General features: G+C 69.8%; 57 protein-coding genes, 1 tRNA gene and 1 other RNA gene (1 of these 59 cut by a window edge). 37 read left to right on the forward strand and 22 right to left on the reverse strand.

Annotation, left to right across the window (positions count from 1 at the left end; all coding sequences use genetic code 11):
- Positions 1 to 154 precede the first annotated feature (154 nt).
- Positions 155 to 874, forward strand: a complete 720-nt coding sequence (locus tag E2L08_RS14345) for a hypothetical protein (protein WP_133397786.1) — start codon at positions 155 to 157, stop codon at positions 872 to 874.
- On the opposite strand, the gene E2L08_RS14350 is transcribed toward E2L08_RS14345, so the two are convergent.
- The 4 genes from E2L08_RS14350 to rbfA are packed head-to-tail and all read right to left on the reverse strand — an operon-like array spanning position 871 to position 3465.
- Positions 871 to 1386, reverse strand: coding sequence for a DUF1643 domain-containing protein (locus E2L08_RS14350; protein ID WP_133397787.1), 516 nt, complete (start codon positions 1384 to 1386; stop codon positions 871 to 873). The genes E2L08_RS14345 and E2L08_RS14350 overlap by 4 nt on opposite strands.
- Positions 1383 to 2294: a tRNA pseudouridine(55) synthase TruB gene (truB, locus tag E2L08_RS14355; RefSeq protein ID WP_133397788.1), complete on the reverse strand. Its 912-nt coding sequence runs from the start codon at positions 2292 to 2294 to the stop codon at positions 1383 to 1385. Before truB ends, E2L08_RS14350 begins: the two co-directional genes overlap by 4 nt.
- On the reverse strand, positions 2294 to 3043 hold the full coding sequence (locus E2L08_RS14360; protein WP_133397789.1) for a phosphodiester glycosidase family protein: 750 nt from the start codon (positions 3041 to 3043) through the stop codon (positions 2294 to 2296). Before E2L08_RS14360 ends, truB begins: the two co-directional genes overlap by 1 nt.
- Positions 3040 to 3465, reverse strand: coding sequence for a 30S ribosome-binding factor RbfA (gene rbfA / locus E2L08_RS14365; RefSeq protein ID WP_133397790.1), 426 nt, complete (start codon positions 3463 to 3465; stop codon positions 3040 to 3042). Before rbfA ends, E2L08_RS14360 begins: the two co-directional genes overlap by 4 nt.
- 111 nt (positions 3466 to 3576) lie before the next feature.
- On the opposite strand from rbfA, the gene dapB reads away from it, so the two are divergent.
- Positions 3577 to 4383, forward strand: a complete 807-nt coding sequence (gene dapB, locus E2L08_RS14370) for a 4-hydroxy-tetrahydrodipicolinate reductase (RefSeq protein WP_133397791.1) — start codon at positions 3577 to 3579, stop codon at positions 4381 to 4383.
- Positions 4384 to 4419: 36 nt separating this feature from the next.
- Here the strand turns inward: dapB and E2L08_RS14375 are convergent, their stop codons facing one another.
- Together E2L08_RS14375 and E2L08_RS14380 are read right to left on the reverse strand one after the other, a co-directional pair.
- Positions 4420 to 5364: an IS481 family transposase gene (locus E2L08_RS14375; protein WP_133397792.1), complete on the reverse strand. Its 945-nt coding sequence runs from the start codon at positions 5362 to 5364 to the stop codon at positions 4420 to 4422.
- A 78-nt stretch (positions 5365 to 5442) separates the two neighbouring features.
- Positions 5443 to 5619 carry a DUF1674 domain-containing protein gene (locus E2L08_RS14380; RefSeq protein WP_133397793.1) on the reverse strand — a complete coding sequence of 59 codons (177 nt, stop codon included), beginning with the start codon at positions 5617 to 5619 and terminating at the stop codon, positions 5443 to 5445.
- Between the two features lie 84 nt (positions 5620 to 5703).
- Between E2L08_RS14380 and E2L08_RS14385 the strand changes: the two genes are divergently transcribed.
- The 10 genes from E2L08_RS14385 to E2L08_RS14430 all read left to right on the forward strand — a co-directional run bounded on the left by E2L08_RS14385 (position 5704) and on the right by E2L08_RS14430 (position 17587).
- Positions 5704 to 6966 (forward strand): RsmB/NOP family class I SAM-dependent RNA methyltransferase, encoded by a 1263-nt coding sequence (locus E2L08_RS14385; protein ID WP_133397794.1) that lies wholly within the window; start codon positions 5704 to 5706, stop codon positions 6964 to 6966.
- A 72-nt stretch (positions 6967 to 7038) separates the two neighbouring features.
- Entirely contained in the window at positions 7039 to 8769 is a 1731-nt protein-coding gene (locus E2L08_RS14390; RefSeq protein WP_240758248.1) for a heparinase II/III family protein, read from the forward strand.
- A 24-nt stretch (positions 8770 to 8793) separates the two neighbouring features.
- Entirely contained in the window at positions 8794 to 10386 is a 1593-nt protein-coding gene (gene purH, locus E2L08_RS14395) for a bifunctional phosphoribosylaminoimidazolecarboxamide formyltransferase/IMP cyclohydrolase (RefSeq protein ID WP_133397795.1), read from the forward strand.
- Positions 10386 to 10856 (forward strand): signal peptidase II, encoded by a 471-nt coding sequence (lspA, locus tag E2L08_RS14400; RefSeq protein WP_133397796.1) that lies wholly within the window; start codon positions 10386 to 10388, stop codon positions 10854 to 10856. Before purH ends, lspA begins: the two co-directional genes overlap by 1 nt.
- Before the next feature lie 64 nt (positions 10857 to 10920).
- Positions 10921 to 11448, forward strand: a complete 528-nt coding sequence (locus E2L08_RS14405; RefSeq protein WP_133397797.1) for a DUF3035 domain-containing protein — start codon at positions 10921 to 10923, stop codon at positions 11446 to 11448.
- A gap of 94 nt (positions 11449 to 11542) precedes the next feature.
- Positions 11543 to 12964 carry a M16 family metallopeptidase gene (locus E2L08_RS14410; RefSeq protein WP_133397798.1) on the forward strand — a complete coding sequence of 474 codons (1422 nt, stop codon included), beginning with the start codon at positions 11543 to 11545 and terminating at the stop codon, positions 12962 to 12964.
- Positions 12961 to 14271, forward strand: coding sequence for a M16 family metallopeptidase (locus E2L08_RS14415; protein WP_133397799.1), 1311 nt, complete (start codon positions 12961 to 12963; stop codon positions 14269 to 14271). The genes E2L08_RS14410 and E2L08_RS14415 overlap by 4 nt, the downstream gene beginning before the upstream one ends.
- 45 nt (positions 14272 to 14316) lie before the next feature.
- On the forward strand, positions 14317 to 16161 hold the full coding sequence (mutL, locus tag E2L08_RS14420; protein ID WP_133397800.1) for a DNA mismatch repair endonuclease MutL: 1845 nt from the start codon (positions 14317 to 14319) through the stop codon (positions 16159 to 16161).
- A gap of 128 nt (positions 16162 to 16289) precedes the next feature.
- Positions 16290 to 16850 (forward strand): DUF3833 family protein, encoded by a 561-nt coding sequence (locus E2L08_RS14425; RefSeq protein WP_168771163.1) that lies wholly within the window; start codon positions 16290 to 16292, stop codon positions 16848 to 16850.
- Positions 16851 to 16852: 2 nt separating this feature from the next.
- Positions 16853 to 17587: an SDR family NAD(P)-dependent oxidoreductase gene (locus tag E2L08_RS14430; protein WP_133397802.1), complete on the forward strand. Its 735-nt coding sequence runs from the start codon at positions 16853 to 16855 to the stop codon at positions 17585 to 17587.
- A 24-nt stretch (positions 17588 to 17611) separates the two neighbouring features.
- Here E2L08_RS14430 and E2L08_RS14435 read toward each other — a convergent pair whose 3' ends face one another.
- Positions 17612 to 18259 carry a histidine phosphatase family protein gene (locus E2L08_RS14435; RefSeq protein WP_133397803.1) on the reverse strand — a complete coding sequence of 216 codons (648 nt, stop codon included), beginning with the start codon at positions 18257 to 18259 and terminating at the stop codon, positions 17612 to 17614.
- A 129-nt stretch (positions 18260 to 18388) separates the two neighbouring features.
- On the opposite strand from E2L08_RS14435, the gene E2L08_RS14440 reads away from it, so the two are divergent.
- From E2L08_RS14440 to ileS, 7 genes are all read left to right on the forward strand, one after another.
- Entirely contained in the window at positions 18389 to 18793 is a 405-nt protein-coding gene (locus tag E2L08_RS14440; protein WP_133397804.1) for a hypothetical protein, read from the forward strand.
- 82 nt (positions 18794 to 18875) lie between these two features.
- On the forward strand, positions 18876 to 19091 hold the full coding sequence (locus tag E2L08_RS14445) for a hypothetical protein (protein ID WP_133397805.1): 216 nt from the start codon (positions 18876 to 18878) through the stop codon (positions 19089 to 19091).
- Positions 19088 to 19276, forward strand: coding sequence for a hypothetical protein (locus tag E2L08_RS14450; protein ID WP_133397806.1), 189 nt, complete (start codon positions 19088 to 19090; stop codon positions 19274 to 19276). The genes E2L08_RS14445 and E2L08_RS14450 overlap by 4 nt, the downstream gene beginning before the upstream one ends.
- 57 nt (positions 19277 to 19333) lie before the next feature.
- Entirely contained in the window at positions 19334 to 19630 is a 297-nt protein-coding gene (locus tag E2L08_RS14455; protein ID WP_133397807.1) for a hypothetical protein, read from the forward strand.
- A gap of 192 nt (positions 19631 to 19822) precedes the next feature.
- Positions 19823 to 21514, forward strand: a complete 1692-nt coding sequence (locus E2L08_RS14460; protein ID WP_133397808.1) for a peptidoglycan-binding protein — start codon at positions 19823 to 19825, stop codon at positions 21512 to 21514.
- Positions 21511 to 22536, forward strand: a complete 1026-nt coding sequence (locus E2L08_RS14465) for a YcjF family protein (protein WP_133397809.1) — start codon at positions 21511 to 21513, stop codon at positions 22534 to 22536. Before E2L08_RS14460 ends, E2L08_RS14465 begins: the two co-directional genes overlap by 4 nt.
- Positions 22537 to 22705: 169 nt before the next feature.
- Entirely contained in the window at positions 22706 to 25699 is a 2994-nt protein-coding gene (gene ileS, locus E2L08_RS14470; RefSeq protein ID WP_133397810.1) for an isoleucine--tRNA ligase, read from the forward strand.
- A 78-nt stretch (positions 25700 to 25777) separates the two neighbouring features.
- Here the strand turns inward: ileS and E2L08_RS14475 are convergent, their stop codons facing one another.
- From E2L08_RS14475 to nudC, 3 genes are read right to left on the reverse strand one after another with little or no spacing between them, the layout of a single operon-like run.
- Positions 25778 to 26473, reverse strand: a complete 696-nt coding sequence (locus E2L08_RS14475; protein WP_133397811.1) for a CDP-alcohol phosphatidyltransferase family protein — start codon at positions 26471 to 26473, stop codon at positions 25778 to 25780.
- A gap of 35 nt (positions 26474 to 26508) precedes the next feature.
- Entirely contained in the window at positions 26509 to 26967 is a 459-nt protein-coding gene (locus E2L08_RS14480) for an SRPBCC family protein (RefSeq protein ID WP_168771164.1), read from the reverse strand.
- 32 nt (positions 26968 to 26999) lie between these two features.
- Positions 27000 to 27959 (reverse strand): NAD(+) diphosphatase, encoded by a 960-nt coding sequence (gene nudC, locus E2L08_RS17390; protein WP_133397813.1) that lies wholly within the window; start codon positions 27957 to 27959, stop codon positions 27000 to 27002.
- A 120-nt stretch (positions 27960 to 28079) separates the two neighbouring features.
- Here nudC and E2L08_RS14490 point away from each other — a divergent pair, with 120 nt between their 5' ends.
- From E2L08_RS14490 to E2L08_RS14535, 10 genes are all read left to right on the forward strand, one after another.
- Positions 28080 to 29933, forward strand: coding sequence for a bifunctional metallophosphatase/5'-nucleotidase (locus tag E2L08_RS14490; protein WP_133397814.1), 1854 nt, complete (start codon positions 28080 to 28082; stop codon positions 29931 to 29933).
- A gap of 32 nt (positions 29934 to 29965) precedes the next feature.
- Positions 29966 to 30062, forward strand: an RNA gene (ffs, locus tag E2L08_RS14495) — signal recognition particle sRNA small type.
- A gap of 63 nt (positions 30063 to 30125) precedes the next feature.
- Complete coding sequence (locus E2L08_RS14500; protein ID WP_133397815.1) at positions 30126 to 30509, forward strand: YidH family protein; 384 nt, start codon at positions 30126 to 30128, stop codon at positions 30507 to 30509.
- Positions 30510 to 30563: 54 nt separating this feature from the next.
- Positions 30564 to 32306: a DNA polymerase III subunit gamma/tau gene (locus tag E2L08_RS14505; RefSeq protein ID WP_133397816.1), complete on the forward strand. Its 1743-nt coding sequence runs from the start codon at positions 30564 to 30566 to the stop codon at positions 32304 to 32306.
- Positions 32307 to 32471: 165 nt separating this feature from the next.
- The gene (locus tag E2L08_RS14510; RefSeq protein WP_133397817.1) at positions 32472 to 32816 is read left to right on the forward strand and encodes a YbaB/EbfC family nucleoid-associated protein; all 345 of its coding nucleotides are present in this window, start codon (positions 32472 to 32474) and stop codon (positions 32814 to 32816) included.
- 7 nt (positions 32817 to 32823) lie between these two features.
- On the forward strand, positions 32824 to 33423 hold the full coding sequence (gene recR / locus E2L08_RS14515) for a recombination mediator RecR (protein WP_133397818.1): 600 nt from the start codon (positions 32824 to 32826) through the stop codon (positions 33421 to 33423).
- Positions 33424 to 33616: 193 nt separating this feature from the next.
- Positions 33617 to 34120, forward strand: coding sequence for a type III secretion system chaperone family protein (locus tag E2L08_RS14520; RefSeq protein WP_133397819.1), 504 nt, complete (start codon positions 33617 to 33619; stop codon positions 34118 to 34120).
- Positions 34121 to 34209: 89 nt separating this feature from the next.
- Positions 34210 to 34581 carry a hypothetical protein gene (locus tag E2L08_RS14525; RefSeq protein ID WP_240758249.1) on the forward strand — a complete coding sequence of 124 codons (372 nt, stop codon included), beginning with the start codon at positions 34210 to 34212 and terminating at the stop codon, positions 34579 to 34581.
- A 56-nt stretch (positions 34582 to 34637) separates the two neighbouring features.
- Positions 34638 to 35450, forward strand: a complete 813-nt coding sequence (gene proC / locus E2L08_RS14530) for a pyrroline-5-carboxylate reductase (protein WP_133397821.1) — start codon at positions 34638 to 34640, stop codon at positions 35448 to 35450.
- Complete coding sequence (locus tag E2L08_RS14535) at positions 35447 to 35782, forward strand: tRNA-binding protein (protein ID WP_133397822.1); 336 nt, start codon at positions 35447 to 35449, stop codon at positions 35780 to 35782. The genes proC and E2L08_RS14535 overlap by 4 nt, the downstream gene beginning before the upstream one ends.
- Positions 35783 to 35786: 4 nt before the next feature.
- Here the strand turns inward: E2L08_RS14535 and E2L08_RS14540 are convergent, their stop codons facing one another.
- From E2L08_RS14540 to E2L08_RS14555, 4 genes are all read right to left on the reverse strand, one after another.
- Complete coding sequence (locus E2L08_RS14540; protein ID WP_133397823.1) at positions 35787 to 36377, reverse strand: thymidine kinase; 591 nt, start codon at positions 36375 to 36377, stop codon at positions 35787 to 35789.
- A 105-nt stretch (positions 36378 to 36482) separates the two neighbouring features.
- Entirely contained in the window at positions 36483 to 39812 is a 3330-nt protein-coding gene (gene carB, locus E2L08_RS14545; RefSeq protein WP_133397824.1) for a carbamoyl-phosphate synthase large subunit, read from the reverse strand.
- 44 nt (positions 39813 to 39856) lie between these two features.
- Entirely contained in the window at positions 39857 to 41155 is a 1299-nt protein-coding gene (locus E2L08_RS14550; RefSeq protein ID WP_133397825.1) for a glycosyltransferase family 87 protein, read from the reverse strand.
- Between the two features lie 113 nt (positions 41156 to 41268).
- Positions 41269 to 42462 (reverse strand): SAM-dependent methyltransferase, encoded by a 1194-nt coding sequence (locus E2L08_RS14555; RefSeq protein ID WP_133397826.1) that lies wholly within the window; start codon positions 42460 to 42462, stop codon positions 41269 to 41271.
- Positions 42463 to 42635: 173 nt separating this feature from the next.
- Between E2L08_RS14555 and aspS the strand changes: the two genes are divergently transcribed.
- From aspS to E2L08_RS14570, 3 genes are all read left to right on the forward strand, one after another.
- A complete protein-coding gene (aspS, locus tag E2L08_RS14560; RefSeq protein ID WP_133397827.1) occupies positions 42636 to 44411 on the forward strand; it encodes an aspartate--tRNA ligase in 1776 nt (591 codons plus the stop codon).
- Positions 44412 to 44500: 89 nt separating this feature from the next.
- Positions 44501 to 45856 carry a DUF1800 domain-containing protein gene (locus E2L08_RS14565; RefSeq protein ID WP_240758250.1) on the forward strand — a complete coding sequence of 452 codons (1356 nt, stop codon included), beginning with the start codon at positions 44501 to 44503 and terminating at the stop codon, positions 45854 to 45856.
- A 12-nt stretch (positions 45857 to 45868) separates the two neighbouring features.
- Positions 45869 to 47086 (forward strand): DUF1501 domain-containing protein, encoded by a 1218-nt coding sequence (locus tag E2L08_RS14570; protein ID WP_133397828.1) that lies wholly within the window; start codon positions 45869 to 45871, stop codon positions 47084 to 47086.
- Between the two features lie 8 nt (positions 47087 to 47094).
- On the opposite strand, the gene E2L08_RS17395 is transcribed toward E2L08_RS14570, so the two are convergent.
- A complete protein-coding gene (locus tag E2L08_RS17395; RefSeq protein ID WP_276321534.1) occupies positions 47095 to 47223 on the reverse strand; it encodes a hypothetical protein in 129 nt (42 codons plus the stop codon).
- 94 nt (positions 47224 to 47317) lie between these two features.
- A complete protein-coding gene (locus E2L08_RS14575; protein ID WP_133397829.1) occupies positions 47318 to 48040 on the reverse strand; it encodes a response regulator in 723 nt (240 codons plus the stop codon).
- Positions 48041 to 48167: 127 nt separating this feature from the next.
- On the opposite strand from E2L08_RS14575, the gene mce reads away from it, so the two are divergent.
- Together mce and E2L08_RS14585 are read left to right on the forward strand one after the other, a co-directional pair.
- Entirely contained in the window at positions 48168 to 48572 is a 405-nt protein-coding gene (gene mce, locus E2L08_RS14580; protein WP_133397830.1) for a methylmalonyl-CoA epimerase, read from the forward strand.
- Entirely contained in the window at positions 48572 to 48862 is a 291-nt protein-coding gene (locus tag E2L08_RS14585; protein WP_133397831.1) for a DUF1467 family protein, read from the forward strand. Before mce ends, E2L08_RS14585 begins: the two co-directional genes overlap by 1 nt.
- Here the strand turns inward: E2L08_RS14585 and E2L08_RS14590 are convergent.
- The 3 genes from E2L08_RS14590 to E2L08_RS14600 all read right to left on the reverse strand — a co-directional run bounded on the left by E2L08_RS14590 (position 48859) and on the right by E2L08_RS14600 (position 50438).
- The gene (locus E2L08_RS14590; RefSeq protein ID WP_133397832.1) at positions 48859 to 49551 is read right to left on the reverse strand and encodes an EI24 domain-containing protein; all 693 of its coding nucleotides are present in this window, start codon (positions 49549 to 49551) and stop codon (positions 48859 to 48861) included. The two genes, E2L08_RS14585 and E2L08_RS14590, sit on opposite strands and share 4 nt — an antisense overlap.
- Positions 49548 to 50126, reverse strand: coding sequence for a nitroreductase family protein (locus E2L08_RS14595; protein ID WP_133397833.1), 579 nt, complete (start codon positions 50124 to 50126; stop codon positions 49548 to 49550). The genes E2L08_RS14590 and E2L08_RS14595 overlap by 4 nt, the downstream gene beginning before the upstream one ends.
- 75 nt (positions 50127 to 50201) lie before the next feature.
- Positions 50202 to 50438, reverse strand: a complete 237-nt coding sequence (locus E2L08_RS14600) for a DUF8831 family protein (protein WP_133397848.1) — start codon at positions 50436 to 50438, stop codon at positions 50202 to 50204.
- 96 nt (positions 50439 to 50534) lie between these two features.
- Between E2L08_RS14600 and E2L08_RS14605 the strand changes: the two genes are divergently transcribed.
- Complete coding sequence (locus tag E2L08_RS14605; RefSeq protein ID WP_133397834.1) at positions 50535 to 51236, forward strand: M48 family metallopeptidase; 702 nt, start codon at positions 50535 to 50537, stop codon at positions 51234 to 51236.
- A 78-nt stretch (positions 51237 to 51314) separates the two neighbouring features.
- Positions 51315 to 51563: a DUF6455 family protein gene (locus E2L08_RS14610; RefSeq protein WP_133397835.1), complete on the forward strand. Its 249-nt coding sequence runs from the start codon at positions 51315 to 51317 to the stop codon at positions 51561 to 51563.
- A gap of 12 nt (positions 51564 to 51575) precedes the next feature.
- Here E2L08_RS14610 and rimO read toward each other — a convergent pair whose 3' ends face one another.
- Positions 51576 to 52943, reverse strand: coding sequence for a 30S ribosomal protein S12 methylthiotransferase RimO (gene rimO, locus E2L08_RS14615; RefSeq protein WP_133397836.1), 1368 nt, complete (start codon positions 52941 to 52943; stop codon positions 51576 to 51578).
- A gap of 115 nt (positions 52944 to 53058) precedes the next feature.
- Between rimO and E2L08_RS14620 the strand changes: the two genes are divergently transcribed.
- Complete coding sequence (locus E2L08_RS14620) at positions 53059 to 53550, forward strand: lytic transglycosylase domain-containing protein (RefSeq protein WP_133397837.1); 492 nt, start codon at positions 53059 to 53061, stop codon at positions 53548 to 53550.
- Positions 53551 to 53559: 9 nt separating this feature from the next.
- Here the strand turns inward: E2L08_RS14620 and E2L08_RS14625 are convergent.
- Positions 53560 to 53636: transfer RNA gene (locus tag E2L08_RS14625), tRNA-Met, on the reverse strand.
- A 134-nt stretch (positions 53637 to 53770) separates the two neighbouring features.
- Positions 53771 to 54652: the 3' portion of an NAD(P)/FAD-dependent oxidoreductase gene (locus E2L08_RS14630; RefSeq protein WP_133397838.1), read on the reverse strand. 156 nt of this gene lie beyond the right edge of the window; 882 of the gene's 1038 nt are visible here — the last part of the coding sequence; its start codon lies off the right edge, out of view; it ends in the stop codon at positions 53771 to 53773.

Consider the following 54652-nt stretch of genomic DNA (forward strand, 5'->3'; position numbering starts at 1 on the left):
AAAGGGGAAAGCTTGGCCATCTGCTCGTCGCTCAGCCAGTAGAGGTCGTCCATGTCACCGCTCCGTTTTTCGGGCCGTGAATCACGCCGAACAGCAACAATCAATGCATCCTGACCCTAGGGTGGGTGTCGGGTTGAAAAGGGAAACGGGACCGATGCTGGCCGGACTTATTCTGCTATCCGTGATGGGCGCCTTTGCGCTGCCCGTGATGATGAACGACCACGACGACGACGGGTCGGACGACGCGGCGGGCGCGCGCGACGGCACCGACGACGCGGGGCGGGGCGATCTTCTGGACGAGATCGCGCCGCGCCCGCCGGTGCCCTGCACGGTCGAGACCGGGCCGGACGACGTCGCGCCGACCGATCCCGAGGGCGGCGGGGCGGGCGGCACGCCCCCGGACGAGGTCGCCTTGCCCGACGATCCGCTGATCGACACGCCGCCGCCGGGTACTCATGTGGTCGAGGGGTTCGATCCGACGGAACAGGTGCTGACGTTGCGCCTGCCGGTCGACGCCTCGGATTTCCATATCGACGATGGCGACCCGGACGCGGTGCCGCCGGTCGCGCCGAGCATCGGCTTTGCCTATCCCGACGGGGCGGTGACGCTCCTGTTTCCGGGGCTGGGCCTTGCCCCCGACGACGCGGTGATGGTCGAGCGGATCGACGGCACGGGCGATCCGCAGACGGTCGAGCAGATGCTGTCCGACGAGGGCGTGATCCAGCCCACCGATCCCGACCCCAATGCCCTTTTGCTCGAGCCCGAGGACGCGGGATGCGGCAGGGGCGACACCGGCGGCGACCCGCCGGGCACCGATCTGGAGCCCGATTTCAGCCTCGCCCCCGCGCCGCCGGACCCGTTCGCCCGGATCTAGGGGGTGGGCGCCCATTCGGTAGGCGCGGTGCTGTAGGGGATGTAAAGCGGGTGCTTGGGGTGGCCGTCCTTGGTCAGCCCCAGATGGTTCAGCGTCACGCCCTGCGCGCGCATCAGTGCCTCGACCGCGGGGCCGCGCCCCAGCAAAGAGCCATGCGTGCCCCAGGCGCAAACCGTCCGGTCCGCCCAGGCGCAGCCCGCGACGATGGCGGCGTCATTGGCCGCGCCCACCGGGTCGGCCACGCGGCGCAGCTCGCGCGGGTCGGTGGCGCGCCAGGCAAAGATGTTGCACACCCGAAAGCCCCCGAACCCCAGCGCCCGCGCCCGCCTTTCGCACCGCTCGACGGTGGGGTCGTTCTGGATCTCGGTCGCGGTCGAGGGGTTCAGCATCACGAACAGCGCCCGCGCGCCGCCGGCGTCCCAGATGCGCGTCAGCTCGAACCGGTAATGCTCGCAATCGGAGTAGATCGCGACGCTGTCGGCGTCGCCCTTGCGGTGCGCGCGGGTAATCATGCCCCGCGGTTGAGCACGCGCGCGGGGTGGAAATGGCCGGCGCGATAGACGCCGACGGCCAGCGCGGTGCCGCCATGCGCGGCCCAGGCCTGTTCGCCAAAATCGGCCTGCGAGGCGATGACCTCGGCCGGGTTGCCATGGGCGAGGCGGGCCGCCGCCAGTGCCGTCACGTCGCAGCGCGGCAGATCGGCCAGCCCGTCCTCGATCGGGCGCAGCAGCGTGTCGAGTTCGGGCGTGCGCGCCAGCCGCTCGATCGTGTCGAGCGTCGCGGCGCCCTCGACATCGAACGGGCCCGACCACACCCGGCGCAGCGCCGTGACATGGCCCAGACACCCGAGCGCTGCGCCAAGATCGCGGGCCACCGAGCGTACATAGCCCCCCTTGCCGCAAACCATGCGCAGGCGCGCGGTATCCGCGTCGGGCCGGTCGATCAGCTCGATCTCGTCGATCCAGATCGGCCTTGCGGCCAGTTCGGGCGGCGCGCCGTCACGCGCAAGGTCATAGGCGCGCGCCCCGTCCACCTTGACCGCCGAGAAGGTCGGCGGAACCTGCGCGATCTCGCCGCGAAAGGCCCCGAGAGCGTCGCGGATGGCCTCGTCCGAGGGGCGGGCGTCGCTTTGCGCGATCACCTCGCCCGCGGCGTCGTCGGTCGTGGTCGCGGCGCCGAGGCGCATCGTGAAATCATAGGCCTTGAGCCCGTCCGTCACGAGGCTCACGGTCTTGGTCGCCTCGCCCAACGCGACGGCCAGCAGCCCCGTCGCATCGGGGTCGAGCGTGCCCGCATGGCCGGCCTTTTTCGCGTCGAAGGCCCAGCGAACCTTGGACACGACATCGGTCGAGCCGATACCCGCGGGCTTGTCGACGATGACCCAGCCGCTGATGTCGCGCCCCTTGCGCCTACGTCCCATCAGCCGCGATCCCGCACGGTGCCGATGATCGGGCCCATCGGCAGGCCCAGGTCGTCGCGCCCGGTCTCGGGCGCGAAAAGGCGCGACACGCTGCCGTCGAGATACAGCGCGTTCGGCGTCCCGAGCGCGTCGCGAAAGAACCGGGCGAAGTGGTGGAAATTCACCCGCTCGCCCGAAATGACCAGCCACGCCGTGCGCCCGTCATCGCTGACCCCGACGCCGTTGCGGATGTTCAGGGAATCCGAATCCGCGATGAAACGGGGATGCAACGCGCCGTCGATGACCAGCATCGGCCCAGACTGGGTGGCAAAGGCGCAATCGGGCGGCGCGGCGGCATAGGCACGGCTTTCGACGATCTCGGCGCTGTCGTCATGCAGGCACAGCACACCGTTGGGCAGCAGTCCGAAATTGCCCGGCCCGTCCGAGGTGACGACGCGCATCGTCTCGGTACCGTCCTCGATGTAATGGCCGACGGGCGCGCGATCGGGGTGATACATGCCCGCGTTCATCGCCACGCCCAGCGCCTGACCCTGCTCGGCCAGCGCCGCGTCGAGATTGCGAAAGCTGCCATAGGGCACGCCGTTCTCGTCATACAGCCACAGCCGCAGGGTCTCGCGGTTCAGGTCGATCTCGCAGGCGGTGAACCGGGCGCCGTCGAACACCCGCTCGGAACAGGGCGCGGCGTCATCTGCCGCGACGGGACCGGCGACCAGCGCCAGCGCGGCGAGCGCGATGGCCCGCCCGATCATGCCGGGCCTCCGTCCTCGGGGTCGTCGCCCGCGTCGAGGTCGCGCCGCACCTCGTCGCGCTCGAGCAGCGCCCGCGTCTCGTCCATCCGGTCAAAGGTCTCGTCGATGCGGAACCGCAGGTCGGGGGTGTATTTCAACGTCAGCTCGCGCCCCACCGCGCGCCGCAACTCGGACTTGTTGCGGGCGAGTAGCGCGATGGCCTCGTCGCGATTGCCGCCGCCCAGGGGCAGCACGAAGGCCGTCGCGATCTTGAGATCGGGGCTCGTGCGCACCTCGCCCACGGTGATCGACATGCGGTTGAGATCGGGGTCGTGAATATCGCCGCGATTGAGCACATCGGCCAGCGTGCGGCGGATGAGTTCCCCCACACGAAGCTGACGTTGCGACGGGCCCGAGCCCTCGGAGTAGCGTGATTTGGCCATGCCCCGCATCTAAGCGGCACCCGGCAGGGGCGCAACACCGCCGTTGCGCCCTCGGGGCGCGCGCGGTAGCCCGCGTGACGGGCTTGTGATCTTGCGAAAGGAACGCGCGCGATGGTGACGATGGCGGTGGCGGGCGTATCGGGCCGGATGGGCCGGATGCTGGTCGACAGGATCGACGCGACCGAGGGTGCGACCCTGGCGGCCGTGCTGGAACGGCCGGGGCATGACTGGATCGACGCCGATCTCGGCACCGCCCTCGGCGGTAGGCCGCGCGGGCTGGTCGTGGGCAGCGATACGGATGCCGCTCTGGATGCGGCCGAGGTGTTGGTCGATTTCACTGCGCCCGCCGCCACGGTGGCCTTTGCGCAGGCCGCCGCGCGACTGGGGCGCGGCCATGTCATCGGCACGACCGGGTTTGCCCCCGGCGATATCGAGGCCATCGACGCGGCCGCCGCGGCCGGTGCGACCATCGTGCGCGCTGGCAACATGAGCCTCGGCGTGAACCTGCTCGCGCGGGTCGTCGAACAGGTGGCGCGCGCGCTGGGCGAGGGGTTCGATATCGAGATCGTCGAGGCCCATCACCGCCACAAGGTCGACGCGCCCTCGGGCACGGCACTGATGCTGGGCGAGGCCGCGGCGCGGGGGCGCGGCGTGTCGCTCGACGCGGTCGCCGATCGCGGGCGCGACGGGATGACCGGCGCGCGCCGCCCCGGCGCCATCGGTTTCGCCGCGATCCGGGGCGGCGATATCGTGGGCGAACACGAGGTGATGTTCGCGGGCGAGGGCGAGACCATCGCGCTCAGCCACCGCGCGACCGATCGCGGCCTGTTCGCCCGCGGCGCGGTGCGGGCCGCGCTCTGGGCCGCGGACCGTCCCGCGGGCCATTACGACATGATGGACGTTCTGGGTCTGAACTAGACGTTTCGCCCGCGTGTTCCCCGCGCGGCGCGACCGCTAGATGTGAGTTCTCATCAGGTCGTTCACCCTTTTCAGGGGTGGCAGGCCGCTGAGGGCGGAATGTGGCCTTGAACGGTTGAACCAGTCAAGCCAGCGGGGCAGGTCGGCGTTTCTCGCTGCCGACGACGGGTGGGCGAGACCGTAGGCCCATTCGCGCAGGAGGGTCTGGATGAACCTCTCCGCCTTGCCATTGGTCCTTGGCGTGTAGGGCCGTGTGAAGATGTGCCGAAGGCGTAGAAGGCGCAGGGCCTTGGCAAAGCGGCGGGAGCGGTAGGCGGAGCCGTTGTCGGTCATCACCCTTTCGGCGAGGATGCCATGGCCGCGGAACCAGCGCAGGGCACGCAGCAGGAACGCCGTGGCGGTGTCCTTTCGCTCATCCGCCAGCACCTCGACATAGGCGAGCCGGGTCGCGTCATCGACCGCGACATGCACGAAGTCCCAGCCCGCGCCGCGATTGCGGCATCCTGTCCGGGTGCCGGTGGCGCGGTGGCCGGGCCGGTCGAAGCGCCCGAGCTTCTTGATGTCGAGATGGATCAGCTCGCCCGGACGCGCGCGCTGGTAGCGTCGCACGGGTTCGGGCGGATCGAGCCGGTCCAGCCGACCCATCCCCGACCGGGCGAGCCACCGGGCCACGGTGGAGCGGGCGAGACCCAGCCTGGCCGCGATCTCCGCCCCCGTCAGGCGCAGGCTCCGGCGCAGATGCAGGATCAGCGCGACCAGGCGATCCGGCAACCGTCCCGACACGCGGGCGGGCGCGCTTGCGCGATTAGACAGCGCCGCGCGCCCGCCCGCGCGGAACCGCGCCAGCCACTTGCGGACGGTGCGCAGCGAAACCCCGAACGCCTCGGCCACATCCGAAGCCCTCTGCCCCGCCCGCACGCGGGACACGATCTGTTCTCGACTGTAGACGGTAAGGCGGGCACCATGATGCGGGTTGTTCATCCTGCGAGGTCCTCGGCTGGAGTTTGGCGATTGCAGCCTAACCCCGAACAGGGTGAACAACCTTCAGAGTTTTCACAGCTAGAAGTCGATGGCGATGCCCTTGCGTTCCCAGTCGCCGAAGCGGACCGGCTCGGGCCCGTCGCGGCCGCCGAGTTCGGTCGGCATCTCCGGCGCGCGGGCGGCCTTGCGCCGGGCCTCGGCCTCGTCCAGCGCGCGGCGCGCGGCAGGGGGCAGGTCGTCGCGGTCGTCGGTCATGGCGATCACCTTGGCTTTCCTTGGGTCCGACATCCATATACGTGCGCGACGCCGCCGCTCAAGTCGGCCCGACCGGAGTGCGACATGACCGACCCGATCCGAAACGCGACGCTCGCGCTCTTGTGCGACGTGACGGACGCCCGCCGCATGATCTCGGAGGCCGCGCCCGAACGGCTGGCATCGCTGCGCCCCGAAGGGCGCGCCGCCGCGCAGCGGCTGGCCACGGGCACCCTGCGCTGGGCCGACCGCGCCGACCGGGTGCTGGGGCCGTTCCTGCGCCGCCGCCCGTCCGAGGCGACGTTGAACGCGCTGCGGCTGGGCCTGTTCGAGATCTTCGTCGCGGGCACGGCGCCCCATGCCGCCGTCGACGGCGCGGTGGATGCGGCGCGCACGACGGGGGGGCAGCCGTCACTGGTCAACGCGGTTCTGCGCAATATCCTGCGGCTCGACCCCGAACCGTGGTCGGCCGCCCCGGTGCCGCGCCTGCCCAAATGGCTGCGCAAGCCACTGGTCGCGGCCTGGGGCAAACAGGCCGTCGCCGCGATGGAGGATGTCTTTGCCGCCGAGCCGCCGCTCGACCTGACGGTGCGCGCCGATGCGCCCGGTTGGGCCGCGCGGCTGGGGGGCGAGCTGCTGCCCACGGGATCGGTGCGGCTGCGCGCCGTGGGACAGGTCTCGGCCCTGCCGGGATTCGCCGAGGGCGCGTGGTGGGTGCAGGATGCGGCGGCTGCGATCCCGGCGCGGCTGGTCGGCGCGGGACCGGGGATGCGCGTGCTCGACATGTGCGCGGCGCCGGGGGGCAAGACGCTCCAGCTTACCGCGGCGGGGGCCGATGTCACGGCGCTGGACCAGTCCGAGGCACGGACCGGGAGGTTGCGCGAGAACCTCGCGCGCTGCGGGCTCGAGGCGCGGGTCGTCGTGGGCGATGCGCTGACCCATGAGGACGCGCCCTTCGACGCGATCCTGCTCGACGCGCCCTGCACCGCGACGGGCACGATCCGGCGCCATCCCGACCTGCCCCATGTCAAGGCGGGGCAGGATCTCGACGCGCCGGTGGCGCTTCAGGCGCGGCTGATCGACCGGGCGCTGGGCCTGCTGAAACCGGGCGGGCGGCTCGTCTATTGCGTCTGTTCACTCCTCCCCGCCGAGGGCGAAGAGCAGATCGCTGCCGCGCTGGCCCGCCATCCGGGGCTGTCCGCCGGCCTGCCCGAGACGCTGCCCGACGGCATCGAGCCCGATTGGCGGGCCGAGACCGGCCTGCGCCTGCGCCCCGATCACTGGGCCGGGCGGGGCGGGATCGACGGGTTCTTCATCGCGACCCTGACGATGCGGGGCGATGCCGGATGACGGCCCGCCCCGCCCATGGTATCACCGCCGCAAAAGACATCGCGAAAAACACACGCGAGGCGGGCGGGATTCATGGCGCAGGGCAGCGCGCGACATAACGGTCTGGGCCGGGTCGGCTGGCGCGAGCGGCTGACGATCTGGCGTGCCATGCGCGGCCGCGCCGCGGGCCATCCCCGATCCGATCCGCAGCCGCGTCATACCGGCCGCGTCGCCCGCGGGCGGCAGATGGCGCAGGGCACCTTTCTTTTGGGCGGCTACGTGATCGAGGCGCCGGGCAGCTCGATCTGGGCGCTGCCCGTCGACGAGGACGCGTCCACCGTCGATCTGCACGGCTTCGACTGGCTGGCCGACCTGGTGGCCGCGGGCACGCCCGAGGCCGAGGCCTGCGCGCGCGACTGGACCTTCGATTGGCTCGACCGGTTCGGACGCGGGCGGGGGCCGGGCTGGTCGCCCGCCCTGACCGGCCGACGGGTGCGCAACATGCTCGATTTCTCGGCCGCGATACTGGGTGGCGCGGGGCCCGGCGATGCCGACCGCCTGTTCGCCGCCGCCGGCCGGCAGGCCCGCCATGTCGCGCGCCGCTGGGCGAGGGTGCCCATCGGAATGGCGCGGTTCGACGCGCTGGGCGGGGCGGTGATCGCCGCGCTGACGCTGGAAGGGCTGTCGGACGAGCTGCCCGCGTTGACCGCGTCGCTGGGGCTCGAGGCCGCGCGGCGGATCGACGCCGAGGCGGGGCTGGCCACCCGCAATCCCGAACACCTGCTCGAGCTGTTCGCCCTGCTGGTGCGGGTGCGTTCCGACCTGATCGAGCTTGGCCACGAGGTGCCGACGCCGCTTGACGAGGCGATCCGCGATGCTGCCGCCCTGCTGCGCGCATTGCGCCATGCCGATGGGGGGCTCGCGCGGTTTCACGGCGGCGGCCGGGGCGCGCCTGGATTGCTCGACCGGGCGCTCGCGCTATCGGGTGCGCGGCCGCGCGCGGCGCCTGCCTTGCCCATGGGGTTCGCGCGGCTGTCGCGCGGACGCACGACGCTCATCATGGATGCCGCCCCGCCGCCCGAGGGGCCGGGATCGGTCGACGGGCATGCCTCGACGCTGGCCTTCGAGCTGACCAGCGGGCGGCGCCCCGTCGTGGTGAATTGCGGCGCGGGGCGGCATTTCGGGGCGAAATGGCGGCGCGCGGGCCGGGCGACTCCGTCCCATTCGACGCTGGTGCTCGACGGCTATTCCTCGGCCCGGATCGCGTCCGCCGACGACACGGTGTCCGAAGCCCCCGCCGACGTCAGGTTGGAACGGCGTGAGAGCGACCGCGCCTCGGGACTGATCGCGGGCCATGACGGCTATGTGCTGAGCCACGGTCTGACCCATGTCCGGCAGGTCTATCTGTCGCATGACGGGCGCGGGCTTCAGGGCGAGGACGTGATCGCGACCCTCGACCGCCATGACGAGGCGATCTTCGACCGCGCGCTTGCGGCCGCGGGCGGCGAGATCCCGTTCTCGGTGCGCTTTCATTTGCACCCGAACGTCTTTGCCGAGACGAGCGAGGATGGCACCGCGATCTCGCTCATGCTGAAATCGGGCGAGCTGTGGGTGTTTCGCCATACCGGGGCGGCCGGGCTGTCGGTCGAGGCCTCGGTCTATCTCGACATGAACGAGACCGGGCCCGTCCCCTCGCGCCAGATCGTGCTGAGTTCGCGGGCGGTGGAATACGCCACGCGGGTGAGCTGGACACTTGCAAAAGCGCGGCAAACGCCCGATGCGGTGCGCGACGATCACGACGACGGCGAGCCTGTGCTCGCCTGAACGACACGTTCCAGAGGACCGCCCATGCCCGCCAAAGCCGATGCCCGTCCCGTCACCCGCGCCCTGATCTCGGTTTCGGACAAGACGGGGCTGGTCGAGCTGGGCCGCGATCTGGCCGCCCGCGGGGTCGAGATCCTCTCAACCGGGGGATCCGCCGCGGCGCTGCGCGCGGCCGGGATCGAGGTGCGGGACGTGGCCGACGTGACCGGATCGCCCGAGATGATGGATGGCCGCGTCAAGACGCTGCATCCCCGCATCCACGGCGGGCTGTTGGCGCTGCGCGACGATCCCGCCCACATGGACGCGATGCGGATGCATGACATCCCCGAGATCGACCTGCTCGTGGTCAACCTCTACCCGTTCGAGGCCACGGTCGCCCGCGGCGCCGATTACGCCGAGGCGGTCGAGAACATAGACATCGGCGGCCCGGCGATGATCCGCGCGGCGGCCAAGAACCACCGTTTCGTCGCCGTGATCACGGATGCCGAGGATTACGACGCCCTGCGCGCCGAGCTCGACGCCGAGGGCGGCACCACCGAGCCGTTCCGCCGCACGCTGGCCCAGCGCGCATTCGCGCGGACCGCCGCCTATGACGCGGCGGTGTCGGGCTGGATGGCGCGGGCCATCGACGCGCCGACCCCGCGCCGCCGCACCGTGTCGGCGCGCTTTGCCCAGGCGCTGCGCTATGGCGAGAACCCGCATCAGGCGGCGGCCTTCTACACCGACGGCAGCGACCGGCCCGGCGTCGCGACCGCGCGCCAGCTTCAGGGCAAGGCGCTGAGCTACAACAATATCAACGACACCGACGCCGCGTTCGAGCTGGTGTCGGAGTTCGCCGGAGACGCGCCGGCCTGCGTCATCGTCAAGCACGCCAATCCCTGCGGCGTCGCCCGTGCCGACACGCTGGCCGAGGCGTATTCCCGCGCCTTCGATTGCGACCGGGTGTCGGCCTTCGGCGGGATCGTGGCGCTGAACCGGCCGCTCGACGGGCCGACCGCCGAGGCCATCGCCGCCATCTTTACCGAGGTCGTGATCGCGCCCGGCGCCGATGACGCAGCGCAGGCTGTTTTCGCCCGGAAAAAGAACCTGCGCCTGCTGACGACCGATGCGCTGGCCGATCCGCGCGCCGCGGGCGAGGTCTGGCGACAGGTCTCGGGTGGCTATCTCGTGCAGGACCGCGACGCCGGCCGGATCACGCGCGACGAGTTGCGGATCGTGACCGCGCGGGCCCCGTCCGACACCGAGATCGCCGACCTGCTATTTGCATGGACGGTCGCGAAACACGTAAAGTCGAACGCCATCGTCTATGCGAGGGCCGGCGCGACCGTGGGGGTGGGCGCGGGCCAGATGAGCCGCGTCGACAGCACCCGGATCGCCGCCCGCAAGGCCGAGGACATGGCCGCGGCGCTGGGTCTCGACACGCCGCCGACCAAGGGTTCGGTCGTGGCGTCGGACGCGTTCTTCCCCTTTGCCGACGGGCTCATGGCCGCGGCCGAGGCGGGCGCCACCGCCGTCATCCAGCCGGGCGGGTCGGTCCGCGACGACGAGGTGATCGCCGCCGCCGATGCGGCGGGGCTGGCCATGGTCTTTACCGGTATGCGACACTTTAGGCACTGATGCGCATTCTTCTGATCACCGCCGCCGCAGTCTTTGCGCTGGACCAGATCACCAAGGTGATCGTCGTGCACCTGATGGGGCTTGCCCGCCGGGGCGAGATCGAGGTGCTGCCGCCCTGGATCAATTTCCGCATGGCCTGGAATGAGGGGATCAATTTCGGCCTGTTCGCCGGGCAGTCCGAATGGACGCGCTGGGTGCTGATCGGCATCGCGCTGGCGATCACGGCCTGGGTTCTGCAATGGGTCTGGCGCGACCGTCCGGGCCGCTGGGGCCTCGTCTCGGCGGGCCTGTTGACGGGCGGCGCGCTGGGCAACGTGGTCGACCGGCTGCTTTACGGCGCGGTCGCCGATTTCCTCAATATGACATGCTGCGGGATCGAGAACCCCTATGCGTTCAACGTGGCCGATATCTCGATCTTCGCGGGGGCCATCGGACTGGTCCTGTTCACCGGCCGCAAAGAGATGGCGTGACGTCGCCGGGGCCTTGCGCTAAGCCTGCCGGCGGGGATGTTTCTTCGACGAGGTGGAGGCGCTGATGCGCGGCATTCGGGTTCTGATCGCCACGGCTTGCATCGGGCTTGTCGCGGGCTGCGGCTCCGGGACGCCGGATCTCATCACGCTGACTTCGGACGATGCCGGGCCGGACGAGTTCGCCATCGTGCCGAACCGCCCGCTCGCCACGCCCGACAGCTATTCCGCGCTGCCGCCGCCGCTGCTCGGTGCGCGCAACCGCGCGGACCTGACGCCCGAGGCCGATGCGGTCGCCGCGCTGGGCGGCAACCCGGCGGCCAAGACGCCGGGCGCGACCGGCGTTCAGGGCCCGGCGCTGTTGGCGCATACGCGCCGGTTCGGGGTCGATCCCGCCATCCGCGCGACGCTCGCCGCCGAGGATCTCGAGTTCCGCCGCCGCAATGACGGGCGGCTGCTCGAGCGGCTGTTCAACAACACCGTCTATTTCCGCGCCTATGAACGCCAGTCGCTCGACAAGTATTTCTGGCTCGAGGAATTGCGCCGCCGCGGCATCCGCACGCCCTCGGCGCCGCCCGAGAACCTGCCCGAGTGATCGCCCCCTCACAAGCGCGTTGACCCCGATTGCGCCGGGGCGCGGGGCGTTTAACTTTACCGGGATTTCATCCAACCGGATCGGGGATTGCCGAATGTTGCGACCGCTTGCCGCGCTCAGTCTCGCCCTTGCCGCCGCCGTGCCGGCCGGCGCGGCCGAAGTGTCCAGTTTCACGCTCGAGAACGGGCTCGATGTCGTCGTGCTCGAGGATCACCGCGCCCCGGTGGTCGTTCACATGGTCTGGTATCGCACCGGCGCCGCCGACGAACGGCCCGGCGTGTCGGGCGTGGCGCATTACCTCGAACACCTGATGTTCAAGGGCACCGACGAGCTCGAGCCGGGCGAGTTCAGCCGCGTGGTGGCGGCGAATGGCGGCACCGACAACGCCTTTACCAGCTACGATTACACCGCCTATTTCCAGCGCGTCGCCGCCGACCGGCTCGGCCTGATGATGGAGATGGAGGCCGACCGGATGCGCGACCTGCAACTCGACGACCGCGATATCGCGACCGAGCTGCGCGTGGTGCAGGAGGAACGCAACCAGAGGATCGAGAACGATCCCGGCGCCCTGTTTTCGGAACAGCGCAGCGCCGCGCAATATCTCAACCACCCCTATGGCCGCCCGATCATCGGCTGGATGGACGAGGTCGAGGCGCTCGAGCTCGAGGATGCGCTTGAGTTCTACGAAACCTTCTATGCGCCCAACAATGCCATCCTGATCGTGGCTGGCGACGTGACCCCCGACGAGGTGCGCGCGCTGGCGGTCGAGCATTACGGCCCGCTCGAGACGACCGAGAACCTGCCCGAGCGGACCCGCCCGCAGGAACCGCCGCAACTGGCCGAGCGGCGCCTGACCTACGAGGATCCGCGCGTGGCGCAGCCCTATTTCATCCGCACCTATCTCGCGCCCGAGCGCGATCCGGGCGACCAGGATGAGGCGGCGGCGCTGACCCTGCTGGCCGAGATCCTCGGCGACGGCCAAAGCTCCGAGCTGGCGCGGCGGTTGCAGTTCGGCACCGGCGAGGCGCTTTACGCGTCGGCCTTCTATGACGGCACCGCGCTCGACGACACGACCTTCGGGCTAGTCATGGTGCCTGCGCCCGGCGTGCCGCTGGACGAGGCCGAGGCCGCGCTCGACCGCGAGATCGCCGATTTCCTCGAGGACGGGATCGACGCGGACCAGCTCGACCGGATCAAGACGCAGCTCCGCGCGAGCCAGATCTACGAGGCCGACTCGATGCAATCGCTGGCGCGCCGCTATGGCGCGGCCCTGACCAGCGGGCTGACGCTCGACGACGTGGCGGCGTGGCCCGACGTGCTGCAATCCGTCACCGCGGACGAGATCATGGCCGCCGCGCGCCGGGTCTTTGACCGCGACCGCGCCGTGACCGGTTTCCTGACCGCGTCGCAAGGCGGCGGAGACGCGGCCCCCGCGACTGGAGACACGGCGCCCGCGGCGCCCCCGGCATCCTCTGCCGCCGATCCGCAGCCCGCCGCCGAGGAGATGATTCAATGATCCGCCTGCTTCTTGTCTGCCTGCTGGGCCTTGCCGCCCTTCCCGCCCGCGCCGCCGTCGAGGTCGAGCAGATCACCTCGCCCGGCGGCATCGACGCCTGGCTGGTCGAGGATCATTCCCTGCCCTTCGTCGCACTCGAGCTACGGTTCCGCGGGGGCGCCGCGCTCGACCGGCCCGGCCGCGCGGGGGCCGTGAACCTGATGACCGGTCTGCTCGAGGAAGGCACCGGCGATCTCGACGCGCAGGGTTTTGCCGGGGCGCGCGATGCGCTTGCCGCTTCCTACGATTTCGACGCCGGCAACGATTCCGTCTCGGTCTCGGCGCGCTGGCTTTCCGAGACGCAGGACGAAGCGGTGTCGCTGCTGCGCCGTGCGCTGGTCGAGCCCGCCTTTACCGAGGACAGCATCGACCGGGTGCGCGACCAGGTCCTGTCGGGGCTGGCGCGCGACGCCACCGATCCGGGTGCCATCGCGCGGCGCAGTTTCGACGCGATGGCCTTTCCCGATCACCCCTACGGCACCCCGGTCGAGGGCATGGTCGCCTCGGTCGGCGGGCTGACCCGAGACGACATCGTGCAGGCCCATGCCGATACGCTGGTGCGCGACCGCGCCTATATCGCGGCCACGGGCGATATCACGGCCGACGAACTCGGCCGCGTGCTCGACACGCTCCTGGGGGATCTGCCCGCGACCTCGCCCGCCGATCTGCCGGGGGCGGCGGAATGGTCGCTCGATCCGGGGATCAGCGTCATCGACTACGCGGTGCCGCAATCGGTGATCCTGTTCGGCCACGAAGGGATCGCCCGCGACGACCCGGATTTCTTTGCCGCCTACATCCTGAACGAGATCGTCGGCGGCGGCGGGTTCAACTCGCGCCTGATGGAAGAGGTGCGGGTGAAACGCGGCCTGACCTACGGGGTGGGCTCGTACCTGCTGCCGCTGGACCACGCTGCGATGCTTATGGGGCAGGCGTCCTCGGCCAATGACAGCGCGGCCGAAGCGGTCGAGGTCATCGCGGACGAATGGGCCCGCGCCGCCGAGGGCGTCACCGAGGACGAGCTCGAGGCCGCGAAACGCTATCTCACCGGGGCCTATCCGTTGCGCTTCGACGGGAATGCGCGGATCGCCGGCATCCTCGTGGGGATGCAGCTCGACGGGTTGCCCGCCGACTATATCGAGACGCGCAACGACGAGATCGAGGCCGTCACGCTCGAGGATATCCGCAGGGTCGCGGAGCGTATCTTCAGGCCCGAGGACCTGTCTTTCGTCGTGGTGGGCCAGCCCGAGGGGCTTTCGTCGACGAACTGAATTTCGCGGTTCATCGGCCCCGGCGGTCATGCTAGGAATTGTGGCATGACCGCACATGATCGCAATATGGGCGAAAATCGCCCCGTTATCCGCCAGCTCGACGAATCGGCGATCAACCGCATCGCCGCCGGCGAGGTGATCGAGCGGCCCGCCTCGGCGGTCAAGGAGCTGGTCGAGAACGCGCTCGACGCGGGCGCCACCCGGATCGAGGTCGCGTTCGCCGATGGCGGCAAGACGCTGATCCGCGTCACCGATGACGGCTGCGGGATGGGCGGGGATGAATTGCCCGTGGCGCTCAGCCGTCATGCGACCTCCAAGATCGACGGCTCGGACCTTCTGAACATCCGCACCTTCGGCTTTCGCGGCGAGGCGCTGCCGTCGCTGGCCGCGGTCGGGCGGCTTTGCATCACCTCGCGGTGCGTCGATGGCGAGGGGGCCTGCCTGTCGGTCGCGGGCGGCCGGGCCGAGCCGGTGCGCCCCGCCGCCACCACGCGCGGCACCGTGGTCGAGCTGCGCGACCTGTTCTACGCCACGCCCGCGCGGCTCAAGTTCCTGCGCACTGACCGGGCCGAGGCGCAGGCCATCGGCGATACGCTCAAGCGGCTGGCCATGGCCGAACCGGCCGTCGGCTTTTGCCTGCGCGATGTCACGGGCGGCGGCGAGGGGCGCGAGGTCTTTCGCGTCGAGGCCTGCCAGGGCGAGCTGTTCGACGCGCTCGAGCGGCGCCTGTCGCGGATCGTGGGGGCCGAGTTCACCGCCAATGCGCTCAGGATCGAGGCCGAACGCGAGGGCTTTCGGCTGACCGGTTTCGCCGGTCTGCCCACCTATTCGCGCGGCGCGGCCGTCGCGCAGTTCCTCTTCGTCAACGGCCGTCCCGTGCGCGACAAGCTGCTGACCGGCGCCCTGCGCGGCGCCTATGCCGACGTGATGAGCCGGGACAGGCACCCGGTCGCCGCGCTGTTCGTCGATTGCGACCCGGCGCTGGTCGATCAGAACGTGCACCCCGCGAAATCCGAGGTCCGGTTTCGCGAGCCGGGCATCGTGCGCGGGCTGATCGTGTCGGCGATCAAGCATGCGCTGGCGGCTGCGGGGCATCGCGCATCCTCGAGCGTGGGGGCCGCGACGCTGGGCGCGATGCGTCCCGAGCCGCAGGGGCCGCGCATCTACCAGATGGACCGCCCCGGCGCCGGGGCGCTGTCGCGCGCGTGGCAGGCGCAGGCCCCCGCGCCCGACGCGTTGCCCGCCTTTGCCGAAACGCAGGCCGTCTTTGCACGGGTGGACGAGACCCCCGAGCCGCCGCCCGGCGACGCGCATCCCCTCGGTGCCGCACGGGGGCAGGTTCACGAGACCTATATCATCGCGCAGACGGCCGACGGCGTCGTGATCGTCGACCAGCACGCCGCGCATGAACGGCTGGTCTATGAAAAGCTCAAGCGCCAGATGGCCGAGAACGGCGTGCCCGCGCAGGCCCTCCTGATCCCCGAGGTCGTCGAGCTGTCGCCCGAGGATGCGGCGCGGCTGCTCGAGATCGCGGACGACCTGTCGCGCGCCGGGCTGAGCGTCGAGCCTTTCGGCGGCGGAGCGGTGGCCGTGCGCGAAACGCCCGCGATCCTCGGCGAGGTGAATGCCGAGGCGATGCTGCGCGACATTCTCGACGAGCTCGACGACATGGGCGAGGCGTCTTCGGTCACGGCGCGCATCGAGGCGGTGCTGTCTCGCATGTCGTGCCACGGCTCGATCCGGGCGGGGCGACGGATGCGGCCCGACGAGATGAACGCGCTTTTGCGCGAGATGGAGGCGACCCCGCGTTCGGGGCAGTGCAACCATGGCCGCCCCACCTATGTCGAGCTCAAGCTGTCGGATATCGAGCGGCTGTTCGGCCGAAGCTGAGCCGTCCGCGGTCGAGGCGAGTGGCCCAGATGTGATCGCCGATTCCGGAACGAACCGGCCCGCGGGGCGCTGACACCGCGATTCAAACCGGTATGTCTTTTGCCGGTGCCCTGGATAAAGAGTCGCGTGTGGAACTGTTCGTCTTTCTCAGCTTCGCCCTGATCCTCGTGGCCGCGGTGTTCGGGCTGCGGCGTCGTTTCCTGTCGTTCCAGGGGCAGCAGCCCTCGGAGTACCTCGGGTTGGGTCCCGACCTCGTCCTGCACGAACGGCTGTCCGGCGCGATGGTCTGCGACGGGCTGGTCTTTGGTCCGACGGGGCGGGTCAGCTCGCGTTTCCGCGCCGATGTCAGGGGCGACTGGACGGGGCGCGAGGGGACCGTGACACTTGATTTCGCATTCGACAGCGGCGCGACGCAGCTGCGCGAATGGCGCCTGTCGCTGGGCAACGATGGCCATGTCGCCGCCGAGGCCGACGATATCGACGGCCGCGCAAAGGGCCGGATCGTCGGGCCGACCCTGCGGATGGCCTATCGTATCCGGTTGCCCGAGGATGCCGGGGGGCATACGCTTTCGGTGGTCGACTGGATCTACCTCACGGAACACGGCGTGCTGGTGAACCGCAGCCAGTTCCGCAAATTCGGCATTACGGTGGCCGAGCTTTTTGCCGTAATTCGTCCGAAGGAGGGCTGATCTTGCGCGACTGGACCGGAAAGACCTACTGGATCGTCGGGGCGTCCGAAGGGCTTGGCCGCGCGGTGGCGCACAAGGTCAGCCGCGCGGGCGCGTCGCTGGTTCTCAGCGCGCGCAGCGAGGATCGGCTGGCCGACCTCGTGGCCGAGCTGCCCGGCCGGGCGCGTGCGGTGCCCTGCGACGTGTCGGACCGCGAAAGCGTCGGCAAGGCCGCCGAGGAGGCGGGCGAGATCGACGGGCTGATCGTCACGGTGGGGGCCTATTGGCCGCTCGCCGCGCAGGATTGGGACGCCGACAAGGTCGAGACGATGTGCGACGTCAATCTGACCGGCGTCGTGCGGGTTCTGGGCCGCGTCGTGCCGCGGATGGTCGCGCGCGACGCGGGCCATATCGTGCTGACCGGGTCGCTCTCGGGGTTTCGCGGGCTGCCGCGTTCGACCGGCTATGCCGCGTCCAAGGCGGGGCTGATGGCGCTGGCCGAGGGGATGCACGCCGATCTGCGCCGTAGCGGGGTCGAGGTGCAGCTCGTCAATCCGGGCTTCATCCGCACCCGCCTGACCGACCGGAACGATTTCCGGATGCCCCAGATCCTCGAGCCGGACGAGGCCGCGCAGCGGTTCTTCGACCACATGAACCAGGGCGGTTTCGCGCGCAATTTTCCCCTGGCCCTGTCGGCGGGGCTGCGCGGCATGGCCAACTTCCTGCCCGACGCGCTTTATTACCGCATCGTCGGCTAGACCGCGCTGCCGGACGCGGGCCGCTCAGAAATGGGTGCGTTCGGCCATGAGGTCGGGTGCGTCGAGATGGGGCACCGCGTTGAACGAGCCGAGGATCATCTGCGGCCCGCGCACATGGATGCGGTGCACCGAGGTGTTGAGGATCGGCAGCAGCACCATGGACAGGCGGTGGGGGTCGAGATCGAGGATATGGCGCATGACCATTCCGATCACGCCCCCCGAGGTCACGCACAGCACGCGCCGGCCTTCTTCGGCGGCGTCGATCAGCGCGCCGGTGATGCGCGTCTCGAAGCTGGCAAAGCTCTCGTTGCCCTGGATCTCGGCATCGTGCCATGCGCGCATGACCTGCGGCATGTGCGCGGCGAACCCGTCGGCATCGGGCGGCATCGGCACGCCCTTGGTCCGGCGCAGGGCCTCGCCGAGGTTGAAGTAATCCATCTCGTTCAGCCGCGCATCGGTTTCGGGGCCGGTATGGCCCATCGCGGCGGCCGTCTCGCGGTGACGGCGCAGCGTCCCCGAGATCACGCGGTCGAACCGCTCGCCCCGCGCCTCGAGCCAGGCGCCGAGCCGCTCGGCCTGCCGGTGTCCCAGGGGGCTGAGCCGGTCGTAATCCTCTTCGGTCGTCGCGTGGCTGTTGGCCTGCCCGTGGCGGACCAGAACGATTTCACCCATGCGGTTCCTCCCTGCTCGAGCGAGGGATTACAGCTTTCGCCCGGCCCCCGCCAGAGTGCCGCGCCCCGGTCGGGGAACGCGGGGCAGGGGGGTCGTCGTTGTCGTCCCGACCGACAAAGGAGAGACGCGATGACCGATCTGAGCTGGCAAAAGAAGTTCCTGGCCGATGTCCTGGGCGATGACCGCGGCCTGCCCGACTGGGCGGCGCGCATGGTGGCCAAGTTCTCGCAGGAGGATATCGACGGGCTCCATCCCAAGGAGCGCGAGGCCGCGCTGTCGGCATTCGGCCGCGTCGCCCGTCAAAGCCGCAACGCCCGGCAGGGCGATATCCATTCGGGCGGCGACAACCGCCCCGCCTGGGTCGAGGGCGATATCGACTGGGGCCTGCGCGCCGCGCGCGCCGCGCTCGAGGCGCAGCCCGCCGGGCTCCGCTCGGACAAGGCCAACGATATCCTTGCCGATTGCGAATGCCCCAGCGCAGTGGGCCCGAACCCCGGCCGCGACGCCCACACCCCCGGCACCGAACACGAATGACGCCGGGTGCCGCGCCTCTGGCCCCGGCCGGGGGCGCGCGCTATCAGCCGCGGGGTCGGGCAGCAGGAACGGGGCGGCGGGCATGAAACGCGGGATCACGATCATGGGGCTGGGGCTTTTCGGCCTCGGCGCGATACTGTCGCTGGCGGTGGCCGCCGATGCGCTGATCGTGCTGCGCGACTGCGCGCCCGAGACCTGCCGCGCCGCCAGGGCGGGGCTGACGCAATCGGGCTTTGCCGCGATGGTCATGGCCTCGATGGCGGTGCTGGCATGGAAACGTCTGCGGGGCGCGGCATGAGGATGGTCAGCCAGACGCTGAGCCTTTTGGGGCTGCTGGCGATCGGTGTCGCGCTGGCCGGGATCTTTCGCGGCCTGCCCATGGATACGGTGCCCTGGGGGCGGATCGCGCTGCTGCTTGCGGTGGCGGTCGCCTGTTTCTGGGGCGCGGCCTGGGTCCGGGGCCGGTCCGGCCCGGACGATTGATCGGCACCCCGAACGCCGTTCCCGCGTTGAACCCGGTCCAGAGACGGAGCAACGACCATGAGACCCTTCATCGCCGCCACCGCCGCCATCGTCCTTGCCGCGCCCGTGTGGGCTGCCGCGCAGGATGCGAACGAGATGTCGTGCCGCGCCTACGGGCAGCTCGATATCGGTGCCCAGAAAGAGGTGCTCGCCGATCTGCAGGCGGCGACCGAACCGGATGAGGGCGGCGGGGTCGTGCCGCCCGAAAGCACCCTTGCCGGCGAAGAGGCCGTGACCGCCCTCGTCGCGGCCTGCGCCGCGACGCCCGAGGCCCCGCTGGGCGAGACGATGCGCGAACTCTTTGGCGGCGACTGATCCTTGCCGGGGCGCGTGCGGTGATTTTCTGCCGGTGTCATCCGATATCACGCCCCGGCGATGGTTTTACGCCCGCCGCGCCCCCACATGATGCGACATGGCCCGGCGCCTGTTGCGCGACGCTCCCGATCCGTTCGGGCGTGATGCGCGGGACAGGCCCCGCGGCGCACCGGAACACATCACGAGGTTGACATGATCCGATCCACCCTTGCCGCCCTGACGCTGGCGGCCCTCGCCGCGCCGGTTTCGGCCGAAAGCCTGGCGCTGGTCGTCGGCAATGCCCGCTATGGCGACGGCTCGCCCGAACGCGATACGGCCGAGGTGCGCCGCGCCGCGGACGCCCTGCGCGAGGCGGGCGCCACGACGACGGTTCTGGCCAATGCCGATCGCGAGGCGCTGATCGGGGCGTTGCGCGATTTGGCCGAGACCGCCGAGACCGCGGACGGCGTGCTCGTCGCGCTGGCCGGGCGGTTCGTCTCGGGCGGGGCCGAGACGTGGTTCCTGCCGGTGGACGCGTCGACCGGAGGCATCGTCGAGGTAGCGACCGGCGCCGTGCCGCTGTCGCTGGTCACGTCGATCCTGTCCGAGGTCGAGGGGCCCGCGATCCTCGCCATCGGCGTCCCCGACGAGGCGCCCGAGGCCGGCAAGGGGCTGACGGCCGGGGCGGGGCGGCTCGATATTCCGGGCGGTGTGACGGTCATCCGCACCGGGGTCGAGGCGCTGGCCGAGCTGATCGACGACACGCTGTCCCAGCCGGGTGCCGCCATCGGTCCGCGGCTGGCCGATGCGCCCGAGACGCAGGTTCAGGGCTATCTCACGACCGAGCTGAGCTTTCTCGCCTCGGCCGAGGACCAGCCGCCCGCCACCACGCCCGCGCCCGCGCCCGCCCCGCAGACGGCCGAAAGTGCCGAGGCGCGGTTCTGGAACGTCGTCCGCGAACGCGACAGCGCGGTGGCCTATACGCTGTATCTCGAGCGCTATCCCGACGGCGCCAATGTCGCGACAGCCCGCGAGCGGCTCGAGGCGCTGCGCGCCCGCACCGAGGATGCCGCGCCTGCGACGCCGCAGGCCTCGGCCGAACAGGCGCTCGACCTCGATCAGGCCGCGCGCCAGCAGGTGCAGCGCAATCTCGTGATCCTCGGCTACGACACGCGCGGGATCGACGGGATTTTCGGGCCGGGCACGCGCGGGGCCATCGGCGCTTGGCAGCAGACCAACAACCTGCCGGTGACGAACTACCTCACCGCCGCACAGCTCGAGACGCTGACCTCGCAGGCCGAGATCCGCGAGGCCGAGCTTGAACGCGAGCGCCAGGCCCGCCAGGCGCAGCTTGCCGAAGAGGAACAGGCGGGCTGGCGCGCGCTCGACAAGACCGATGCCGAGGCGCTGCGCGGTTTCCTCAAGAAATATCCCGACGGTGCGTTCGGCGACCGGGCACGCGAACGGCTGGCCTCGCTGGGTGCCGATGCCACCGTCGCCGAGGATGGCGGCGCGTCGGAGCGCGAGCGTCAGCTCTGGATCGCCGTGCGGCAGGAGGACAGCGTTCAGGGCTACCGCAATTACGTGAAGGCCTTCCCCGACGGGCTCTATGTCGCCGAGGCGAATGCCCGGATCGACGAGCTGAGCCGCGCGACCGCGGGCGATGCCGAGGCCGAGGCGGTCGAGCAGGCGCTGGGCCTCAACCCGATCACGCGCCGCGCGGTCGAGATGCGCCTGTCGCAACTGGGCCACGATCCCGGCACGGTGGACGGGTCCTTCGACGACCAGACCCGCCGCGCGCTACGCCAGTTCCAGCAGGCCGCCGGGTTGCCGGTGACGGGTTATGTCAACCAGACGACGGCCGTGCGGCTGCTGGCCGACGCGCTGTCGGACATCCTGAGATGAGCCGACGCGGCCCGGTCCTGATCGCGGACGAGACGGCAGGGCCGGCAACGCTGTCGCCCGACACCGCGCCGCCGGTGCCCGACCCCGACCTGCCGTTCGACAGGCCCGACGGCCGGGCGATGCGGGCCGTGGCGGGGATGGCCACGGCGCGGCGCACGTGGCTCGGCCGATGGTTCTGGCGCAGTCTCGGGGCGCTGGCGCTGTTCCTGCTGGGCGTCGCGGGCTGGGCCGTGCTCGACGCGCTGGTGGCGCGGTCGCTCGTCCTGGGCTGGATCGCGGTGGGGCTGACGGCGCTGTTCCTGCTCAGCGCGCTGGGGCTGTGCCTGCGCGAGTTCGCAGCGCTCATGCGGCTCGCGCGGGTGGGCGATATCCAGCGCGACGCCGAGGCCGCGCTGGCCTCGGGCGATCTTGCGGCGGCGCGAGCGGTCTCCAGGCGGCTCGTCCGGCTCTACGAAGGGCGCGAGGCGCTGGCCTGGGGCCGCGCGCGCCTGGCCGAGCGCGACGGGGACATGTTCGATGCGGACACGGTGCTGTCGCTGACCGAGACCGAGCTGCTTCGCCCGCTCGACGAGGCCGCGCGCCTCGAGATCGAGGCCGCCGCCCGGCAGGTGGCGGCGGTCACGGCCATCGTGCCGCTGGCCCTGGCCGATGTCGCGTCCGCTGCGGTGTCGAACCTGCGCATGATCCGCCGCATCGCCGAGATCTATGGCGGGCGCGCCGGCACGGTGGGTGCGCTGCGGCTGACGCGGTCGGTCTTTGCGCATCTGGTCGCCACCGGCGCCGTGGCCGTGGGCGACGACCTGATCGGGTCGGTCGCCGGCGGCTCGATGCTCGCGCGGGTGTCGCGCCGGTTCGGCGAGGGGATCGTGAACGGTGCGCTGACCGCGCGGGTCGGCGTGGCCGCGATGGAGGTCTGCCGCCCGATGCCGTTCTCGCCCGGCACGCGGCCGCAGGTTCACAAGCTGATCGGCCGCGCATTGTCGGGGCTGTTCCCCACGGGGGGCGCCGCAAAGGCCGGTTGATCCCGCGCGCGAAGGCGGTTGCCGCCCCATGCCCCTTCTGGCAAGAGATGCGCGGGATGATGATGGTGCATGTGATAATCGCTCGAATTACCGGCCCGGCCCTCGCCTGAGGCGCCGGGATTTCGCACGCCTGCCCTTGCCCCATTTGAATAGACCGGATCGACCCGATATGTCCGCAGATACCCCCGACTACAAAGACACGCTGTTCCTGCCCGAAACCGATTTCCCCATGCGGGCCGGCCTGCCCCGGCGCGAGCCGGAATGGCTGGCGCGATGGGAACGGATCGGCGTCTATGACCGCCGCGCGGCGCAGACCGAGGGGCGCACGCCCTTTACGCTGCATGACGGCCCGCCCTATGCCAACGGGCACCTTCATATCGGCCACGCGCTGAACAAGGTGCTCAAGGACATGGTGGTGCGCAGCCAGCAGATGATGGGGCGCACGGCGCGCTACATCCCCGGCTGGGACTGCCACGGCCTGCCGATCGAGTGGAAGATCGAGGAGCAGTACCGCGCCCGCGGCCAGGACAAGGACACCGTCGACGTGGTCGAGTTCCGACGCGAATGCCGCGAGTTCGCCGCGCATTGGGTCGATGTCCAGCGCGACGAGTTCAAGCGGCTCGGCGTCACCGGGCGCTGGGACAAGCCGTATCTGACGATGGATCACCACGCCGAGGCGGTGATCGCGGCCGAGTTCCAGAAGTTCCTGATGAACGGGCTGATCTACCAGGGCTCCAAGCCGGTGATGTGGTCGCCCGTCGAAAAGACCGCGCTGGCCGAGGCCGAGGTCGAGTATCACGACAAGGACAGCTTCACGATCTGGGTCAAGTTCCCGGTGATCGAGTTCGCGCTGCCCGACGCGCAGATGTCCGACGAAGAGCTGGACGACGACGCCCGCGAGGCCATCGCCCTCGCGCGCGAAGAGGCGCGCGCGGCGTTCCTCGGCGCCAATGTCGTGATCTGGACCACGACCCCCTGGACGATCCCGTCGAACAAGGCCGTCGTTTATGGCCCCGAATTCGCCTACGGGCTTTACGAGGTCGTCGACACGCCCGAGGAATGCTGGGCCCGCCCCGGCGAGCGGTTCATCCTCGCCGATGCCCGCGCCGCCGACACCTTTGCCCGCGCCCGGTTGCAGGATGGCCAGTGGCGGCGGGTGCGCGACGTGACCGAGATGCAGCTTTCGGCGATGCGGGTGGCGCATCCCCTGGCCGGGGCCGAGGGGGCGCAGGGCGAATGGGATGCCCCGCGCGATTTCCGTGCCGCGCCCTTCGTCACCGACGAGGACGGCACGGGCTTTGTCCATTGCGCGCCCTCGCACGGCATGGACGAGTTCGAGCTCTATCGCGATCTCGGCATGCTGGGCGAGGTCATCACCTACAATGTCGAGGAGGATGGACGTTTCCGCGCCGATCTGCCGCTTTTCGGGGGGGCGAGCATCCTCAAGCCCAACGGCAAGGAGGGCGACGCGAACAAGGCGGTGATCGACAAGCTGGCCGAGGTCGGCGGGCTGCTCGCGCGCGGCAAGATCAAGCATTCCTACCCGCATAGCTGGCGCTCCAAGGCGCCGCTGATCTATCGCAACACGCCGCAGTGGTTCGCCGCCATCGACCGGCCCGTGGGCGACGGGCAGGATACCTATGGGCGCACCATCCGCGAGCGCGCGCTGACCTCGATCGACGAGCTGGTGACATGGACGCCCGAGCGCGGGCGCAACCGACTTCACGCCATGATCGAGAGCCGCCCCGACTGGGTGCTGTCGCGCCAGCGTGCCTGGGGCGTGCCGCTGACCTGCTTCGTCAAGGTCGGCGCGCGGCCGACCGATCCCGATTTCCTGCTGCGCGATGCCGCTGTGAACGTCCGCATCCTCGAGGCGTTCGAGGCCGAGGGCGCGGATGCCTGGTATGCCGAGGGCGCCAAGGAAAGGTTCCTCGGCCCCGACCACGATCCCGCCGAGTGGGAGCAGGTCTTCGACATTCTCGACGTCTGGTTCGACAGCGGGTCGACCCATGCCTTCGTGCTGCGCGACCGCGAGGACGGGTCCGAGGACGGGCTGGCCGATCTCTATCTCGAGGGGACGGACCAGCATCGCGGGTGGTTCCATTCGTCGATGCTGCAATCCTGCGGAACGCGGGGCCGTGCGCCCTATCGCGGGGTGCTGACCCATGGCTTCACGCTGGACGAGAAGGGCAACAAGATGTCCAAATCGCTCGGCAACACCATCCTGCCCGAGCAGATCGTGAAGGAATACGGCGCCGATATCCTGCGGCTTTGGGTGGCGCAGTCCGATTACACGGGCGACCAGCGCATCGGCGATAAGATCCTCAAGGGCACGGCCGACAGCTATCGCCGCCTGCGCAACACGCTGCGGTTCCTGCTGGGCAACGTGGCGCATTACGACCCGGAAAAGGCGATCGCGCGCGAGGACATGCCCGAGCTCGAACGTTTCGTGCTGCACCGCCTGGCCGAGCTCGACCGTGTCGTGCGCGAGGGCTACTCCGCCTACGATTTCCAGGGCGTGTTCCAGGCGCTGTTCACCTTCTGCACGGTGGATTTGTCGGCCTTCTACTTCGATATCCGCAAGGATGCGCTTTACTGCGACCCGGCCGACGGCGTGACCCGCCGCGCGGCGCTGACGGTGCTGGACGCGCTGTTTCACCGGCTCGTCACATGGCTGTCGCCGATCCTGGTATTCACCATGGAGGAGGTCTGGCTCGAGCGGTTCCCCGGCGAGGAGTCGAGCGTCCATCTCGAGGATGCGCCCGCCACGCCCGAAGACTGGCTCGATCCCGAGCTGGCCGCGCGCATGGCTCGGGAGCGCGCCATCCGCCGCGTGGTGACGGGCGCCATCGAGGTCGAGCGGCGCGAAAAGCGCATCGGCTCGTCTTTGGAGGCTGCGCCGATCGTTCATGTCGGCCCCGAGCTGGCCGGGGTCATCACCGACCCCGACCGGTTCGCCACGATGTGCATCACCTCGGGGCTGCATGTGACCACCGATCCCGCGCCCGACACGGCCTTTCGCCTGCCCGAGACGGCGGGCGTGGCCGTGACCGTCGCACGGGCCGATGGCGTCAAATGCGAGCGCTGCTGGAGGGTGCTGCCCGATGTGGGCACCCATGCCCATCCGGCGACCTGCGCGCGCTGCGATGCCGCCCTTGGCTGAGGACGCATCGCGCGGGCCGGCGGCGTCGCACCGCCTGGGTATTTGAAAAGAGAAGATCGCGCGCGTCGGCGCGCGGTCTCAGCCGTCCGGGCCGTAGATCGCCTGTTGCGCGATCCCGGCCAGCACGAGGTAGAGCGAGGCCAGCGCCAGCGCCCATCCCGCCCAGCTCGAGGGGTCGAACTCGATCGCGGCGGCCCAGATGGCGAAACCGACCCATAGCAGCGCCACGGGCAGCGTCACCGCGCGCCACCGCGCCGTGCGGACGGGATGCACGAATTTCAGCGGCAGGAACATCGCCACCGCCAGCAATCCGACGCAGGCCAGAATGATCCAGAAATTCGGCTCGAGCGCGAAGAACACCAGCACCGCCATGTTCCAGCAGCCCGGAAACCCGAGAAAGGAATAGTCGCGCGTCTTCATCCGCGTGTCGGCGAAATAGACCACGCTGGCATAGGTGATGACGATGATCGCGATCCAGCCGGTCCAGCCGGGCAGGAGCCCCGACGCGAACAGCGCGAAGGCCGGGATGAACACATAGGTGAGATAGTCGATGATGAGGTCCATCAGCACCCCGTCATATTCGGGCGCGTTCGTGCCCACGTCGAAGCGCCGCGCAAGCGGTCCGTCGATGCCGTCGACCGCGAAGGCGACGACGAGCCAGAGCCACATCAGCTCCCAGTCGGCTTTGACGGCGGCCAGCATCGCCAGCATGGCGAAGACGGCGCCTGTGGCGGTCAGAAGGTGGACGGCGAACGCTTTGCGGCGCATGGACATTCCGGCAGGTTGGACGAAAGGACGGGGCGGTGCAATCAGGCGCGGGCTTGGCTTTCGATGCGGGCGGTGAGCTTGCCGATCCGTTTCTCGAACCGTTTCTCGATGGTGCCGCGGGCAAGTTTCATAGATTGCACGACAAGCCCCGCGCGCATCGTCTCGGGCTTGAGCTCGACCACGTAGAACAGCCGCGACTTGTCGGGCGCGACCTCGAGGATCTCGATGTTGAGCAGGACGACGAGGCCTTCGATCCGGCTGCGCAGGGCAAGCTGCTGGGGCGGGTCGTAGGTGGTGATCCTGGATTCGGAGACGCGGCGCTTGCCGCGGAAATCGAACCCGATCTTCCAATGCCCCGTGGCCGGCGTCGTGGCAGCGTCGAGACGCTCGACCGTCGCGCCCTGTGCCCGCGCCTGATCCGCGATGGTGTCGAAATCCGAGATCACGGCGAATGCCGCGGCGGGCGACGCGGCGATGTCCTTGCGGGTCGAGAACTTCATGGGGTGGCCTCCTGATCGCGAGGGGTTTCGCGTCAATCCAGCCTGTCGGCAAGCCATTGCCGCAGGATGAAATGCGCAATTGCGCCGGGTCTGGCCGGGCGGACACGGGAATCGATGCCCGCGAGGCTGTCCATCACCGCTTCGCGGCTGAACCACCGGGCATCGTCGAGCTCGGCGGGGTCGATCCTGAGCTCACGGCTGCGCGCGGCCCCGCGGCAGCCGATCATCAGCGAGGCGGGATAGGGCCAGGGCTGGCTGGACAGGTACGAGACCGCGCCGACATGGATGCCGGTTTCCTCGAGCGTTTCGCGGCGCACGGCGGCCTCGACGGTCTCGCCCGGCTCGACGAACCCCGCGGGCAGCGAGAACATCCCCTCGGGCCATTGCGGCGCGCGGCCCAGCAGGACCGAGTTGCCATGCGTCACGAGCATGATGACGACGGGATCGGTGCGCGGAAAATGGTGACGCCCGCAATCGGGGCAGAGACGTTTCCAACCGGCATCGACCGGGTCGCTCGGCCGACCGCAGCTGGCGCAGAACCGGTGCGTCCGGTGCCATTCGAGCAGGCCCCGCGCCATGACGGCCAGTTCGGCGTCGCGCCGCGGCAGGAGTGTCAGGATCGCGCGCATCTCGACGAAACGGGCGGTGTCGGGCAGGTCGGGATGCCGGACCTCGGACGGATCGGCGAAATCCGCGAGCGTTCCGGGCAGGGCGTCGGGCGTCCAGTCCGACAGGTCGGCGGCAAAGCGCGGCTCGCCGCCGTCGAGCCCGAGGAACAGCCATGCCGCGCAATCGGGCAGCGCGGGGGTGCCGCGCGCGAGCAGGACGAGCCGCTCTTCGCCGCCCGCGCCGCGCGCGACGAGCGGGCGCCCGCGCCAGAGCGCCAGCACACGCCCCGCCCCCGAGGCATGCAGATCGGCCACGCGGGCGCGCAGATGGGCGGCGCGGTCGAGGTCGGACGTTCCGAACGTGACCGTTTCGGCGAGACGCATGTTCTTTTCCCGTTATTCCGTCACGTAAGCTGCGGCCGATGGTCGCCTCGGCCACTTTCCACCGATTTTTGCCGGGCATAGGCTATAGTTCGCCTACGGGCGCGGCACGAAGAAGGCTTCATGCGTAACAAGTTCTCCGACGGATCGTCTCGCGGCGTCCGGCCAAAAGGCGCGGCAGTCGATCTCAGGATCATAGCCACCTGCGATCTGCATGGCCATGCCCGCAGCTTCGACTATGCTGCGCGCCGGTTCGAACCCGATTTCGGGCTCGAGCGGGCCGCCGGCCTGATCGAGCGGCTGAGGGGCGAGGCCGCGAACTCGATCCTGCTCGATGCCGGTGATTTCCTGTCGGGCAGCCTGATGTCCGAGATCGCCGGCCCGACCAATATCCCGGTGCTCGCGGCCATGAACGCGCTGGGCTTCGACGCCGCGGCCCTGGGAAATCACGATCTCGATTTCGGGTGCGGATCGCTGGACGCCATCCAGCGGCAGGCCGCCTTTCCGATCCTGTCCGCCAATCTGGACTTCGGGGCCGCCGCGGGGCCCGTGTCTCTCCCCGGAACCGCGCTGCTGTCGCCCCGGATGCGGGATCGCGACGGCACGCCGGTGGCGTTCCGGATCGGGGTGTTCGGCCTGCTTCATCCCGGCGCGCTCGCCGGTCATCCCGAGGCGGCGCGCGGGGCCGTATCGGTCGGCCCGATGCGCCCTGCCTTTGACAGGGCCTCGACCGCGCTGCGCGAGGCGGGCGCGGATCTCGTGATCTGCCTGTGCCATGACGGGCTGCATGACGACGACAGCGAGATCGTCGATCTGGCGCAGGGCGGCGGGGCGGATGCCTTTGTGCTGGGCCATACGCACCGCATCTTTCCCGGCCCCGCCCATGCGGCCACGGCGCGGATCGACCCCAGAAACGGGATCGTCGCCGGCAAGCCCGCCATACAGGCCGGGTTCTGGGGCCGGCATGTCGGGGTGATCGACCTGCGGATCGAGATGGCCGCGCCCGCCCCGGATCGCGTCCGCACACGGCGTGTCGCCTGTCTCGAGACGCGTGCCGAGGCGGCCCCCGACCTGGCCGCCGCGGCCGTGATCCGCGCCCGGACGCAGCTTGCCCACGAGATCGTGAAACGCCGCGCCGCCGATGTCGAAGGAACCTCGCCGGTCGCGCTGCATACCTGTTTCGCGGCGCTGGGCCGGTCATCGGTCACCGAGCTTCTGGCGCGCAGCATGGCCCGCGCCGCCCGCGAAAGGCTGGGAAAGACGGATCTGCCGGTGATCGGAATGGCCGCGCCGCCGGCCTATGGCGGCTATGCCGGTGTCGGCCATTTCGTCGACGTGCCCGCGGGGACCGTGACGCGGTCGACGCTGGGCCGCCTGTGCCCGCATGACGACCGGCTGGCCATCATGTCGCTGACGGTCGCGGACCTCATGCTGTGGCTGGAATGGTCGACCTCGGCCTATACCCAGACCCGGCCGGGGGCGCTCCAGTCCGAATTGCTCGATCTGACCTATCCGCCCGCCCGGCTCGACCTGCCCGCCGATCTGACCTTCGACCTCGATCTCGAGCAGGCACCGGGTTTCGGCTTCAACGGTCGGCGACTGCGCGATGACCCGCGCCGGGTCAGCCGGGTTCGCCGCGAGGGGCGGGTGCTCGACCCCGCCGAACGGGTGATCGTGGCCTGCACCGATTACCGCGCGCGCAATGGCGGCAACCTGCCGGTCCTGCCCAGCCGCGAGCTGATCGACGGCGCGGGCCCCGCGATCCGCGACGTGGTGGCGGCCGGTCTGCGCGGCGGGCTTGCCCGCGCCGCCCGACCGGTCTTTCAGCCGGTGCGGGTCGAGAACGCGGTGACAATCCTCGAGACCTCGCCCGCGGCCGAGTTCCGGCTGGACGAGATCGCCGACCTGCAACCGCGCATCGTCGACCGCGATGGCGACGGCTTCCTGCGGATCGCGCTGACCCTCGATCCGGCTTGAACTCGGACCGGGCGGCGCCTAGATTGCGGATCGAGAGGTTGGCGCGGGCAGGCGCCTCGCCAACCCGGTCAGGTCCGGAAGGAAGCAGCCGTAACGAGCCACGCTTGGGTCGTTGTCCAGCCTCTCACCCAGCAACGGCCGCCCCTCGGGCGGCCGTTTCCGTTTGGCGCGCCGCGCCCTATCTTGCCCGGCATGACCGACAAGGACGACCTTGCCCAAAGCCGCACCGACTGGGCCGAATCGCGCACCGACTGGGCCGAGGACCGCACCCTGCTCGCGGCCGAGCGGACATTCGCGGGCTGGCTGCGCACCGGCCTCACGATGATCGTCGTGGCGCTGGGGCTTCAGGCGCTCTTCGGCCCGGCCGAGCCGTCATGGCTGCCCAAGGCAGTGGCGACGGGGTTCCTGTGCGCCGCGGCGGCGGCCTTCTGGATCGGCTGGCGCGGCGCGCACCGGACGCGGCGCAATCTCGACGCGCATGGCTGCAAGGCGCAGTCGGCGCGCAGTCAGACCGCGCTGACCGCCAGCCTCGTTCTGGGCGTCTGCGCCGTCGCCATCGTGTTGTGGCTGCTCTAGCCCCGCGCGCCCCGCGCCGCTAGTCTGGCCCCCTGTCCAGATCCGAGGCCGTCCATGACCGACGCTCCGTACCAGGTGCTTGCCCGCAAGTATCGCCCCGCCACGTTCGACGACCTGATCGGCCAGGACGCGATGGTGCGCACCCTGCGCAACGCGTTCGAGGCGGGCCGGATCGCGCAGGCCTTCGTCCTGACGGGCATCCGCGGCACCGGAAAGACGACCACCGCCCGGATCATCGCCAAGGGCATGAACTGCATCGGCCCCGACGGGCAGGGCGGGCCGACGACGACCCCCTGCGACCGCTGCGAGCCCTGCCGCGCCATCGCCGAAGGCCGCCATGTCGACGTGATGGAGATGGACGGTGCCAGCCAGACCGGCGTGAACGACATCCGCGACAACGTCCTCAACTCGGTGCAGTATGCGCCGACCTCGGCGCGGTTCAAGATCTACATCATCGACGAGGTCCACATGCTGTCGACAAGTGCGTTCAACGCGCTTCTCAAGACGCTCGAGGAACCGCCCGCCCATGTAAAGTTCATCTTTGCCACGACCGAGATTCGCAAGGTGCCGGTCACGGTCCTGTCGCGCTGCCAGCGGTTCGACCTGCGCCGGATCGAGCCCGAGACGATGATCGCCCATCTGCGCCGGATCGCCGGGGCCGAGGGCGCGCGCGTGGGCGACGACGCGCTGGGGCTCATCACCCGCGCGGCCGAAGGCTCGGTCCGCGATGCGGTCAGCCTTCTCGATCAGGCCATCGCCCACGGCGCGGCCGAAACCACCGCCGCCGAAGTGCGCGCGATGCTGGGGCTCGCCGACCGGGGGCGGGTGCTCGACCTGTTCGACATGGTGATGCGGGGCGACGCGGCCGCGGCGCTGAACGAGCTCGGCGGGCAGTATGCCGACGGCGCCGATCCGCTGGCCGTGCTGCGCGACCTGGCCGAGATCACGCATTGGATCAGCGTGATGAAGATCACGCCCGGCGCGGCGGACGACCCGACCGTCGGCCCCGATGAACGCGCCCGCGGCGTCGCCATGGCCGAGGCCCTGCCGATGCGGTCGCTGACGCGGATGTGGCAGATGCTGGTCAAGGCCCTCGAAGAGGTTGCCCAGGCCACCGGTGCGATGATGGCCGCCGAGATGGCGATCATCCGCCTGACCCATGTGGCCGACCTGCCCCCGCCCGAGGATCTCGTGCGCAAGCTCAGAGATGCGACCCCGCCGCCCTCTTCGCCATCCGGCGGGGGCGATGCACCGCCGCGCGCCCCGGCCGGGACGTCGCCCGGTCCCGCCCGCGCGCTCCGTCCGGCGGGGGGCGGGGGCGGTGCGGCCACCGCGGCGGCCGTCGCACCCGATACCGCCCTGGCCCGTTATGCCGAGTTCGGGCAGGTCGTGGCGCTGATCCGGGCCAATCGCGATGCCAAGCTGCTGATCGAGGTCGAGAGCTGCCTGCGCCTCGTGCGCTATTCGCCCGGCCGGATCGAGTTCCAGCCGACCGACCGGGCGCCGGCCGACCTGGCGAGCCGGCTGGGTCAAAGGCTCCAGGGCTGGACCGGCGCGCGCTGGGCCGTCACCGTCGTCCGCGAGGGGGGGGGCGCCACCATCGCCGAGGAACGCGACCGCGAAGAGGACGACCTCAAGCGCGCGGCCGAGGCCCACCCCCTGATGCAGGCCGTGCGCGCCGCGTTTCCGGATGCGCGCATCGTCGGCATCCGCACGCCCGACGACATCGCCGCCGCCGCGGCGGTCGACGCCCTGCCCGAGGTCGACGACGAATGGGACCCCTTCGCCGAGGATTGATCGTCTTCTCTTTGCCAAATACCCGCGGGGGGCTTGAGGCGCAGCCGGCAGCGGGGGCGCAGTCCCCTCCGGCGCCGGGCCGCCCGCGCGTCGCCGGCCGGGCAACCTTGTAAGCGGGCCCGCGGCTGCGTAGATCCATGCCAACCGCATACGAGGGAGCGCGCGATGTTCAAGGGTTTGGGCGGACTGGGCGACATGTCCAAGATGATGAAGGCCGCGCAGGAGATGCAGGGCAAGATGGAGGCCCTGCAAGAGGATCTGGCTACCATCACCGTCACGGGGGAAAGCGGCGCGGGCCTCGTCAAGGCGACATCCACCGCCAAGGGCGAGCTTGTCGGGCTGGATATCGACCCGTCGATCTTCAATCCCGACGAAAAGGAAGTGGTCGAGGACCTGATCCTTGCCGCGATCAAGGACGCGCAGGCCAAGGCCAGCGACCGCAGCCAGGAAGAAATGCAGAAACTGACCGACGGTCTGGGCCTGCCGCCGGGCATGAAGCTGCCGTTCTAGGCGACCCGTGGCCGAAGACCGCGAGCAGATCGAGGCGCTGATCGAGCTGATGGCCCGGCTGCCGGGGCTCGGGCCGCGTTCGGCGCGCCGCGCGGTGCTGCACCTCATCAAGAAACGCGGCGCCCTCATGGGGCCGCTTGCCGAAACGATGGCCGCCGTCGCGGCCAACGCGCGCGAATGCCTCACCTGCGGCAATGTCGGGACCGAGACGACCTGCGAGATCTGCCGTTCGGTCAAGCGGGCGACCGGCGAGATCTGCGTGGTCGAGGATGTCGCCGATCTCTGGGCGATGGAGCGGGCGGCGGTGTTTCGCGGCCGCTACCACGTGCTCGGCGGGACGCTGTCGGCGCTGGACGCGGTCGGGCCCGAGGATCTGCGCATTCCCAAGCTCGAACAGCGCATCGAGGACGAGGGCGTGACCGAGGTCATCCTCGCCCTTGCCGCGACCGTGGACGGGCAGACCACGGCCCATTACATCGCCGACCGGCTCGAGGGGCGGGGCGTCTCGGTCACGAGTCTCGCGCAGGGCGTGCCGGTGGGCGGCGAGCTCGATTATCTCGACGATGGGACCATCGGCGCCGCGCTGCGCGCCCGCAGGGCCTTTTGACGGGCGAAAAACCGCCGTTTTCCAAAGTTATCCACGTCTTTCTCGCCGGGGTTCCCGCAGCGAGCCTTTACAGCGAATCGCGATTCCCACACCATATCTTGTAGGGGCCCGCACCAAGCAGAAGGTCCCGGAGCAGTCAACAATCCCCGGCGCCCGACTCAACGGGGCGGGGTGAAACGCGAGAGGGGCCGTGATGGCGCTGACCCAACAGGCATTCCAGTCGGATTATGTCGACCCGATAGACATCGTCGAACACCTGGCCGAGTTCCGCGAGTGGGAGTTCGACCGCGTCGCCGACGACCAGATCGCCATGGCGGTCGAGGGCATGTGGCGCACCTATTCGCTGACCCTCGCCGCCGCCGAGCCGGACGAGACGCTGCGGCTGATCTGCACCTTCGAGATGCGCCCCCCCGAGGAACGGCATCCCGCGCTCTACGAGACGGTGAACGCCGCCAACGACCAATGCTGGCTGGGCGCCTTTACCTATTGGGCCGAGCAGGGGCTGATGGTCTATCGCTACGCGCTGACCCTGTCGGGCGGCCAATTCGCCGCCGCCGAACAGATCGAGCGGATGATCGCCGCGGCCATCGGCAATGCCGAGCGGTTCTATCCCGCGTTCCAGTTGACGGCCTGGGGCGGCCGGGCGCCGGCGGATGCGATGCAGGTGGCCATGGCCGAGGCCTATGGCCGCGCCTGACGATCCCGCATCGTTAACCTTCGGTTAACTTTTCGCTGTTAACCGCTGCGCGCTGCGCTAGCTTTCCCGCCATGGTGAGCGAACTCGACATGGCGGCAATTCTCTGTGCGCTCGTTCTCGGCGGCCAGACCGAGGTGTCGCACCCCTATTCCGTGGGCTACGACCTGCACCGGATCCGCGTCGATTGCGAAACGGCCACCCATGTCGTTGAGGTGGGGCTCGACAAACGCTCCTCGCTCGATTCGCTGCAACAGGCGCTGTTCGCCGCCTCGTTGACGGGCAAGACGCCCATGATCGCCATCGTCGATACCGACGGGCGCGAGGGTCCTTACGAGTTCAGGATCAGGACCGCCGCGGAAAAGGTCGGGGTCGCCTACGAGGTCTGGCATTCCGACTGGCTGATCCGCCGGCAGATGACCGATTGGCTGCGCGAGAACCGGGGCACCGGGCCGGGTTCGTGATTGCGGATACCGGCCGCGCGGGGTCTGCTGGCGCCGGACCAATCACGGAGATCGTCATGGACACGGAAACGCTGCGCGACCGCGGGCTGGTGCTTTTGGGATGCGGCAAGATGGGCTCGGCCATGCTGGAGGGCTGGCTTGCCGGCGCGCTCGAGCCGCGCCACGTCTGGGTGCAGGATCCCGCGCCGTCGGACTGGCTGAAAGAGCTGGACGGTCTGCACCTAAATGCGGACCTGCCCGAGGCGCCGGCCATGGTGCTGGTCGCGGTCAAGCCGCAGATGATGGGCGACGCGCTGCCGGCGATGCGGCGGCTCGGCAATGGCGAGACGGTGTTCGTCTCGGTCGCCGCGGGCACGCCGATCGCCCGTTTCGAAGAGGCGCTGGGCGATGCGACGCCCGTCATCCGCGCCATGCCCAACACGCCCGCCGCCATCGGTCACGGCATCACGGCGCTGGTCGCCAACCCCCGCGCCGAACACGCGCTGCCGCTGGCCGAGGATCTGATGCGTGCCGTCGGGCGCACCGTCCTGCTGGATGACGAGACGCAGATGGATGCCGTGACCGCGGTATCGGGGTCGGGTCCGGCCTATGTGTTCCACCTGATCGAATGCCTGACGCAGGCGGGCATGGCCGAGGGCCTGTCCGAGGACATGGCGCGCGATCTGGCCAAGGCGACCGTGGCGGGCGCCGGAGCGCTGGCGGCGGGATCGGACCGCCCGGCGGCCGATCTGCGCCGCGACGTGACCTCGCCCGGCGGAACGACGCAGGCGGGGCTCGACGTGCTGATGGATGACGAGGCGGGGCTGCCGCCGCTCATCCGCCGAACGGTCGCGGCGGCGGCCGACCGCTCGCGCGAGCTGGCCCGATGACCGCCAGCTACGACGATTTCCAGAAGCTCGATATCCGTGTCGGGCGCATCGTCGCGGCCGAGCCCTTTCCCGAGGCCCGCAAGCCCGCGCTGAAGCTGCGCGTCGATTTCGGCGGCGACCTGGGGGTGCGGCGCAGCTCGGCCCAGATCACGCGCCATTACGACCCCGAAAGTCTCGTCGGGCGGCAGGTGCTGGCGGTGGTGAACTTTCCGCCCCGCCAGATCGGGCCTGTCCGGTCCGAGGTTCTGGTGCTTGGCGTGCCCGATCCCGAGGGCGAGGTCGTGCTGGTCGCACCCGACCGCGAGGTGCCGCTCGGCGGGCGGCTGTTCTGAGCGCTCAGTCGAGGCGGCGATCCTCGACCGCCTCGCGCCAATGGCGGCGACAGAGCGAGACGTAGCTTTCATTGCCGCCGATCTGGACCTGCTGGCCCTCGGTGAGGACATGGCCCTGCGCATCCTGGCGCACGACCATCGTGGCCTTGCGCCCGCAATGGCAGATCGTGCGCACCTCGCGCAGATCGTCGGCCAGCGCGAGAAGCGCCGCCGAGCCGGGAAAGAGCTTGCCGCGGAAATCCACCCGCAGCCCGTAGCACATGACGGGGATGTTCATGTCGTCGGCGATTCGGGCAAGTTGCCAGACCTGCGCATCGGTCAGGAACTGCGCCTCGTCCACGAAGATGCAGGCGACGGGCCCCTCGGCGCACCAGTCGCGGGCGCGCGCCTGGAGATCGTCCTCGGGCGTATAGGTCTCGGCCGGGCAGGCGGTGCCGATGCGGCTGCCGATCCGGCCCGCGCCCGCGCGTGCATCGACCCGCGCGGTCAGAAGCCGGGTCGTCATGCCGCGTTCGCGGTAGTTGTAGGAGGCCTGCAAGAGCAGCGTGCTCTTGCCGGCATTCATCGTGGAGTAGTGGAAATAGAGCTTTGCCATGGCACCGCTTGCGGTTGGCGGGGAGAGAGGGGGCTGTCCGCCCCCTCTTGGCGGCGGGGCCGCCAATTCACCCCCGAGGATATTTGACCGGAGGAAAAGGCCGGGTCAGCCCTGGAGCGGACGGACCTCGATCTCGCCCTCGCGACGGGCCTGCATCGCCTGCGCCGCGGCGTGGCACCCGGCGAGCGTGGTGTAATAGGGGATGCGATCGTTGAGGGCGACCGCCCGGATCGAGCGGCTGTCCTCGACCGCGCGGGCGCCTTCGGTCGTGTTCATCACGAGGTCGATGCCGCCATCCTTGAGGATATCGACGATCGTGCGCCCGCCCTCGTAGACCTTTGCCACCTGCGTGGCCGGCACATCGTGCGACGCGAGAAACCCTGCCGTGCCCGCGGTGGCCGTGATGGCAAAGCCCATGTCGATCAGCAGGCGCGCGGTCTCGATCAGCAGCGGCGTCTTGTCTGCATCCTTGATCGACAGGAAAACCGTGCCGCTTTCGGGCAGGACGACGCCCGCGCCCATCTGCGCCTTGAGAAAGGCGCGGGGGAAGGACCGGTCCCATCCCATGACCTCGCCGGTGGAGCGCATCTCGGGGCCGAGCAGGGTATCGACGCCGGGGAAACGCGCGAAGGGCAGGACCGATTCCTTGACGCTGAACCATGGCATGTCCGGGTCGGCCAGCGTCATCGGGTCGGCCAGCGGCAGCGTGTCGTCGGGGTCGGCGCCTTGCGGGTAGGGCGCGCGAAGGGGGAAATCCGCGAGCTTTTCGCCGGCCATGAGCCGCGCCGCGATGGAGGCGATGGCGCTGTCGGTGGCCTTGGCCACGAAGGGGACGGTGCGCGAGGCGCGCGGATTGACCTCGAGCACGAAGATCTCGCCGTCCTTGATCGCGAATTGCACGTTCATCAGCCCGACCACCCCGAGCCTGAGCGCCATCGCCCGCGACTGCCGTTCGAGCTCGGCGACGGTGGCGCGGTCGAGCGTGTAGGGCGGCAGCGAACAGGCGCTGTCGCCGGAATGCACGCCCGCCTCTTCGATGTGTTGCATCACGCCGGCCACGTGCACGTCGGTGCCGTCGCACAGGCAATCGACATCCACCTCGACGGCGCCCGCGAGATAGCTGTCGAGCAGCACGGGCGTCTTGCCCGAGACCTCGACCGCGTCGCGGATATAGCGCCGCAGATGTGCCTCATCGCGCACGATCTCCATCGCGCGGCCGCCAAGGACGTAGGAAGGGCGGATGACCAGCGGGAACCCGACCTCATGCGCGATGGCGATGGCCTCGTCGTCGGAGCGGGCCAGCGCATTGCGCGGCTGGCGCAGCCCCAGCTCGTTCAGCATCGCCTGGAACCGCTCGCGATCCTCGGCGAGGTCGATGGCGTCAGGCTGGGTGCCGAGGATGGGAATGCCGGCCGCGGCGAGATCGTCGGCGAGCTTGAGCGGGGTCTGGCCGCCGAACTGGACGATCACGCCCACCAGTGTCCCGGCCTCCTGCTCGACGCGCAGGATCTCGGTGACATGCTCGAGCGTCAGCGGCTCGAAATAGAGGCGGTCGGAGGTGTCGTAATCGGTCGAGACGGTTTCGGGGTTGCAGTTGACCATGATGGTCTCGAACCCCGCATCCGACAGCGCGTAGCAGGCGTGGCAGCAGCAATAGTCGAACTCGATCCCCTGGCCGATCCGGTTGGGGCCGCCGCCCAGGATCACGATCTTGCGGCGGTCGCTGGGGCGGGCCTCGTCCTCGACATCGCCCATCGCGGGCACCTCGTAGGTCGAGTACATATAGGGCGTCTGCGCCTCGAACTCGGCCGCGCAGGTGTCGATCCGCTTGAATACCGCGGTCACGCCGAGACCATGGCGCGCGCGGCGAACCCGCGCCTCGTCCTGGCCGGTCAGGATCGCGAGCCGCGCATCGGTGAAACCCATCATTTTAAGCTCGCGCATCCCCCAGGCGTCCTGCGGCAGGCCGTCATGGCGGATCCGGGCCTCGGTCTCGACGATCTCGCGGATGCGCGACAGGAACCACGGGTCGAACCGGGTGATGCCGTGGATCGTGGCATCCGACACCCCGAGCCGCATCGCCTGCGCGATGACGCGGATGCGGTCGGGCGTCTGCGCCGAGAGCGCGGCGATCACGCTGGCCTCGTCGGGGGCGCCGGGGATCTCGATCTCGTCGAAGCCGGTGAGCCCCGTCTCGAGCGAGGCCAGCGCCTTTTGCATCGACTCGTGGAAGGTGCGGCCCACGGCCATCACCTCGCCTACCGATTTCATCGCGGTGGTCAGGTCGGGCTTGGCACCCGGAAATTTCTCGAAGGCGAAGCGCGGGATCTTGGTCACGACATAGTCGATCGAGGGCTCGAAGCTCGCCGGCGTGACGCCGGTGATATCGTTGTCGAGCTCGTCGAGCGTGTAGCCCACGGCGAGCTTGGCGGCGATCTTGGCGATTGGAAAGCCGGTGGCCTTGGACGCCAGCGCCGAGGAGCGCGAGACGCGGGGGTTCATCTCGATCACGACCATGCGGCCGTCCTCGGGATTGACGGCCCATTGCACGTTCGATCCGCCCGTCTCGACGCCGATCTCGCGCAAAACCGCGATGCTGGCCGAGCGCATCATCTGGTATTCCTTGTCCGTCAGCGTCAGCGCCGGGGCGACGGTGATGGAGTCGCCCGTATGCACGCCCATCGGGTCGATATTCTCGATCGAGCAGACGATGATGGCGTTGTCGGCGCGGTCGCGCACGACCTCCATCTCGTATTCCTTCCAGCCCAGCAGGCTTTCGTCGATGAGGATCTGCCCCACCGGCGAGGCGTCGATCCCCGACCGGCAGAAGCGTTCGTAATCCTCGCGGTTATACGCGACCCCGCCGCCCGTGCCGCCCAGCGTGTAGGCGGGGCGGATGATGGCGGGCAGGCCGATATCGTCGAGCGCGGCCAACGCCTCGCGCAGCCCGGCCTCGGTGTCGAAACCCTTGGCGGTCCGGGGGGCCGAGACGATGGTGGCGCGGGGGTTCTCGAGCCCGATCCGGTCCATCGCCTCGCGGAACAGCTTGCGATCCTCGGCCATCTCGATGGCCTCGCGGCGGGCGCCGATCATCTCGACCCCGTATTCGGTCAGCACCCCCATCTCTTCGAGCTTGAGCGCGGTGTTGAGACCGGTCTGCCCGCCCATCGTCGGCAGCAGGGCGTCGGGTTTCTCGCGGGCGATGATGCGCGCGACGATCTCGGGGGTGATCGGTTCGATATAGGTGGCATCGGCGAGGCCCGGATCGGTCATGATCGTCGCCGGGTTCGAGTTGACGAGGATCACGCGATACCCTTCCTCGCGCAGCGCCTTGCAGGCCTGCGCGCCGGAATAATCGAACTCGCAGGCCTGACCGATGACGATCGGCCCCGCGCCGATGATCATGATCGACGCGATATCGGTACGTTTCGGCATGGTCCGTCCCCCGAGGCAAATCGACCGGGGTTATAGCGACGAGGCTAGGCGTCGCAAGGTGCGGCGGTCGACCGTGTCGGGGCGGCGGCCCGGCCGCGGTCGGTCCGCGCGCGCAGGATGGCCCGCGCGAACAGCATGGCCAGCGCCGCCATGGCGGCGAAACCGATCATCGCCTGCAGCGGCAGCCCCGGGATCGCAAGGTTCCAGGCCCCGACCAGCGGCCAGGCAAGCGGCGCCAGCGCAAGGGCGGGCGCGCGCCAGCCGAGCGCGGGGATCAGCGCCGGGGCGAGGGCGGCGGGGGCGATGAAATAATGGCTCCACCCAAGCGGCGAGACCAGCGCGACCAGCACCATCGTCGCGCCCCAGGCGAGCGCTTCGGGCGCGGCGGGCCGTCTTGCCAGCCAAACTCCTGCCGCCAGCGTGGCGACCAGGGCGAAGAGCGACAGCCGCGACCAGAGCGCGCCCTTGGCCCCGATCAGCGCCCCGGCGATGGTCGCGTCGATATCGGGGGTGCGCGCCGACGAGACCAGCGCGAGGTCCTGAAACAGAAAACCGAGGATGCCGTCGATGGAGAAACTGACGGGGATCGCGACGATGGTGGACGAGACCGCGCCGAGCACGCGGAACATCTCGGCATGGAGGGGCCACCCCGCCAGCAGGATCGACAGCCCGCCCAGCACACCGCCCGTCACCGCGAATGACGCGGCGGCGTGCATCCGCCCCCGCGCGATCAGCAGCACAACAAGCAACGCCGGGAACAGCTTGAGCGAGGCGGCGAGCGCCAGCGCGGCACCCGCCGACAGCTCGGCCCCGGCGCGGAGGCGTTCGACGCACAGGATGCACAGAAAGGCCACGAGGATCTGCACCTGCAACTCGGCCATCGCGATCATGCCGATGAAGGTGCCCATCACCGCCGCGGTGGCCGCGACCATGTAGGCCGCAAGGGGCAGGGTGCGGCCCGTCGCCCGCCATGCCAGCCAGAAGGTCGCGGCGAGCAGGGCGAGATTTGCCGCATGCAGGATCAGGACGAAAGTTCGGAAGTCGAGCCATCCCGTCACCGGCGCCATGAGCGCAGCCCAGAGCGGCGGGTAAAGATAGGGAAACAGCACGCCCGAGAACCCCTCGGCCGCGGCGATCGGGGCCCATTCGGCAGGCGGCAACAGGGTGAAGAGATCGCCCTGGGCATAGATCAGGTCGGGGCGGTCCATGGCAAACGCCTTGCCCGCCATCCATAGCGCGAACAGGTCCGACCCCTTGGGCGCGGAGAACAGGACCGGCACGACCAGCGCGACGGTGAGAATGAGAAACAGCGCCTTGGGGCGGGTCATGCCGGTGCCGATCATGGAAATGCCTCTTGCCTGAAATCGAAGCCCCCGCGCCGAAAAATGACGTAGGGTCGCTCGACCTCCCTATGGGGAAGGCTTGGCAACAATGGGGCAGGAAGCAGGCCTTCGTTTCACGAATACAGGTAATCCCGCGTGATCGGCACGGCATCGTTCCGGCGGCTCAACTGGAACTGGAACACGATCTGCGTGCCCGCGCGAAAGCTCATCTCGGACGCGATCAGGTAGAACCGCCACATGCGGCAGAACCGATCGTCATACAGCGCGCGGGCGCGCTCGATCCCGGCGCTGAACCGTTCCTCCCAATGGCGCAGGGTTTCGGCGTAATGCAGGCGCCAGACCTCGATATCGGCCGTGACGAGCCGTTGCCGCTCGATGGCCGCCGCGGTTTCCGACAGGGCGGGGATATAGCCGCCGGGAAAGATGTACTTGGCGATGAAGGGCGAGGTCGAGCCGGGGGGATCGCTGCGCCCGATGGTGTGGATCAGCGCGATGCCGTCCTCGGTCAGCATGTCGCGGACCTTGCCGAAATATTCGTCGTAATGCGGCACGCCGACATGCTCGAACATGCCGACCGACACGATGCGGTCGAACTGCCGGTCGAGATCGCGATAGTCGGCCAACAGGAACTCGACCCGGTCCGACAGCCCGGCATCCTCGGCGCGCTGCGTCGCCATTGCGTGCTGTTCGGTGGACAGGGTGACACCCGTGACCCGCGCCCCGAACTCCGAGGCCAGCGTCAGCCCCATGCCGCCCCAGCCGCACCCGATATCGAGCACGCGCATCCCCGGCTCGATCAGCAGCTTGCGCGCGATATGGCGCTTTTTCTGAAGCTGCGCCTGTTCCAGCGTATCCTGGGGCGACCGGAAATAGGCGCAGCTGTATTGCCGGTCCTCGTCGAGAAAGATGTCGTAGAGTTCGCGCGAGAGGTCATAGTGATGGGCCACGTTCTGACGCGCGCGCGAGGCCGGATTCCATTGCTCCACGGCGCGCAGACGCCGGCGCACCGCAAGCTGAACCCGGTTGAGCGCGTGGCGGTTGCCGGCGGTGGTGTTGCCCAGCGCGATGGACAGCAAAAGCCGCAGGTCGTCGTTCTCGATCTCGATATCGCCTTCCATGTAGCCTTCGGCGAGGCCGAGATCGGGGCTGGCCAGGATCGCGCGCAGCCAGCGCCGGTCCCTGATCCTGACGGCGAGTTCGCGGGGGCCGTCGCCGGTCGTGAACCTGCGCCCCGAGGGCAACGTGATGTGCAGCCGGTCGCGCACGATGATCGCGCGGACGACCCGTTCGAAAGCGGCTTCCCACATGGCCGGCCATCCTCCTTGTCTGCGCGCGCGGCGCGTCATCCTCCCTCGGGTCGGAAAACTGTTCGGCCCGGTCCGCAAATCAAGGATGTCGCGCGACAAATTGTCCCGGCCTTGACTTCGCGCGGGCAGCCATGTTCACCGCGCGGACATGTCCGAGCGCCTGGAGCCGCCCCATGAACACCTATCGCAGCCATACCTGTGACGCCCTGACCCGCGAGGATGTCGGCAAGACGGTCCGGCTGGCGGGCTGGGTCCACCGGGTGCGCGACCACGGCGGCGTGCTGTTCGTGGACCTGCGGGACCATTACGGGATCACCCAGGCCATCTGCGACCCCGACAGCGCCGCTTTTGCCGAGGTCGAGGCCGTGCGCGCCGAATGGTGCATCTCGATCGAGGGCGAGGTGAAGGCCCGCGCGCCCGAGCTGGTGAACCCCAAGATCCCCACCGGCGAGATCGAGGTCTTCATCCGCGGGATCGACGTGCTGGGCCGCGCGGGCGAGCTGCCGCTGCCCGTCTTCGGCGAGCCGGACTATCCCGAAGAGACGCGCCTGCGCTACCGGTTCCTCGACCTGCGCCGGCAAAGCCTTCATGCCAACATGGTGCTGCGCTCCGACGTGGTGCGCGACCTGCGCGAGCGGATGTGGGCGCAGGGGTTCAACGAATACCAGACGCCCATCCTGACCGCGTCCTCGCCCGAGGGCGCGCGCGATTTCCTCGTGCCGTCGCGCCTGCATCCGGGCAAGTTCTACGCTTTGCCGCAGGCGCCGCAGCAGTTCAAGCAGCTCATCATGGTGTCGGGCTTCGACAGGTATTTCCAGATCGCGCCCTGTTTCCGCGACGAGGATCCGCGCTCGGACCGCTCGCCCACCGATTTTTACCAGCTTGACATGGAGATGTCCTTTGTCGAGCAGGAAGACGTCTTTGCCACTATCGAGCCGGTGATGCGCGGCTGTTTCGAGCGGTTCGGCGGCGGCCGCAAGGTCGACGAGGTCTTTCCCCGGATCAGCTATGCCGAGGCGGCGCTGAAATACGGCACCGACAAGCCCGACCTGCGCAACCCGATCGAGATGCAGGTCGTTTCGGACCATTTCCGCGGCTCGGGCTTCAAGATCTTCGCCGACCTGCTGGAAAAGGACGGCACCGAGATCCGCGCCATCCCCGCCCCCACGGGCGGCTCGCGCAAGTTCTGCGACCAGATGAACAAGTTCGCGCAGGAACAGGGCCTGCCGGGGATGGGGTACATCTTTTGGCGCGACGGGGCGGACGGCACCGAGGCCGCCGGCCCCCTGGCCAAGAATATTGGGCCCGAGCGGACCGAGGCGATCCGCCGGCAGCTCGGCCTTGGCGTGGGCGATGCGGCGTTCTTCCTCGGCGGGCGACCTTCGGATTTCGAGGGCGTCGCAGGCCGCGCGCGCACCGTGATCGGCGACGAACTCGGCCTGACCGATCAGGACCGGTTCGCCTTTTGCTGGATCGTCGATTTCCCGATGTACGAAAAGGACGACGAGGGGCGGCTCGATTTCTCGCATAACCCGTTCTCGATGCCGCAGGGCGGGATCGAGGCGCTCGAGGGCGATCCGCTCGAGGTCAAGGGCTACCAATACGACCTCGCCTGCAACGGCTACGAGCTGATCTCGGGGGCGATCCGCAACCATCGACCCGAGATCATGTTCAAGGCATTCGAGATCGCCGGCTATTCCGAGGACGAGGTCCGCACCCGTTTCGGCGGCATGGTCAACGCCTTTCAATACGGCGCCCCGCCCCATGGCGGTTGCGCCGCGGGCATCGACCGGATGGTGATGCTGCTGGCCGACGAGCAGAATATCCGGCAGGTCATCATGTTCCCGATGAACCAGCAGGCGCAGGACCTGATGATGGGCGCGCCCAGCGATCCCACGCCCGAGCAGATGCGTGAACTGGGGCTGCGCGTGCTCCCGCGCGAGGCGTAGCGCGCCCCCGCCGGATCACGCGGAATTTTCGGGCGCGGCCGGGCGGAGTGTCGTAAGATCCGGCCGTCCCGAATGCAGGAGCCTGCCCCGTGGCAGTCGATCTTACGCGCAGTCTCGCCTCGGTCCGGTTCGGATACGGGCTCATGCCGGGGCGGCCGCCGCACCCCGCCGATGAATTGCTGGTCTCGCTGACCAGCCCCGACGAGATGCGGCGGCGCCACCCGCTGCCCGGACTGGACGAGGTCGGCGGGCTGACCGCCGAGGCGCGGCGGCTCAACCGCGGCTATCGCGAGGGCAAGATCCCGCGGGCCGAGCGCGATGCCGCGCGCAAGCGGCTTCAGACCCTCGGCGACGAGGTGCGCAAGGCCACGATCCTGCGCGCCGTGGACAGCCCGACGCCGTTTCGCGAACGCCTCGTGGCCTTTTACGTCGATCATTTCACCGCCCGCCCAGGCCTCGCCTCGTGGCTTGCGCCGTTTATCGACGAGGCGATCCGCACCAATGTCGCCGCGCGGTTCGAGGATCTGCTCTGGGCCGTCGCGCGGCAGCCGGCGATGCTGTTCTATCTCGATCAGAACGGCTCGATCGGGCCGGGATCGCGCTTTGGCGAAAAGCGCGGGCTGGGGTTGAACGAGAACTACGCCCGCGAGCTGCTCGAGCTGCATACGCTGGGCGTCGACGGCACCTATACGCAGGCCGATGTCCGCCAGCTTGCCGAATTGCTGACCGGGATGCGCGTGAACCTTGCAGAAGGGTTCCGCTTTGACGAACGCGCGGCCGAGCCGGGGGCCGAGACGGTGCTGGGCCGGACCTATGGCGGCCGAAAGGCCGACGAGCGCGACGTGCAGCTCGCCCTGGCCGATCTCGCCCGCCATCCCGACACGGCCCGCCACATGGCGCGCAAGCTCGCCGTGCATTTCGTTGCGGACGACCCGCCGGTCGCGCTGGTCGGGCATGTCGCGGCGGCGTGGACGCGCAGCGGGGGTGATCTTTTGCAAGTCTATGCCGCGCTGCTCGAACACCCGGCGGCGTGGGAGCTTCCCTTGCGCAAGGTCAAGCAGCCCGCAGATTTCCTGGTCTCGGCGATCCGGGCGCTGGGCGTGGATGGCGCGGCGCTCTCGGCCCTGACGGAAAAGAACTTTCGACGCGCGGTGACGCGGCCCGCGCGTTACATGGGCCAGCCGCTGCTGGCGCCCGACGGGCCCGATGGCTGGGACGAGGCGCCCGAGGCGTGGATCACGCCGCAGGGGCTTGCCTCGCGGATCCAATGGGCGATGCAGACCCCGCCCCGGCTGGTCGAGGACATGCCCGACCCCCGCGATTTCGTCGAGGCGGCGCTGGGTCCGCTGGCCTCGCCCCGGCTGCGCTGGGCGGCAGGCGCGGCCGAGACGCGAGGCCAGGGGGTGGCGGTCGTGCTGGCCTCGCCCGATTTCAACCGCCGATAGGAGCGTTTCGCGATGGTCGATCTGGACAGGCGCGGATTTCTGGGGCGCGGCGCGGCGCTGATCGGGTGCTCGGTCGCAGCGCACCCGCTGATGACGAGCGTGACGCTGGCGGCCGCGCCATGGGACGCGCGGCTGGTGGTCATCATCCTGCGCGGCGGGATGGACGGCTTGGCCGTGGTGCAGCCCGTGGGCGACCCCGACTATGCGCAGGCGCGCGCCGGCATGATCGCCTCGGGCGATGCGCCGCCGATCCCGCTGGACGGGTTCTACGCGATGCACCCGGCGCTGGCCCCGCTCAAGCCGCTTTGGGATCGCGGGCAGCTTGCATTCGCGCATGCCGTTTCGACCCCCTACCGCAACAAGCGCAGCCATTTCGACGGGCAGGACATGCTCGAGGCGGGGACTGGCATGGACGTGGCCGCGGGGCGGATGCGCGACGGCTGGCTGAACCGGATGCTGCAAACCGTGCCGGGGGTCGAGGGGCGCACGGCCTTTGTCGTCGGGCGCGAGCGGATGAAGATCCTCGAGGGGCGCGCGCCGGTGGCGCATTGGTCGCCCGACGCGGCGCTCGACCTCAACGGGCAGGCGCGGCTGCTGCTCGAAGAGGTCTATCGCGGCGATCCGCTGTTCGACCGCGCGGCGCGGCAGGCCATCGAACTGGCCGGCGCGGCGCTGGGCGATGACGGCACGCCGCGCTCGGCCGCCGTGACCGAGGCGCTGACACGGCGGGGCGGCGGGTCGACCGTGGCGCTGGCCGCCTTTGCGGCCGAGCAGCTATACCGCGACACGCGGATCGCGTCGTTTTCGCTGTCGGGATGGGACACCCATCGCGACCAGGGGCGGAACCTGCCCCGCGCGCTGGGCGATCTGGCCGACGTGATCGAGGCGCTGCGCGCCGGGTTGGGCCCGGTATGGGACAAGACCACCGTTCTGGCCATGACCGAGTTCGGGCGCACCGCGCGCGAGAACGGCAATGACGGGACCGATCACGGGACGGGCGGCGCGATGCTGATGGCGGGCGGTGCGGTGCGCGGCGGGCGTGTGCATGGCCGCTGGCCGGGGCTTTCCGAGGCCGAGCTGTTCGACCGGCGCGACCTGATGCCCACGGGCGACGTCCGCGGCTATGCGGCCTGGGCCATGCGGTCGCTTTACGGTATCGACCGCGGCCGCCTGACCGGCGATATCTTTCCCGGTCTCGATTTGGGCGAGGATCCCGGCCTCATCCTGTAGCGCCCGCGTCAGTAAAGAAGGATCGTGCCCCCCGCCGACAGCGCGAGGGCGAACATCCCGAGGGCCAGCACGCCGCGGTCGAGGAAATCGTTGCGGCCTTCGAGCTTGAGAATCGTATCGACCACCCGGTTCATCATGTTCCTGCCCGCCCTTGCTATTCGACACCCCGAATATCGTCCCCGAATGGGGCGGGATCTGGGCGGATAGGGGGCCTCTGCTGGGCGATCGGGATCAGACGGCAAGACGGTCGCGCCCGGTCCGCCGGGCCACGAGTTGCACCAGCGCCGCGAACTCGCCGCCATGGGGACGGCCATCGGCCAGCGCATGCGACAGCGCGTCGGCGGCAGCGGCCAGCGCCGCGTCGCCGCAGCTTCGCCCCAGGCCGCGCGCGAAACTGACGGCGTAGCCCAGCATCGCCGGCGCGGGGCGCCCATCCAGAAGGTCGGCGAGAAGCGCAAGATCCTCGTCCAGCATCCCCGGCTCGACCGCGATGCGATCCTCGGGCAGCGGGCGCGGGCCGCGCGGCCGCTCGTCGGCGGGGAGGTGCGCGAGGATCGCCGCCTGAAACGCCGCGATGGACCCGATCGGCTTGGCCAGAAAACCATGCGCGCCGGCCGCCATCGCCTCGGGCTCGAGCGCGGGATCGCCCGAGACGGCCAGCACCACCGGCCCGTCGCCGCCCGCGCCGGTGACGGCCTCGATCAGGGTGCGGCCCGAACCGTCGGGCAGGCCCAGATCGGCGACGATGACGCTGGGCCTGTAGGTCATCAGGTGGCGCGTCGCGGCCCTGAGCGAATCGGCGCGGCGAATCCGCGCGCCGCCGCTGAGGCACATCAGGCGCATCGTCTCGCCGGCGAAACGGCTGTCTTCGACCAGCAGGATCGTCTGACCCAGAAGGGGCCTGTCGGCGGTGGCGCGTCGCACGAGCGTGAACCCGGTCGAATCGGTCTGCATCTTTCCCCTCCTGCCGTCGCTCCCCTCCAGAAAACCCGGTCAGGCTGAACGTATCGTTAACGCCGTCTGCCTTGTGTCGCCGTCAGGCCCCGCTTAGGTCGGGCGGGACGCGGCAAGGGAACGGGGCATGATCGGACGATTGAATCACGTGGCTATCGCGGTCCCCGATCTCGAGGCCTCGGCGGCCCAGTATCGCGACACGCTGGGCGCACAGGTCGGCCCGCCCCTCGACCAGCCCGATCACGGGGTGACGGTGGTGTTCATCGACCTGCCGAACACCAAGATCGAACTGCTGCACCCGCTGGGCGACGCCTCGCCCGTCGCCGCCTTTCTCGAGCGCAACCCGTCGGGCGGCATCCATCACATCTGCTACGAGGTGGACGATATCGGCGCCGCCGCCGCGCGGCTGCGGGCGGGCGGCGCGCGGGTGCTGGGCGACGGCACGCCGCGGATCGGGGCGCATGGCAAGCCCGTCCTGTTCCTGCACCCCAAGGATTTCAATGGCTGCCTCATCGAACTGGAGCAAATCTGATGGCGATCACCTCGGCGCTGGTTCTCTACGCGGTCTGCTGGTTCATGACCCTCTTCGTCGTGCTGCCCATCGGGCTCAGGACGCAGGGCGATGTCGGCGAGATCGAGCCGGGCACCCATGCCGGCGCCCCGGCCGACCTGTCGATGAAACGCAAGTTCCTGTGGACCACGGTGGCCGGCACGGTGATCTGGGCGATCATCAGCGCGATCATCATCTGGGGCGGGATCAGCGTCCGCGATCTCGACTGGTTCGACCGGATGGACCCGCCCGCGGCCGCGACGACGGGCTAGTGCGCCGGCAGGCGGTGGTAGAGGTGGGTAAAGCTCGCCGCGCCGAGAACCGGGACGACGAGCCCCAGAACCGGCACGAGCAGCGGCAGCGCCATGACGCAACCCGCCGCCCAGATCCGCAGCGCATGGCGCTGGCGCAGCCGCGCGGCCCCCTCGCGGCCCAGCCTGCGCGTCGCGACAAGCTGGAAATACTCGCGCCCCAGCAAATAGCCGTTCAGCGCCAGAAAGATCACCGGCGCAAGCGGCGGCAAAATCAGGTAGGCCACCAGCGCGACGAGGTTCGCCACGATCAGCACGCCGAGAAACGCGATCGAATCGCGCAACCCCTGGGCGAATGACAGGCGTGGCGCAGGGGGCAAAGCGGGATAGTGCCGGGCCTCGACCGCGTCGGTCACATCGTCGAGAAACAGCCCCGTAAAGGCCGAGGCGACGGGCACCATGACGAAACCCGATAGCAGCACCAGAACGAGGATCGAGGCACCCGACAGCACGTCGTCGATCCACCCGACCGGCCCGACAAAGGGCAGGGTCAGCGTATCGGGCAGCCACCAGTTCAAGAGCCATAGGATCGCGGCATAGAACGCCACCAGCAACAGCAGCGTCAGCCCGATCCCGGTGATAAAGACTCGCTGGAACCGCGCATCGCCGATCTGCGCCAGTGCGCGGCGGACATCCGACAGAAAGCTCATTCGAGACGCCACTCGATCCGGGCGGCAGGGTCGGGCCGCGGGCGGTCGGGCGGCACGCTGCTTGCCGTGCCGATATGGATGAAGCCCGCGATCCACTCGTCCTCGGCAAGACCCAGCCCCTCACGGGCGAAGGTCGGGTCGTGGCTGACCCAGCCCGAAAGCCACTGCGCCCCCCAGCCCGCGGCCAGCGCGGCCGACAGCAGGTTCTGACAGACCGCCCCCGCCGACAGGGCCTGTTCGACCGGGGGGACGCCATCGGACGGCTTGGGGCACCCGATCACCGCCACCGCCAGATGCGCGTCGGCGAATTGCCTGCGCTGCTTGTCGATGGCGGCGGCGTCGCGACCCAGCGCGGCCCCCCGTGGCGCGACGAGATCGGCAAGCTGGCCCAGCGCGTCGCGCCCCAGCACGATCAGCCGCCACGGCTCGAGCTTCTTGTGGTCGGGCACGCGCAGTCCGATGCGCAGGATCGGCCCGAGCGCATCGGCATCCGGCACCGGCAGGCCCAGCGTCTTGGACGGGCGCGAGCGGCGCGTGGCGAGGAATTCGAGTACGGGGAGGTTCGGATCGGGCATGGCGGTCTCCGCTTGTGTCGCCCCGATGTCGGCGCAGGGCGGCGCATCGTCAAGCGCGGCCGCTCTGATCCGCCCTCATCCCTTGCGCCGGTTCAGCCGGTAGCTGCCTTCAGGCAGGTCGAGCGCGGCAGCCAGGTCGCGAAGCTGCGACAGGCTTAGCGTGACGGTGCGGACGATATCGCGTTCGTCGGCCTGCGCCACGGTGACGCAATCCTCGAAGGCGTGGATCGTCACGTCCTCGAACCGGTGGCTCGAGGGCTCGTCGACAAGCGTGACGATGGTGGCGTCGAAATCGTGCTCGATGGTGAACATGACGGACACGCTATGCCAGCTTTCGAGCCGAGCGAAAGGGTGGAGTCGGCATCGCCCCGCGCTATCCTGCACGAAACACCAGCCGGAAAGACCTTCATGCGATTGCTTGCCTGTCTCCTGTGCCTCGCCCTGGCGGCCTGCGCGCGCCCCGCGGTGGTCGTCGTTCCGGCAGCGGCGCCCCCCGAAGCCGCGCGCGCGATCCGCGACCCCTCGATCGCCGCGCGCGATTTCATCGCCGTGGTCGAGCGGGTCATGCCCGTCGCGGTCGAGGCCTGCCGCGCGCAGCGCCGTGCGATCCGGTGCGATTACGGCGTGGTGGTCGACGACCGGCTGACGGTGCCGCCCAACGCCTTTCAGACCGTGGCACCCGATGGCCGCCCCATCGTCGGCTTTACCCTGCCCCTGATTCTGCTGGCCGAGAATCCAGACGAGCTGGCCTTCGTGCTTTCGCACGAGGCCGCCCACCACATCGCGGGCCATATCACGCGGGGCGAGGTCTCGGCGCGGCAGACCGCCGCGCTGGCCGCGGCAGTGGCCACGCTGCGCGGCGGCGACGCCGTGGCCATCAGGCGCGCGCGCGATATCGGGGCCTTTGTCGGCGCGCGTCGCTATTCCAAGGATTTCGAGCTCGAGGCCGACGCGCTCGGGGCGCGGATCGCGCTGGCCGCGGGGTTCGATCCGCTGCGCGGCATCGGGTTCTTCTACGACGGGCCCGACCCCGGCAACGAGTTCCTGGGCACCCATCCCCCCAATGCCGACCGTATCGCCACCGTGCGCGCCGTCGTGGCGGGCGGCTGAGATTTGATCCAGATCAGCGCGGGGGAGGCGCGCCGCGTCCAGTCTGATCCATGTTGTCACCGAGACCGGAGAGACTGGATGCCCGATACCGCATTGCACCGCGTACAGGGAATGCGCCAGGCGCTTGGACTTGCGCGAATGCCCGAGGATGCCGACGAGACGAGCGACCTGGTCGCCCGGTGCCGGACCTGCAGCAAGCCCGGCGCCTGCGCGAAATGGCTCGACGCGCTCGAGATCGAGGCGCCCCGCGCCCCCGCCTACTGCGTCAATCGTGGCCGGCTCGAGGGCGAGCGGCGCGCGGGTATCGACGCGGCGCGCGCCGGCTGAGCGCGGCCGGCCTCAGGCGAGCCGGCCCCAAAGGTCGTATTCCCCGGCCTCGTCGACCAGCACCGTGACGATATCGCCGGGGCTCAGCGCTTCGGCGCCCTCGTCGATATAGAGATGGCCGTCGATCTCGGGCGCGTCGCCCATCGTGCGGCAGGTCGCGCCCTCGGCATCGACCGCATCCACGATGACGGGCAGGCGCGTGCCGACCCGCGCGGCCAGCTTGGCCTCGGAAATCGCCTGCGCCTTCTGCATAAAACGGTCCCAGCGCTCCTGCTTGACGACGTCCGGCACGTGATCGGGCAGCGCGTTCGACCGCGCCCCGGCCACGTTCTCGTACTGAAAGCACCCGACCCGGTCGAGCTGCGCCTCGTCCAGCCAGTCGAGCAGATAGGCGAATTCCTCCTCGGTCTCGCCGGGATAGCCCACGATAAAGGTCGAGCGCAGCACCAGCTCGGGGCAGGCGGCCCGCCAGGCCGCGATCTCGTCGAGCGTCCGCGCGCTGGCCGCGGGCCGCGCCATGCGCCGCAGAACCTGCGGATGGGCATGCTGGAACGGGATGTCGAGATAGGGCAGCACGCCGCTCGCCCCGTCGGCCATCAGAGGCACCAGGTCGCGGACATGGGGATAGGGATAGACATAATGGAGCCGCACCCACGTCCCCAGCGTGCCGAGATCGCGCGCCAGGTCGAGGATCGGCGCCTTGGCATCGCGATCCCTGAGATCGGTCCCGTAGGCCGAGGTATCCTGCGAGATGACCAGGAGTTCCCGCACCCCGGCCTTAACCAGCCGCTCGGCCTCGCGCATCACCGCCTTGTGGGGGCGCGATTGCAGACGCCCGCGCATGTCGGGGATGATGCAGAACCTGCAGGCGTGGTTGCAGCCCTCGGAAATCTTGAGATAGCTGTAATGCCGCGGCGTCAGGCTCACTCCGCTCGCAGGAAGCAGGTCGACAAAGGGATCGGGCGCGGGCGGCACGGCGGCATGGACGGCGTCGAGCACCTGTTCGTATTGATGCGGGCCGGTGACGGCAAGAACCGTGGGATGCGCGCCGGTGATGTAATCGGGCTCGGCCCCGAGACAGCCGGTGACGATCACGCGGCCGTTCTCGGTCAATGCCTCGCCGATGGCCTCGAGGCTTTCGACCTTGGCCGAATCGAGGAATCCGCAGGTGTTCACGATCACCGCGTCCGCCCCGGCGTAATCGGGCGAGATGCCATAGCCCTCGGCCCTCAGCCTCGTCAGGATGCGCTCGCTGTCGACCAGCGCCTTGGGACAGCCCAGCGACACCATGCCGATGCGCGGCTGGCCGGGGCGGGCATCGCCGCCGAGGATCGCGCGGGGTGCGAGGTCGGGGCGCAGTTCGGGCGGGTTGTGGCTCATCCGCGCTGCCCTAGCGGCTTTCGACCGGCGGCGGAAGCGGCCCGATGGGCGGAACCGCGCCGATCGCGATCAAATTATCTTGCCCGGCCGGACGCCGGGCGGCACAGAAAAAGGCATGAAACAGATCGCCCTTATCGCCTGCCTGGCGCTTGCGGCCTGCGGCGCCCGTCCGCCCCAGCCCGACGTGACCCGCGCGGAGGCCTCGTTCTCGCTCAATCCGAACGAAACGCCGGCCATCCGCGCCACGATCAACCGCTACGCCGATCATTACGGCGTGCCCCGCAGCCTCGTTCACCGGGTGATCCAGCGCGAAAGCGACTATCGCCCCGCCGCGCGCAACGGGCCCTATTACGGCATGATGCAGATCCTGCCGCAGACGGCGCGGACCATGGGCCATGACGGCCCTGCGTCCGAGCTTCTGACGACCGAGGGCAACCTGCGCTGGGCGGTGAAATACCTGCGCGGCGCATGGATGGTCAGCGACGGCGACGAACACGACGCGATGATGTGGTATGCCCGCGGCTATTATTACGAGGCCAAGAATCGCTGCCTGCTGGTCGAGACCGGCCTGAACACGCGCGAGACGGCGCGTCATTGCAAGGGATAGGGGTTCGGATGGTAGCGTGGGGCGGACTTGAACCGCCGACCCCAGCATTATGAGTGCTGTGCTCTAACCAGCTGAGCTACCACGCCGCACATCCGGGGTGGCAGGTATCGCCGCCCGCGGGGCCTGTCAAGCGCCGTATCGGGGCGATCTTGGGGCAGGGCGGACCGCCCCCGTCTTCTCTTTCTCAAATACCCGATCGCGCCGCCCTTTCCCGCCCGGCTCAGCCGCCGGGGTCGAAGCGGAACGGCGCGGGAATCCGGTCGCGCCCCTCGAGCACGAGATCGGCCATCACGTCGGCGATGCCGGGCGCCATGCCGAAACCGATCTTGAAGCCTCCGTTCGCGATGAAATGGCCCTCGCGCCCCGGCCATGCCCCGAGGATGGGGGCGCGGCTGCGGGCGCGGGGCCGTAGACCCGCCCAGCGTTCGAGGACCGGCGCATCGGCCAGCGCCGGCAGGGCCGCACGGGCCCGTGCGATCACCTCGTCGAGCTGAGCGTCGGTGGTCGTCGGCGCGTCGAACGCCCGCTCGGTGGTCGAGCCGATGGCGGTCGTGCCGTCGGCATGGGGCACGATATGCAGCCCGTCGACAAAGACCTGTGCGGCGCCCCGCGCATCGTGGCCCAAGAGGGCCGCCTGTCCCTTGATACCCTGTCCGACGGGCCGTCCGAAGCTCTCCGACAGCAGGTCGAGCCCGGCGGCGCCGGTGGCGTGGATCACCGGCCCGCGCGGCTGGCCTTCGGCCTCGATCGCCGCGCCGCGCCGGCGCAGCGCATCGGCCAGCGCCGTGACCGCGCGGCGGGGGTGCAGATGCGCCGAAAGCGTATCGCGAACGTAGAGCCCCGTGGGCGCGCGAGGTGCGAAGGGGCCGGGCGCGTCGGTGACGATCCATTCGGCCCGCCCCTGCCAAAGGTCGCGGGCGGTGACGCTTCGGGCATGGGCAAGCCTCACGGCCGCGTCCTCGGCGAGGGGCTGGAGGCGCCCCGTGGCCGTGTATCCGGGGTCGCACGGCGTGGCCTCGGCCACGTCGGCCCAGAACCCGCGCGCGGCCAGCAGGCTGTCGAGCTGGAACGCCTTTTTCTCGTTCCAGGCCTCGGGCACATG

This window comes from Palleronia sediminis, assembly GCF_004358695.1.
Lineage (GTDB): Bacteria > Pseudomonadota > Alphaproteobacteria > Rhodobacterales > Rhodobacteraceae > Palleronia > Palleronia sediminis.

Bases quoted from the DNA above. Each gene is read 5' to 3' on its own strand.
- E2L08_RS14345 (WP_133397786.1), top strand. From the start codon at position 155: ATGCTGGCCGGACTTATTCTGCTATCCGTGATGGGCGCCTTTGCGCTG.
- E2L08_RS14350 (WP_133397787.1), bottom strand. From the start codon at position 1,386: ATGATTACCCGCGCGCACCGCAAGGGCGACGCCGACAGCGTCGCGATC.
- truB (WP_133397788.1), bottom strand. From the start codon at position 2,294: ATGGGACGTAGGCGCAAGGGGCGCGACATCAGCGGCTGGGTCATCGTC.
- E2L08_RS14360 (WP_133397789.1), bottom strand. From the start codon at position 3,043: ATGATCGGGCGGGCCATCGCGCTCGCCGCGCTGGCGCTGGTCGCCGGT.
- rbfA (WP_133397790.1), bottom strand. From the start codon at position 3,465: ATGGCCAAATCACGCTACTCCGAGGGCTCGGGCCCGTCGCAACGTCAG.
- dapB (WP_133397791.1), top strand. From the start codon at position 3,577: ATGGTGACGATGGCGGTGGCGGGCGTATCGGGCCGGATGGGCCGGATG.
- E2L08_RS14375 (WP_133397792.1), bottom strand. From the start codon at position 5,364: ATGAACAACCCGCATCATGGTGCCCGCCTTACCGTCTACAGTCGAGAA.
- E2L08_RS14380 (WP_133397793.1), bottom strand. From the start codon at position 5,619: ATGACCGACGACCGCGACGACCTGCCCCCTGCCGCGCGCCGCGCGCTG.
- E2L08_RS14385 (WP_133397794.1), top strand. From the start codon at position 5,704: ATGACCGACCCGATCCGAAACGCGACGCTCGCGCTCTTGTGCGACGTG.
- E2L08_RS14390 (WP_240758248.1), top strand. From the start codon at position 7,039: ATGGCGCAGGGCAGCGCGCGACATAACGGTCTGGGCCGGGTCGGCTGG.
- purH (WP_133397795.1), top strand. From the start codon at position 8,794: ATGCCCGCCAAAGCCGATGCCCGTCCCGTCACCCGCGCCCTGATCTCG.
- lspA (WP_133397796.1), top strand. From the start codon at position 10,386: ATGCGCATTCTTCTGATCACCGCCGCCGCAGTCTTTGCGCTGGACCAG.
- E2L08_RS14405 (WP_133397797.1), top strand. From the start codon at position 10,921: ATGCGCGGCATTCGGGTTCTGATCGCCACGGCTTGCATCGGGCTTGTC.
- E2L08_RS14410 (WP_133397798.1), top strand. From the start codon at position 11,543: ATGTTGCGACCGCTTGCCGCGCTCAGTCTCGCCCTTGCCGCCGCCGTG.
- E2L08_RS14415 (WP_133397799.1), top strand. From the start codon at position 12,961: ATGATCCGCCTGCTTCTTGTCTGCCTGCTGGGCCTTGCCGCCCTTCCC.
- mutL (WP_133397800.1), top strand. From the start codon at position 14,317: ATGACCGCACATGATCGCAATATGGGCGAAAATCGCCCCGTTATCCGC.
- E2L08_RS14435 (WP_133397803.1), bottom strand. From the start codon at position 18,259: ATGGGTGAAATCGTTCTGGTCCGCCACGGGCAGGCCAACAGCCACGCG.
- E2L08_RS14440 (WP_133397804.1), top strand. From the start codon at position 18,389: ATGACCGATCTGAGCTGGCAAAAGAAGTTCCTGGCCGATGTCCTGGGC.
- E2L08_RS14445 (WP_133397805.1), top strand. From the start codon at position 18,876: ATGAAACGCGGGATCACGATCATGGGGCTGGGGCTTTTCGGCCTCGGC.
- E2L08_RS14450 (WP_133397806.1), top strand. From the start codon at position 19,088: ATGAGGATGGTCAGCCAGACGCTGAGCCTTTTGGGGCTGCTGGCGATC.
- E2L08_RS14455 (WP_133397807.1), top strand. From the start codon at position 19,334: ATGAGACCCTTCATCGCCGCCACCGCCGCCATCGTCCTTGCCGCGCCC.
- E2L08_RS14460 (WP_133397808.1), top strand. From the start codon at position 19,823: ATGATCCGATCCACCCTTGCCGCCCTGACGCTGGCGGCCCTCGCCGCG.
- E2L08_RS14465 (WP_133397809.1), top strand. From the start codon at position 21,511: ATGAGCCGACGCGGCCCGGTCCTGATCGCGGACGAGACGGCAGGGCCG.
- ileS (WP_133397810.1), top strand. From the start codon at position 22,706: ATGTCCGCAGATACCCCCGACTACAAAGACACGCTGTTCCTGCCCGAA.
- E2L08_RS14475 (WP_133397811.1), bottom strand. From the start codon at position 26,473: ATGTCCATGCGCCGCAAAGCGTTCGCCGTCCACCTTCTGACCGCCACA.
- E2L08_RS14480 (WP_168771164.1), bottom strand. From the start codon at position 26,967: ATGAAGTTCTCGACCCGCAAGGACATCGCCGCGTCGCCCGCCGCGGCA.
- nudC (WP_133397813.1), bottom strand. From the start codon at position 27,959: ATGCGTCTCGCCGAAACGGTCACGTTCGGAACGTCCGACCTCGACCGC.
- E2L08_RS14490 (WP_133397814.1), top strand. From the start codon at position 28,080: ATGCGTAACAAGTTCTCCGACGGATCGTCTCGCGGCGTCCGGCCAAAA.
- E2L08_RS14500 (WP_133397815.1), top strand. From the start codon at position 30,126: ATGACCGACAAGGACGACCTTGCCCAAAGCCGCACCGACTGGGCCGAA.
- E2L08_RS14505 (WP_133397816.1), top strand. From the start codon at position 30,564: ATGACCGACGCTCCGTACCAGGTGCTTGCCCGCAAGTATCGCCCCGCC.
- E2L08_RS14510 (WP_133397817.1), top strand. From the start codon at position 32,472: ATGTTCAAGGGTTTGGGCGGACTGGGCGACATGTCCAAGATGATGAAG.
- E2L08_RS14520 (WP_133397819.1), top strand. From the start codon at position 33,617: ATGGCGCTGACCCAACAGGCATTCCAGTCGGATTATGTCGACCCGATA.
- E2L08_RS14525 (WP_240758249.1), top strand. From the start codon at position 34,210: ATGGCGGCAATTCTCTGTGCGCTCGTTCTCGGCGGCCAGACCGAGGTG.
- proC (WP_133397821.1), top strand. From the start codon at position 34,638: ATGGACACGGAAACGCTGCGCGACCGCGGGCTGGTGCTTTTGGGATGC.
- E2L08_RS14535 (WP_133397822.1), top strand. From the start codon at position 35,447: ATGACCGCCAGCTACGACGATTTCCAGAAGCTCGATATCCGTGTCGGG.
- E2L08_RS14540 (WP_133397823.1), bottom strand. From the start codon at position 36,377: ATGGCAAAGCTCTATTTCCACTACTCCACGATGAATGCCGGCAAGAGC.
- carB (WP_133397824.1), bottom strand. From the start codon at position 39,812: ATGCCGAAACGTACCGATATCGCGTCGATCATGATCATCGGCGCGGGG.
- E2L08_RS14550 (WP_133397825.1), bottom strand. From the start codon at position 41,155: ATGATCGGCACCGGCATGACCCGCCCCAAGGCGCTGTTTCTCATTCTC.
- E2L08_RS14555 (WP_133397826.1), bottom strand. From the start codon at position 42,462: ATGTGGGAAGCCGCTTTCGAACGGGTCGTCCGCGCGATCATCGTGCGC.
- aspS (WP_133397827.1), top strand. From the start codon at position 42,636: ATGAACACCTATCGCAGCCATACCTGTGACGCCCTGACCCGCGAGGAT.
- E2L08_RS14570 (WP_133397828.1), top strand. From the start codon at position 45,869: ATGGTCGATCTGGACAGGCGCGGATTTCTGGGGCGCGGCGCGGCGCTG.
- E2L08_RS17395 (WP_276321534.1), bottom strand. From the start codon at position 47,223: ATGATGAACCGGGTGGTCGATACGATTCTCAAGCTCGAAGGCCGCAAC.
- E2L08_RS14575 (WP_133397829.1), bottom strand. From the start codon at position 48,040: ATGCAGACCGATTCGACCGGGTTCACGCTCGTGCGACGCGCCACCGCC.
- mce (WP_133397830.1), top strand. From the start codon at position 48,168: ATGATCGGACGATTGAATCACGTGGCTATCGCGGTCCCCGATCTCGAG.
- E2L08_RS14585 (WP_133397831.1), top strand. From the start codon at position 48,572: ATGGCGATCACCTCGGCGCTGGTTCTCTACGCGGTCTGCTGGTTCATG.
- E2L08_RS14590 (WP_133397832.1), bottom strand. From the start codon at position 49,551: ATGAGCTTTCTGTCGGATGTCCGCCGCGCACTGGCGCAGATCGGCGAT.
- E2L08_RS14595 (WP_133397833.1), bottom strand. From the start codon at position 50,126: ATGCCCGATCCGAACCTCCCCGTACTCGAATTCCTCGCCACGCGCCGC.
- E2L08_RS14600 (WP_133397848.1), bottom strand. From the start codon at position 50,438: ATGTTCACCATCGAGCACGATTTCGACGCCACCATCGTCACGCTTGTC.
- E2L08_RS14605 (WP_133397834.1), top strand. From the start codon at position 50,535: ATGCGATTGCTTGCCTGTCTCCTGTGCCTCGCCCTGGCGGCCTGCGCG.
- E2L08_RS14610 (WP_133397835.1), top strand. From the start codon at position 51,315: ATGCCCGATACCGCATTGCACCGCGTACAGGGAATGCGCCAGGCGCTT.
- rimO (WP_133397836.1), bottom strand. From the start codon at position 52,943: ATGAGCCACAACCCGCCCGAACTGCGCCCCGACCTCGCACCCCGCGCG.
- E2L08_RS14620 (WP_133397837.1), top strand. From the start codon at position 53,059: ATGAAACAGATCGCCCTTATCGCCTGCCTGGCGCTTGCGGCCTGCGGC.